Origin of the sequence: Hydrogenophaga sp. NFH-34 (assembly GCF_021401345.1) — a bacterium.
Lineage (GTDB): Bacteria > Pseudomonadota > Gammaproteobacteria > Burkholderiales > Burkholderiaceae_C > Hydrogenophaga > Hydrogenophaga electricum.
Genome location: NZ_JACBGE010000006.1, coordinates 1 through 57,671, shown reverse-complemented (window position 1 = coordinate 57,671; position 57,671 = coordinate 1). Strand labels below are relative to the sequence as shown.

Sequence of the window (57,671 nt, the reverse complement as noted above, 5' to 3'; positions counted from 1 at the left end):
CCCAGGCCGATCTTCTGCCGGTCGAGCACGGCCCGGTACCCGATGATGAAGCCGGCCTCTTCCAGCGCCCGCACCCGCCGCCAGCAGGGCGCAGCCGAAAGCCCGACCCGGTTGGCCAACTCGGCATTGGTCAGCCGCCCGTCGGCCTGCAGTTCGTGAAGGATGGCGAGATCAAATTTGTCGAGGGTGGTCATGGGGCTGGGGCGGGGAGGGAAGGGGGCGTGGGAACGTGCAGGTGGTGCAGGTGGTATGGGTGGCGTGAGGGGGCACGTGGTGCGGGTGAGCATCGTCATTCCCGCGCAGGCGGGAATCCAGTGCCAGCACCCTGGATGCCCGCCTGCGCGGGCATGACGGAAGGGTGTGTCCGGGCATGACGGAAGGGTGTGTCCGGGTGTGACGGAAGGGTGTGTCCGGGTGTGACGGAAGGGTGTGTCCGGGTGTGATGACTCTTCTTGGGCATGGCGGCGATGGGGCATGCGCCCAACGCGGGCATTCCCGTGTGCGGCCGCTCGTCATTCCCGCGCAGGCGGGAATCCAGCCCCAGCACCTGGATGCCCGCCTTCGCGGGCATGACGGAGGGGCGTGTCCAAAGGCATGATGGGCAGGTAAATGCTGGCGGATTCATTGGTGTTTACGCCAATTTTCCCCGCAAACCAGCAATATCCTTTCTTGGATAACCCGAATCCGGGCACGAAAAGCAAACACCTGTCAGCGGGGCGGCCCTACACTGGCTGGCACTTGGGCTGCCTGCCAACGCGGCGGATGGCCTTTTCAGCAGAGCCGCCCACAAGGCGACCTACCCCACGCAGGAGACAACATGAACGCCCCACTGCCCGAGCACGTCCGCAAAGCGCTCGAAACCGTCACGCTGGACGACAAATATTCCCTGGACCACGGCCGCGCGTTCATGAGCGGGGTGCAGGCGCTGGTGAAGCTGCCCATGCTGCAGCGCCAGCGCGACGCCCTGGTCGGCAAGAACACGGCGGGCTTCATCAGCGGTTACCGGGGCTCGCCGCTGGGCGGTTACGACCAGGCGCTGCAGAAGGCCAGCAGCTACCTCAAGGCGCAGAACATCGTGTTCCAGCCGGGGGTCAACGAGGAACTGGCCGCCACCGCGATCTGGGGCACGCAGCAACTGGGGTTTGCGCCCAAGGGCAGCAACAAATTCGACGGCGTGTTCGGCATCTGGTACGGCAAGGGGCCGGGTGTGGACCGCTGTTCCGACGTGTTCAAGCACGCCAACATGGCCGGCACCACGCCCTGGGGCGGGGTGATTGCGGTGGCGGGTGACGACCACGTGGCCAAGAGTTCCACCGCCGCGCACCAGAGCGACCACATCTTCAAGGCCTGCGGCCTGCCGGTGTTCTTTCCGGCCACGGTGCAGGACATTCTGGACCTGGGCATCCATGCGTTTGCCATGAGCCGTTTCAGCGGCGTGTGGACGGGCATGAAGACGATCCAGGAGATCGTGGAGTCCAGCGCCACGGCCGAGATCGACCCGAACCGGGTGCAGATCGTGGTGCCCGAATTCGAGATGCCGCCGGGCGGCCTGCACGTCCGCTGGCCCGACGCCGCGCTGGAACAGGAAGCGCGCTTGTTCGATTACAAGTGGTACGCGGCGCTGGCCTATGTGCGCGCCAACCGGCTGAACCACAACGTGATCGCCGGGCCGCACGACCGGCTGGGCCTGATCGCCAGCGGCAAGGCCTTCAACGACACGCGCCAGGCGCTGATCGACCTGGGCCTGGACGACGCCACCTGCCAGCAACTGGGCATCCGACTGCACAAGGTGAACGTGGTGTGGCCGCTGGAGGCCAGCATCACGCGCGAATTCGCGACCGGGCTGCGCGAAATTTTGGTGGTGGAAGAAAAGCGCCAGGTCATCGAATACCAGCTCAAGGAAGAGCTGTACAACTGGCGGCCCGACGTGCGGCCCAATGTGCTGGGCAAGTTCGACGAGGTCGAGGGCGACTACAGCGGCGGCGAGTGGAGCCGCCCGAACCCGAGCGGACACACGCTGCTGCGCGCCAACGCCGACCTGTCGCCCGCGCTGATTGCGCGCGCCATCGCCCGGCGCCTGAAGAAGCTGGGCATTCCGCAGGACATCGAAGCGCGCATCGACGCGCAACTGGCGATCCTGGACGCGCAGGAACGCTCCACCCAGACGCTGCTGGCCGGCGCGTCGGCCGACGCCAACCGCCAGCCCTGGTTCTGCAGCGGCTGCCCGCACAACACCAGCACCAAGGTGCCCGAAGGCTCGCGCGCCATGGCCGGCATTGGCTGCCATTTCATGAGCATCTGGATGGACCGCGACACCGTCGGCTTCACCCAGATGGGCGGTGAGGGCGTGCCCTGGGCCGGGCAGCAGCCGTTCGTGAACGAGCAGCACATCTTCGCCAACCTGGGCGACGGCACCTACTTCCACAGCGGCATCCTGGCGGTGCGCCAGAGCATCGCGGCCGGGGTGAACATCACCTACAAGATCCTCTACAACGACGCTGTGGCCATGACCGGCGGCCAGCAGGTGGGCGAGCGGCCCGAAGGGCACAGCGTGGTGCAGATCGCGCAGAGCATGCGCGCCGAGGGGGCGGTGAAGATCACCATCGTCACCGACGAGCCCGAGAAGTACGCGGGCGTGACGGGTCTGCCGGCGGGCATCGCCATCCAGCACCGCGACACGCTGGACGCGGTGCAGCGCGAGTTCCGCGAGATCACCGGCACCACGGTCATCATCTACGACCAGACCTGCGCCACCGAAAAGCGCCGCCGCCGCAAGCGCGGCACGATGGCCGAGCCGGACAAGCGCGTGGTCATCAACGAGCTGGTGTGTGAAGGCTGTGGCGACTGCGGTGTGCAGAGCAACTGCCTGAGCGTGGAGCCGCTGGAGACCGAATTCGGCCGCAAGCGCCGCATCAACCAGAGCACCTGCAACAAGGACTTTTCCTGCGTGAAGGGCTTCTGCCCGAGCTTCGTGACCGTGCAGGGCGGGCAACTGCGCAAGAAGGACCCGAAGGGTGCCGGCGCCGAATGGACGGGCGGTGCGCTGCCCGAACCGGCCTTGCCGGCGCTGGGCGCCGACGCCTGGGGCATCGTGGTGGCCGGCGTGGGCGGCACGGGTGTGATCACCATCGGCCAGTTGCTGGGCATGGCCGCGCACATCGAAGGCAAGGGCATCGTCACGCAGGACGCGGCGGGCCTGGCGCAAAAGGGTGGCGCCACCTGGAGCCACGTGCTCATCGGCGCCAGCCAGGACCACATCCGCACCACGCGCGTGGGCGCGGCGTCGGCCGACCTGGTCATCGGCTGCGACCCGATCGTGGCGGCGGGCAAGGAAACCCTGCAGCGCCTGCGCGCCGGCCGCAGCCACGTGGCGCTGAACACCAGCGCCACGCCCACGGCGGCGTTCGTGAAGAACACCGAATGGCAGAACCCGGCGCAGGGTTGTGTGGATTCGCTGGTGCAAGTGCTGGGTGACGAGGCGGTGGGCCGCTTCGACGCCGAGGCCGCCGCCGCGCGCCTGATGGGCGATTCCATCTACACCAACCCCATGATGCTGGGCTACGCCTGGCAGCGCGGCTGGGTGCCGCTGGGGCTGGCCGCGCTGATGCGCGCCATCGAGCTCAACAACGTGCAGGTCGACAAGAACAAGCAGGCTTTCGAATGGGGCCGCCGCGCCGCGCACGATGCCCAGGCCGTGGCCGCGCTGCTGGCGCCGGCGGCCGGGGCGCAGGTGATCCAGTTCAAGAAGCGCGACACGCTGGAAGACCTGGTGGCGCGGCGCGTGGCATTCCTCACCGGCTACCAGAACGCCGCCTACGCCGACACCTACAAGGCGTTTGTCGAACGGGTGCGCCAGGCCGAAAGCCGCCTGGGCAAGACCAGTCTGAGCGAAGCGGTGGCGCGCTACCTGTTCAAGCTCATGGCCTACAAGGACGAGTACGAAGTGGCCCGCCTGCACAGCGACCCGGCGTTCCACGCCCAGATCGCCGCACAGTTCGAGGGCGACTACCGCCTGCAGATGCACCTGGCGCCGCCGCTGTTCGCGAAGAAGAATGCCAAGGGCGAGCTGATCAAACAGACCTACGGCCCCTGGATGCTCAAGGCCATGGGTCTGCTGGCGAAGTTCAAGGGCCTGCGGGGCACCGCGCTGGACCCGTTCGGCCGCACCGACGAGCGCCGCACCGAGCGAGATCTGATCGCGCAATACCGTGCCGACGTGGAGTCGCTGCTGGGCACACTCAACGCCGACAACCACCCGGTAGCGCTGGAAATCGCCAGCCTGCCCGAACAGATCCGCGGCTATGGCCACGTGAAGGAACGCCACCTGGCCGCCGCCATGATCCGCCGCGAGGCACTGCTGGCCCGTTGGGAAGGCCGAGCGGAAGTCAAGCGCGTGCGCGCCGCGTAACGGCGCTGCGTCTGCCCGCGCAGGCGGGTACGTCGCGCCGCACAGCACGCCACATCCGCCGTCATGGCTGCGCAGGCGGGTGCATCGCGCAGATCACGCCTGTGCACCGTCATGCCCGCGCAGGCGGGCATCCAGCGCCTGGGTGGGTCCACGTTCTGGATTCCCGCCTGCGCGGGAATGACGGCCCGGTGGTTCATGCATTTCCAGTGCGCCCTGTCTGTGAAGGTGGACCGAGGTGGCTCGGCCATGCCGTATCGGGCACAGGGCACAGGGCACAGGGCACAGGGCACAGGGCACAGGGTGCAGGGTGCAGGGTGCAGGGTGCAGGGTGCAGGGTGCAGGGTGCAGGGTGCAGGGGCGCGCAGGCAGGTATATCGCGCAGATCAGCACGCCCGTGCCCCGTCATGCCCGCGCAGGCGGGCATCCAGCGGTTCCGGGGCCTGCTCTGGCGGTTGAATAGCCGTCATGCCCGCGCAGGCGGGCATCCAGGGGGCGCTACCCCAGCAGATCAGGCCACAGGTCCCGCCATTCGGGATTGACGGACTCGATCAGCGCGAGCTTCCAGGCCCGGCGCCATTTTTTGAGCTGCTTTTCCCGCGTGATGGCCGCTTCCATGGTGCCGTGCGGTTCGAAATACACCAACTGGTGCACGCCATAACGCTGCGTGAAACCCCCGGTCAGTTCGTGGCGGTGCTGGTGGATGCGTTGGACCAGGCCACTGGTGACGCCAACGTAGAGCGTACCGTTGCGCTGGCTGGCCAGCACATAGACGGCGGGATGCCGTTCGCGCATGGTGAGACTCCCTGACAGTTTTTTCGGATTGTCAGGGGGGCCGCGCTGGATGCCCGCCTGCGGGCGTGACGGATCGGAATCGAAGGACGTATCTGGCATGAGCACTGGATGCCCGCCTGCGCGGGCATGACGGGGGGCAATGGTTGGTGTACGCCTGCCTGCAGGTGCGCCACACCAAGTTTTCCGGCTCGGGCTTCCGCCTGCCCGCGCAGGCGGGCTCCGGCGCCTGTGTGAGCCCATGTTCTGGATTCCCGCTTTCGAGGGAATGACGCCATGGCGCACGATCACGACGAAGGGTGCACGGAAGCAACGCATGCTTGTCAGCCACAGCCACAGCCACAGCCACAGCCACAGCCACAGCCACAGCCACAGCCACAGCCACAGCCACAGCCACAGCCACAGCCACAGCCACAGCCACAGCCACAGCCACAGCCACAGCCACCCGAGCCCGAGCCCGAGCCCGAGCCCGAGCCCGAGCCCGAGCCCGAGCCCGAGCCCGAGCCCGAGCCCGAGTCCCGTCATGCCCGCGCAGGCGGGCATCCAGCGTCGCACGCCCCATTCCCGTCACGCCCTGCCGGCCTTGCTGCGCGCTACCATCCGCCCCTTCAGGAACAGAACGGTGGGCGGGGAACGCATGAAGGTGCTGGTGGTTGGCGGGGCGGGGTACATCGGTTCGCACATGGTGCTGCGTCTGGCGCGCGCCGGGCATGAGGTGGTGGTGTTCGACAACCTTTCCAGCGGCCATGCCGACGCGGTGCTGGCGGGCACGCTGGTGCGGGGCGATCTGGCTGATCGGGCGGCGCTGTCGGCGCTGTTCGCGGCCCACCGGTTCGACGCGGTGCTGCACTTTGCCTCGTCGATCCAGGTGGGCGAGTCGATGCGGCTGCCGGCGCGCTACTACGCCAACAACGTGGGCAACACGGTCAACCTGATCGAGACCATGGTCGAGCACGGGGTGCTGCGCCTGATTTTTTCGTCCACCGCGGCCACCTACGGCGACCCGGTGTACACCCCGATCGACGAGGCGCATCCGCGCCAGCCGGTGAATCCGTACGGCTGGAGCAAGTGGATGGTGGAACAGATCCTGGCCGACTGCGACCGGGCGCACGGGCTGCGGCACGTGGCACTGCGCTATTTCAACGCGGCGGGCGCCCACCCGGAAGGCCTGCTCGGCGAACGGCACGACCCGGAGACGCACCTGATTCCGCTGGTGGTGCAGGTGGCGACGGGTCAGCGGCCAGCCATCGGCGTGTTTGGCACGGATTACGACACGCCCGACGGCACCTGCATCCGCGACTATGTGCACGTGCAAGACCTGGCCGACGCGCACCTGCTGGCGCTGGACCGGCTGGTGGCTGGCGGCGCTTCGGCCGCGTTCAACCTGGGCAATGGCAACGGTTTCTCGATCCGCGAGGTGATCCGCACCGTCGAGCAGGTGACGGGCCGGCCAGTGGCCTGGGAAGACCTGCCCCGGCGGGCGGGCGACCCGCCCGTGCTGGTGGCGGACAGCGGGCGGGCGCGGGCGGAGCTGGGCTGGGCACCGCGCTACCCGGCGTTGCCCGACATCGTGCGCCACGTCTGGCTGTGGGAACAGCGCCGGGCCGGGGCGGCCTGAGCGGGTCGCCGAATACAATGGCCGTTTGGCCGATTTCTGCTTGCGACCGCCTGGAAGGCGCGCCGCTCAGGTCGGCTGTCCGTTCTTTCGATCTACCCGGAGACTTTCGCCGTGTTCATTTCTTCCGCTTACGCCCAGGCCGCCGCCGGTGGCGACACCTCTTCCACGCTGATGAGCCTGCTGCCGCTGGTGCTGATGTTCGTGGTGCTGTATTTCGTGATGATCCGCCCGCAGATGAAGCGCCAGAAGGAACACAAGGCCATGATCGAGGCCCTGGCCAAGGGTGACGAGGTCGTGACGGCCGGCGGTTTCCTGGGCAAGGTGTCCAAGATCGGTGAAATCTACGTCGGTGTGGAACTTGCCGATGGCGTGGAAGTCCAGATGCAGCGCAGTGCCGTGGTGCAGGTGCTGCCCAAGGGCACGGTCAAGTAACAGCGTGCCTGGCGCCGCGGTGCGGCGCTCCCCGCTCTGGCGCGGCTTCGGTGCCGGGCGGGCCGCAAGCCGGGCCCCGGTGCGGCAGATCGGCCGGGTGCCACCAGACCCTGTGGTTTGAGTGATCGAAGTTTCTAGCGTGCCGGAAGGCCTGTCTTTATGAACCGTTATCCGCTGTGGAAGTACGCCATCATCGTGGTGGCGCTGCTGGTCGGCCTCATCTATGCCTTGCCCAACCTGTTCGGCGAATCGCCGGCGGTGCAGGTCTCGTCGGCCCGGGCCACGGTGAAGGTGGACGGCACCACGACGAGCCGGGTGGAGTCGGCGCTGTCGGCCGCGAACATCCAGCCGACGCTGGTGCAGTTCGACGGCAATTCGGTGCGCGTGCGTTTCAACGACACCGACACGCAGATCCGCGCCCGCGACGTGCTGGAGCGCACCTTCAACCCCGATCAGGCTGCCCCGGGTTACGTGGTGGCGCTGAACCTGCTGCCGCGCACGCCGGCCTGGCTGGCCAGCCTGGGCGCTGCCCCGATGTACCTGGGGCTGGATCTGCGTGGTGGTGTGCACTTCATGCTGGAAGTGGACATGCCGGCGGCCCTGCAGCGGCGCCTGGATGTGCTGGCGACCGATCTGCGCACGGCGCTGCGTGAAAAGGGCATCCGCCACAGCGGCATTTCGCGCAACGGCCAGTCGATCGAGGTCCGCGTGGCCGACGACAACATGCGCCTGGCGGTGGAAGACCTGGTGCGCCAGCAACTGACCGATCTGGCGGTGCCGCAAGGCACGCCGGCCAACCCGCAGTCGCTGGTTCTGGCGCTGCGGCCCGAGTCGCTGCGCCAGATTCAGGACCAGGCCCTCAAGCAGAACATCACCACGCTGCACAACCGTATCAACGAACTCGGTGTGGCCGAGCCGGTGATCCAGCAGCAGGGAGCCGACCGCATCGTGGTGCAGTTGCCGGGCGTGCAGGACACGGCCAAGGCCAAGGACATCCTGGGCCGCACCGCCACGCTGGAACTGCGCATGGTGGACGAGAGCACCGACGGGCTGGCCGCCGAGCGCGGCACCGGGCCGGTGCCGTTCGGTTCGGAGCGCTACCTGGAGCGCAGCGGCCGCGCGGTCATCGTCAAGCGCGATGTGCTGCTGACCGGCGAAAACCTGACCGATGCGCAGGCCGGGTTCGACGATTCCCACCAGGCCGCTGTGCACCTGACGCTGGACAGCAAGGGCTCGCGCGTGTTCCGCGACATCACGCGCGAGAACGTGGGCAAGCGCATGGCCATCATCCTGTTCGAGAAAGGGCAGGGCGAGGTGGTCACGGCACCGGTGATTCGCGGCGAGATCGGCGGCGGGCGGGTGCAGATTTCCGGGGCCATGACCACGGCGGAGGCCAACGACACGGCGCTGCTGCTGCGCGCGGGTTCGCTGGCGGCGCCGATGCAGATCATCGAAGAGCGCACCATCGGCCCCAGCCTGGGCCAGGAAAACATCGAACGCGGGTTCAACAGCCTGATCTGGGGCTTTGTCGCGATCGTGGTGTTCATGTGCGCGTACTACGCGCTGTTCGGGGTGTTCTCCAGCCTGGCGCTGGCGTTCAACCTGGTGTTGCTGGTGGCCATTCTGTCGATGCTGCAGGCCACGCTGACGCTGCCCGGCATCGCGGCCATGGCGCTGGCGCTGGGCATGGCCATCGATGCCAACGTGCTGATCAACGAACGTGTGCGCGAGGAGCTGCGCAGGGGTTCGGCACCACAGACGGCGATCAACGCCGGCTACGAGCACGCCTGGGGCACGATTCTGGATTCCAACATCACCTCGCTGATCGCCGGGGTGGCGCTGCTGCTGTTCGGCTCGGGCCCGGTGCGGGGTTTTGCCGTGGTGCACTGCATCGGCATCCTGACCAGCATGTTCTCGGCCGTGGTGTTCTCGCGCGGGCTGGTGAACCTCTGGTACGGCCGCAAGAAGAAGCTCAAGAGCGTGTCGATCGGCACGGTGTGGCGCCCGGGGTCTGAGGGCAATACCGTGGCCAAGGCCGACTGAGCAAGAAGGAACAGGTCATGGAATTCTTCCGTATCCGTCGCGACATTCCGTTCATGCGCCACGCGCTGGTGCTCAATGCGGTGTCGTTCATCACGTTTGCCGCTGCTGTGTTTTTCCTGGTCACGCGGGGGCTGCACCTGTCGGTGGAGTTCACCGGCGGCACCGTCATGGAGGTGGCCTACGAGCAGCCGGCCGATCTGAACGCCGTGCGCAAGGTGGTCGAGGATCTGGGCTACCTGGAAGTGCCGGTGCAGAACTTCGGCAGTTCGCAGGACGTGCTGCTGCGCCTGCCGCCGCAGGCGGGCAAGACCTCGGGCGAGCAGAGTGCGCAGCTGATGACGGCGCTCAAGGCGCAGAACCCGGCGGTGGAGTTGCGCCGCACCGAGTTCGTGGGCCCGCAGGTGGGGCAGGAGCTGGTGCAGAACGGCCTGAAGGCGCTGGGCCTGGTGATTCTGGGGATCATGATTTACCTGGCCATGCGCTTCGAGTGGAAGTACGCGGTGTCGGCCATCATCGCCAACCTGCACGACGTGGTGATCATCCTGGGCTTCTTCGCCTTCTTCCAGTGGGAATTCTCGCTGGCGGTGCTGGCGGCGGTGCTGGCCGTGCTGGGCTATTCGGTCAACGAGTCGGTGGTGATCTTCGACCGGATTCGCGAGGCGTTCCGCCGGCAGCGCAAGATGACGTCGGTGCAGGTGATCGACCATGCCATCACTTCGACCATCAGCCGCACGATCATCACGCACGGCTCGACCCAGATGATGGTGGTGTCGATGCTGTTGTTCGGTGGGCCGACGCTGCACTACTTCGCCATGGCCCTGACCATCGGCATTCTGTTCGGCATCTATTCGTCCGTGTTCGTGGCGGCGGCCATCGCGATGTGGCTGGGTGTCAAGCGCGAAGACCTGGTGAAATCGTCCCGCAAGGAAGGCGATCAGGACGACCCGAACGCGGGCGCGGTGGTGTAACCCGAAACCGCGAAAAACGCGGCGGCTCCCGCGGGCGCGTGGCGTTCGGATGAGTCCTTTCGTGTCATACTGAACGAATTGTGTCTTCGCCCGATCCTCACGTCTCCTCACTCGCGAAGCAGGCGCGGGAACTCTTTGTGGTTCACGTCGGGCGGTGCTTGCCCGACCTGGTCAAAGCCTGTGATGCCCGGCTGTCTTCGCTGATGGAGCAGGTCGGTCCGGCGCGCGAAATGCAGGAGCGCCGCGACGCCTGGATGGACTTCCGCCAGCACCAGACAAGCTGGCTCAACAACGCCCGAAAATCGCTCCAGCGGACCTTGCTGCCGCGCTTCAGCCAGTCCGGCCAGTCGCTCTCGGCGCCGGCCCGGCTGGAACTCGTGGCCGAGGGCGCCATCGACGACCAGATCCTCGCCTCGCGCCTGGCGATGCGGGTGCTGGACCAGTGCTCCACCGAACTGAACGAACTGCGCCTGCGCATCCAGCACCTGGAGCGCCGTCAGGAACTGCCGCGTGGCGATGTGCTGCTGCCCGATGTGACGGCGCGCATTCTGGTGGATCAGTGGCTCAACCTGTCGCTCTCGCGCGAAGGCTGGCAACTCATCCAGGACGCGCTGGCGCCCGAGCTGGCCAAGCACATGCTGGCCGCCTACAAGGCCGCGAACGAATTCCTGGTGGCCAGTGGTGTGATGAAGGAGATCGACCTTCAGGCGCTGGTCAAGCGCGCCCCTGGCAACCGTTCCCCTTTGCCCTCGATGCGGGTGGCCGATGGTGAGCAGGCGGCCGAGGCCGGCGCATCGGGGTCGGCTGGCCGGGGTGGTTCTGCCGGCGGCGGTAGCGGTGGCCAGGGTGCGAGTGGAGCCGGCCGAGGTGCCGGCGAGGGTGGCGGTGGTTCGGGCGGGTCGGAGGCTGGTACGTCCGGCGGCGGGGCCGTATCAGGCCGGAGCGGTGGTGTCTCGAATCGGGATGGCGGAATGAGCAGCCGCCAGGGCATGGCCAGCGGGATTCAGGACGAAACCCGTCTGCTGACGAGCACATCGCCGCTGGCACGGGCGCGCCAGCGTGCCCAGGGTGTGATGGGGCGGCTCAAGCGCCTGCTGGCCGACAAGGTGGGCAGCGATTTCGAAGCAACCCAGATCCTCGAACCGTCGCCGCGCCTGGACAACGCCCTGCGCATGGCGGCGCCGGTGCTGATCGAGCCGGTGGCCACGCCCACGACTTCCGGCCGCGGCATGGCCTATGTGATGGACGCTTCCCACGTCGAGAAGGCCGCGTCCGATCTGCGCCAGCGCACGGCGGAGTTCAAGGAGGCGGCGGCCACGCCGTCGGAGAAAGCCATCATCGAAGTGGTGGCCCTGATGTTCCAGAGCATCCTGGCCGAAGAGCGCATCCCGCCGAGCGTGCGCGTGTGGTTTGCCCGTCTGCAGATCCCGGTGCTGCGCGTGGCGCTGGCCGAGCCGGAGTTTTTCGGGTCGCTGCAGCACCCGGCGCGGCGGCTGATCGACCGCATGGGCTCGTGCGTGATGGGGTTTGAAAGCAGCGTGAATTCGGCCGCGCTGGAGGCGGAGATCAAGCGCGTCGTGCAGGTGATCGAGCAGTACCCCGAGACGGGGCGCCGCGTGTTTCAGCTGGTGCTGGACGAGTTCCAGAAATTCCTGGCCACCCATTTGAGCGAGCAGGGCGCAGCGAGCCGCTTCGTGTCGGTGGCGCAGCAGGTGGAGCAGAAGGAAACGCTCACGGTGCAGTACACGATCGAGCTGCGCAAGCTGCTCAACGACGTGCCCGTGCGCGACGAAATCCGCGATTTCCTGTTCAAGGTGTGGGTCGATGTGCTGGCGGTGGCGAGCGTCAAGTACGGCGTCAAGCACGAGGAAACGGCTGGCCTGCGGCAAGTGGCGACCGACCTGCTGTGGGCCGCCAGTGCCAAGCCCAACCGCAACGACCGGGCGCGCGTGATCCAGCAGTTGCCGGGCCTGCTGCAGCGCCTGCGGCAGGGCATGGGCCTGCTGGGGTTTCCGGCCAGTCTGCAGGATCAGCACATCAAGTCGGTCAGCGACACGCTGGCCGATGCGTTCATGTCGCGTACCGAAGTCATCCCGCAGGAGAGCCTGGACAAGCTGTCGGATCGGCTGGCCCATCTGGAGGACTACCTGCCTGAGAGCGGTGTGGGCGATCTCGATCTCGACAACGACAGCATCGAGATGATCACTGGCGTGGATGCCAGCAACATCGAGGTGATCAGCCAGGGTGGCAGCCAGCCGAACGAGGCGATGCGCGCCTGGGCGGTGGAGCTGCAGATCGGCACCTGGTTCGGGCTGGACCACAACGGCCGGCTCAACAACGTGCAACTGGCCTGGCGCAGTGAGCGTGGTCAGTTGTTCATGTTCGTCTCCGGCACGGGGCGCTGCTTCCTCATCCAGGTCAACCGCGTGGCCGCCTACCTGCAGGCGGGGCTGCTGGTGCCGAGCGAAGAGGAAACGCTCACGGTGCGTGCGACGCGCGACGCGCTGGCCAAGCTGGACGCCAACCCCGAGCGCTTGCTGGCCTGAATCCGCTTGCTGAAGGGCGGCGTCAGGCCGTGCCGAGGCGTTGCAGCAGGCCGCCAGGCAGGCGGGCCACCAAGCCGTCGAGTTCCAGTTCCAGCAAACGGGTTTGCAGGGTGGCGGTGTCCAGGCCGGTGCGTGCCTGCAGCGCATCCAGGCTCACGGGGTCGAAGCCCAGTGCTGCCAGCAACGGGTCGTCTGGCCCTGTCGCGGTGTCGGCGTCCGATGCTGGCGCCAGCGCTGTGGGCGTGGCGATGCGCAGGTCTTCCAGGATGTCCTGCGCGGACTCGACCAGTTTGGCGCCTTGGCGTATCAGTGCGTGACAGCCCCGGGCCTGGGGCGAGTGGATGGAGCCGGGAATGGCGAAAACTTCGCGGCCCTGCTCGGCGGCCATGCGGGCGGTGATGAGCGAGCCGGACTGGAGCGCGGCTTCCACCACCAGCGTGCCTTGCGAAAGCCCGGCGATAAGGCGGTTGCGCAGGGGGAAGTGGGGCGCCAGAGGCGGCGTGCCCAGCGGGTATTCGCTGAGGATGAGGCCCTGTTGGGCGACGATGCGGCGCGCCAGGTCCAGATGGCGTTTGGGGTAGACCCGGTCCAGACCGGTGCCGACCACGGCAATGGTCGGGGCACCGGCATCGAGCGCGCCTTCGTGGGCGGCACCGTCGACACCCAGCGCCAGCCCGGAGACGACACAGACGCCGGCCTCGCCCAGCGCACGGGCGAACTGGCGCGCGTTGTCGGCGCCCTGGGCCGTGGGGTTGCGGCTGCCCACGATGGCGAGCCGCCGGGGATGCTGCATCAGGCTGGCATCGCCCAGTGCATGCAGCAGCACGGGGGGATCGGCGGTTTCGAGCAGGTCGGCCGGATAGGCCGGGTCGCCCAGGGGGATGAGTTGGCGTTGGGGATCGGCGTCCAGCCAGGCCTTGAGCTGTGCGAGGGCATCGGCAAATCCCTCGGGCTCGACGAGCAGGGCTTCAGCCAGGCGCGGGCCGACCACGGCATGCAGCACCGGCCGGGTTTGGGCAAAGATGGTTTCGGGCGGCCCGAGCGCGGCCAACAGCTTGCGGGCGCTGTCGCGGCCGACGCCGGGCGTGAGCAGCAGCCGCAACCAGGCGGCGAGCTCGCCGGTGGGCATGCTCAGGGGTTGGTGAAGCGGTCGCCCACCTTCACGCCGTCGGCGATCTGCAGCACGACGGCGTAGGACACCCGGTCGAAGGTGCGGAACACCATCATCAGGCCGTTGCGCTCGCCCGGCAGGCGCAGCGTCGGGCGGCTGTCGTCGGTGCGGTCGGTGAAGGTGTTGGTGTCGCGCTCCAGCGCGAGCACGGTGCCGGGCTCGACGCCATGCTGGCGGCCGCGGTTGATGGTGACGATCTGGTTCTGGCCGGCAAAACGCACCGCGTTGCCATAGACCGAGACGATCTGGCCCTTGAGTTCGACGGTGGGCGAATGCGGCACGTAGTGCGGGAATTCGCGCGGCGGCTCGGGCAGCAGGCGGTCGCCGACGCGGATCTCTTCCTTGGCGGCGGTGATGTCGATGGTGGCGGGCACCAGCTCGTCGTCGGCCTGCTGGGGGGCGGCAACCGGCTTGTCGGCGACCTGTTCGCGCGCGATGTTGTGCTGGGCGCCGTAGGACGCGGTGTAGACGTCGGGGCCCTTGGGTTTGACGACGGGGGTCGGCTCGACCGGTGCGGGCTGGCGGGATTCCGAGCGCGCCAGGAAGGCCTTGCCGATGTACTGCGCCTCGTAACCGAGGACTTCGCCGGTGCCGGGGTCCTTGAGCGGGGTGGCGTTGCGGTAGACGCGGTAGTGGCGCGGCTTGCCGTCGGCGGTGCTGAGGGCGGTGGCGCTCGGGTCGTCGCCATCACCATACTGGGCGCGGGCGTAGGCGCGGTCGCCCAGGCTGAGCAGGACGCGATTTTCCGGCGTGGCCACGATGCGCGGCGCGCGCGAGAAGGTGGCTTCGTCGACGATGATGGGGTCGGTCAGGAAGGGCTCGACCGCCTGCAGGTTGATGGGCGGAATGGCCGATTCGGACAGGCTTTCGTAGCGGGTGCGCGGCGAAACCTTGACCGTGGTTTCGCCACCGGGGCGCCGCGTGCTGAGCCGGGCGCGACCGTTTTCGGTGATCAGGAACAGCGTTTGCCCGGGGAAGATCAGATGCGGGTTGCGGATGTCATCGAGGTTCATTCCCCAGAGTTCGGGCCAGCGCCACGGGCTCTTGAGGAACACGCCGGAGATGGCCCAGAGCGTGTCGCCGCGCTTGATGGTGTAGCTGTCGGGGGCATTGGGGGCCAGTTCGGACAGCGGCACGCCGGCTTGGGCCACCTGGTTGGCGGTGGCGCGCTGGGCCGGGGTGATGGGGTACTTCTGCGCCCAGGCCATGCCCGTGGACAGCAGGCTCAGCGCGGCGGCGCACGCCAGAGGTTGCAGGGCGGAAGACAGACGTTGGTTCAATGGCATGGATGGCCCCTGGGGCAATTACCTTGTTCCCGGCCCCCCGGCAGGGAGGCGCAGGCCGGATTGGTAACTTTTCTTGACAAAGCTCTTTCAATTTTGCGCCCAAGCCCTTGATTAGGCAACGTCTAAGAAGGAGCCTTGCTGCGCACCCCGGGAAAAGTGGCGAAAATAGCGACAAAGCACCTGCCGACGTCACATTCCGGGCTCTTCTGCACCCGAGGCCGTGCCGCCGCACACCCCCGCCGAAGGGGGCGAATACCGTATGACCGCTCCACCGCTCCTGACCATCCTCCGCTATCCCGACCCGCGCCTGCACACCGTGGCCCAGCCCGTGCAGGCGGTGGACGAACGCATCCGCGCGCTCATCGAGCGCATGCTCGCCACCATGTACGACGCCAACGGCATCGGCCTGGCGGCGACGCAGGTGGACGTGCACGAGCGGCTTGTCGTCATCGACGTGAGCGAAGAGCGCAACCAGCCGCTGGTGCTGATCAACCCGGTGATCGAGTGGGCCAGCCCGGAAACCCGCAAGGGCGAAGAGGGGTGCCTGTCGGTGCCCGGCATCTACGACGGGGTGGAGCGCTCGATCGCGGTGAAGGTGCGCGCGCTCGATGGCGCGGGCCAGAGCCGCGTGATCGAGGCCGAGGGCCTGCTGGCGGTCTGCATCCAGCACGAGATGGACCACCTGATGGGCAAGGTGTTCGTGGAATATCTCTCACCGCTGAAGCAAGGGCGCATCAAGACAAAGATGGTCAAGGCCCAGCGGGAGGCCACCCGCGCATGAACATCCGGCGGTGGCTGCTGGGGCTGGTCGCTTTGAGCCTGCTCGGACTGGCCGGATGTGCCGGCATGCCCGAGCGCCTGGCGCCCGGCACCCCGCGTGCGGACATCGAGCAGCGCCTGGGCCGGCCGACCGCGGAGTACCCGCTGGCCGACGGGCGCCGCCTGCAGTATTCGCGCCAGCCTGGTGGTCAGCAGGTCTACAACCTCGATCTGGATGCCGCCGGCCGGCTGCGCCAGTGGGAACAGGTGATGACGCCCGAATGGCTGGAGCAGCACATCGCGGTGGACCGCTGGCGCCGCGAGGACGTGCTGTTCCACCTGGGCCGCCCGGCGCTGGTCGAGCGGGTGGCGCGCTTTCAGGGCGACGTCTGGACCTACCGCTTCCTGGCGGTGAACCTGCCGCGCCTGGTGCACGTGCACATCGATCCCGACGGCGTGGTGCGGCGCGTGGTGTTTGCCGACGAGCCCATGCCCGACGCATCCCCTGACGCCCCCGGCCGCTCCTGAGCGCGGGTGGCTCTCTTCCGGACCTTCTCCTCATGAAACTGGTTTTTGCGGGCACGCCCGCGTTCGCCCGCGTGGCGCTGGAGCGCCTGGTGGCGGCGGGCTTCGAGGTTCCCCTGGTGCTGACCCAGCCGGACCGGCCCGCCGGCCGGGGCATGAAGCTGCAGGCTTCGCCGGTCAAGCAGTTCGCGCTCGAACAGGGCATGGCGGTGGCGCAGCCGCGCAGCCTGCGGCTGGATGGCAAGTACCCCGAAGACGCGGCCGCCGCGCGCGCCGCGATCGACGCGGCCGGTGCCGAGGCCATGGTCGTCGCCGCCTACGGCCTGATCCTGCCGCAATGGGTGCTGGACGCGCCGCCACGCGGCTGCCTGAACATCCACGCCTCGCTGCTGCCGCGCTGGCGCGGTGCGGCGCCCATCCACCGGGCCATCGAGGCCGGCGACGCCGAAACCGGCGTGACCATCATGCAGATGGACGCCGGGCTGGACACCGGCGACATGCTGCTCATGGAGCGCCTGCCCATCGCCGCCACCGACACCACCGCGCGCCTGCACGACCGGTTGGCCGACCTGGGCGGACGGCTGATCGTCGAAGCGCTGGAACTGGCGGCCTGCGGGGGCTTGCGCGCGGTACCGCAACCCGCCGAAGGCGTGACCTATGCGCACAAGATCGAAAAGGCCGAGGCGGCGCTGGACTGGGCTTTGCCGGCGGCCGTGCTGGCGCGGCGGGTGCGCGCCTTCGACCCGTTTCCGGGCGGGGCCACGGCGCTTGCCGGCGAACCCGTCAAGGTCTGGGCGGCGCACGCCGAAAGCGCGGGCACGGGCGCGGGCCAACTTGGCCAGGTGCTGGCCGCCGACGCCCAAGGGGTGCGGGTGCAGACCGGTGACGGGGTGCTGGTGCTGACCGCGTTGCAGCGCGCTGGCGGCAAGCGCCTGGGTGCGGCCGATTTCCTGCGCGGTTTTGCGCTGGCGCCGGGTCAGGTGCTCGACGCGGCGCCGGCGGCGCCGGCAGGAGCGGCCTGATGTTCTATCTGCCCGAACACCGCAAGCATCCCGAGTTCTGGGAAGGGGTGCGTGACCAGGCCTCGGTGGCCGTGGGCATCTCGGCCTGGGGGCTGATGACGGGCGTGGCCATGGTGCAGTCGGGGCTGTCGGTGGCCGAGGCGCTGCTGATGACCTTCATCGTCTACGCCGGCAGCGCGCAGCTCGCTTCGGTGCCCATGATCGCGGCCGGCGCGCCGCTGTGGGTGATTCTGGCCGCGGCCTTCTGCGTCAACCTGCGCTTCGTGGTGTTTTCCGCCCACCTGCGGCCCTACCTGATGCACCTGCCGCGCTGGCGGCGCCTGGTTTCGGGCTACGTGACGGGCGACCTGAGCTATGTGTTCTTCGCCCGCCGTTATCCCAAGCCCGGCCAGACGCCGCTGGAGGTGGCGCGCCAGCAGGCCTACCTGATGGGCAACTGCGCGATCAATTACCTGTGCTGGATGCTGGCCAGCGTGATCGGCATCTTCCTGGCGCACGCCATTCCGCCGGCCTGGGGTCTGGGGTTCGCCGGCATCCTGGCGCTGCTGGGGGTGCTGTGTTCGCTGGCCAGTTCGCGGCTGCGCATCGTGTCGGCGGGCATCGCCGCCGCGGCCGCCGTCGCGGCCTGGGCCCTGCCGCTCAAGCTCAATATCCTGGTGGCGATCGCCGCAGCGGTGGCGATCTGCCTGGTGCTGGAGAAAACGCCGCTGCGCGGCGCGGGAGACCAGCATGCTTGATGTCGATCCGTGGAACCTGCTGACCTTCGTGCTGCTGGGCGGCGTGACCGTGATCACGCGGGGTTTCTTCTTCCTGTCGAACAAACCCTGGACGCTGCCGCACTGGGCCCAGCGCGGCCTCCAATACGCCCCGATCGCGGCGCTGGCCGCAGTGATCGGTCCTGAGGTGCTGACCACGCACGGTGAACTTTTGCGGACCTGGCAGGACGCGCGGCTGTTCGCCACCGCCGCCGGGGTGGCCTGGTTCTGGTGGCGGCGCAGCGTGCTGGGCACCATCGTCGCCGGCATGGCGGTTTATCTGCCGCTGCACATCGGCCTCGGCTGGTGAGGCGCGCGCCGGGGGCTCAGGCGCAGGCCGGGCTGCTGGCGGGCTGACCGGCGGTCAGCGCCCAGTGGGTGTGCACCAGCCGGGTGGCGCAAGCCACGCCATCGAACACCGGCAGGCCCAGGCGTTCGCTCAGCGCCGGGGCGTAGCCGCACAGCACGGCCCCGGCCAGCACCACGCTGTGGGCGCCCGCAGCGCACAGCGGGCGCACGGCCTCGGTCAGGGTGTCCAGCACCGGGGGCAGCACGGCAGCGGCCGGCGCGCCGAAGGCCTCCGGGGCTTCGGGCGCGGCCACGCCCAGCAGGCGCGGCCCGAAGCCCAGCGCCTGCACGTGGTCCCGGTAGCTGTCGGCCATGGCCGCGCCGAGCGTGAGCAGGGCAAAGCGCGGCCCGCTCAGGCTGGCCATCAGGCAGGCCGCTTCGGTCATGCCCAGCACCGGCCGCGGGGCCAGCGCGGCGCGCGTGGCGGCCAGTCCGCAATCGAGCGAAATGCCGACGATGACCGCATCGTGATCGGCCTGGTGCGCCTGGGCCATGGCCAGCACGCGCGCGCCCGCTGCGGCGAGTTGGTCCGGCGAGCGCACGGCCGCCGGGCCTTCGGTGGCGGTGAGCGCGGTCAGCGTGGTGCCGGCGGGCAGATGGGGCCGGGCCGACAGGGCCAGACGTTCGGTGATGGTGGCCGAGGTGTTGGGGTTGACCAGCAGCAGGCGGCGCCCGGGCGGCGTGTGCGCGGCGGGCGCCATGGGCTCAGTCCCTGAAGACCGCTTCGAGGTCGACCTCGACGGTGTTGTTGTCCAGCGAGAGGCTGTGTTCGATGTGGTCCAGGTGGGCCAGCATCAGCTTTTCGGCGCGCGCCGTGTCGCGCTTGGCGATGGCGTCGACGATCTCGGCGTGCTCGTCGGCCCGGCAACTGGTGGCGGTGGGCGCGTCGTAGAGGAAGATGATCAGGCAGGTCAGCGTCGAGAGCTCGCGCAGGCTGCGCAGCAGGGCCGAGTTGCCGGCGAGTTCGGCCAGCAGCACGTGGAATTCGCCCGACAGGCGGACCACGGCGCGCCGGTCGTCGCGGCGCCGCGCGTCGTGCTCCAGCTCTTCGTGCTGGCGCAGGCGGGCAACCTTGTCGGGCGTGAGCTGGGTCACCAGGCGCTTGAGGATGGCCGGCTCGATCAGGCGCCGGGCCTCGAACACGTCCATGGCCTGCTGCGGTGTGGGCTGGGCCACGAAGGCGCCGCGCTGCGGGTAGAGCTCGACGATCTGCTCGTGCGCCAGCCGGCTCAGCACCTCGCGCACCCGGGCGCGGCTGACGTTGAAGATCTTGGCCAGCCGGTCCTCGCCCAGCTTGGTGCCGGGGTGCAGCCGATGTTCGAGGATGGCGACGTAGATGCGCTCGTAGATCTCGTCGTTGGCGTTTTCCCGGGCCAGGAGACCGGTGGGCGCGGATCGGGCTGGGCGTGGCATGGTCGGAGGAGGCTGGCGGCGCGTCGCACCGGGATGGAGCGGCATTCTATCGACGCGCCCCGGGCAGCAGGCTTCACCAGCCATACAGGCGACCCCAGCCCGTGACCTGGCTGGCCGGCACACCGGCGGCGCGCAGCATGCCCCAGACGGTGGTGCTGACGGTGTCCAGCAGGGTGACGCCGCTGCGCGCTTCGTAGGCCGCAGCCAGGCGCGCGCCGTGCAGGTTGGTGCAGTAGGTGACGGCCGCCTGCGGTGCCGCCTGCGCCACGTCGTCGAGCAGGCTGTCGAGCTGCGACTCGGGCACCAGCGCGAAGTCGTGGTTGACGCAGATGCCGAGGTGGCGTTCGGCCACCACCTCGATCCCGATGGCGGCGTAGTTGGCGACGATGCGCTGCTGCACGTCGGTGGTGTAGGGCGTCACCAGCGCCAGGCGGCGGATGCCCTGCAGCGCCAGCAGTTCGTTGAGCGCGAGCACGGCGGTGGTGGCGACGATGCCGGTGCGCTCGCGGATGCGCTCGGCCAGGCGCAGGTCGCGCTCGAACCCCATCCAGCCGGCGGCCGTGCCGCTCCAGCCGATCACGTCGACCTGGGCGTCGGCCAGCAGATCGGCCGCCGCCAGGATCTTGCTGTCGTCGAACTGCCCCAGGGCCTGTTCGCTGAGCGAAATCTCGGTCACCCGGAAGCGCGAGAAATGGGCGCTGGCGCCGGGCACGGTGGCCACGATGGCGCTGGTCAGCGGCTCCAGCGCGGTGTTGGAAGAGGGGGTGAGCACGCCCAGGCGCACGGATTGGGTCATGGTTTGCTTTCGGTGTCAGACTGTTTGTCGACAGGATAAAAGAATCTTGTCGACATTGTTTGCTTCGGGAAAAGGTTTTGATGGGGCCAGATTTTCGGAGAGTGCACAAGCACAGGCCGTGCCCGGATTCTGGTTGGCACAGTGATTGCATGGCAACAGTCATGACAACAGTTATGCACCATTTTGTAGACAACATGGTCGACAAAATCATCCGGAGCCGCCCATGAATGCCCCGTTGGATCTGGTGGTGCGCCATGCGCACGTGGCCACCGCCAGCGACTGTTTCGACGCCGACATCGGCGTGCACCAGGGGCGCATCGTCCAGATTGGTGCATCGCTGCCGGCCGGGGTGCGCGAGATCGATGCGCGTGGGCGCGTCGTGACGCCGGGCGGGGTCGATGCCCATTGCCACCTGGACCAGCCCATGGAAGCCCCGGTGCGCATGGCCGACGATTTCGACAGCGGCACGCGCTCGGCCGCCTGCGGCGGCACCACCACCGTGATCCCTTTCGCGGCGCAGGCCAAGGGGCAGTCGCTGCGTGCGGCGGTGGCCGACTACCACCGCCGCGCCGAAGGCAAGGCCCATGTGGACTACGCCTTCCACCTGATCGTGAGCGACCCCACGCCCGAGGTGCTGCAGCACGAGCTGCCGCAGCTCATCGCCGAGGGCTACACCTCGTTCAAGGTCTACATGACCTACGACGACCTCAAGCTCGACGACGGCCAGATCCTGGACGTGCTGTCGGTGGCGCGCGATCACGGCGCCCTGGCCATGGTCCACGCCGAAAACGCCGACTGCATCGAATGGCTCACGCGGCGGCTGGAAGCGGCCGGGCGCACCGCACCGCGCTGGCACGCGCACGCGCGGCCCATGCTGGTCGAACGCGAGGCCACGCACCGCGCCATCGCGCTGTCCGAGCTGGTGGACGTGCCCATCCTCATCGTGCACGTGTCGGGCCGGGAAGCGGTGGAGCAGATCCGCTGGGGCCGCGCCCACGGCCTGCCGATCTTTGCCGAGACCTGCCCGCAATACCTGTTCCTGACGGCGGAAGACCTGGGGCTCGACGACAGTTACCAGGGCGCCCGCTGCGTCTGCAGCCCGCCGCCGCGCGACCGCGCCAACCAGGCGGTGATCTGGAACGGCCTGCGCGACGGGTTGTTCACGGTGTTCTCGTCCGACCACGCGCCCTTCAACTATGAAGGCACCGAGGGCAAGCAGCCGGGCGGGCAGGAACAGCCGTTCCGCCACATCCCCAACGGCATCCCCGGGCTGGAGACGCGCATGCCGCTGCTGTACTCCGAAGGGGTGCTCGGCGGGCGCATCACGCTGGAAAAATTTGTCGAGCTGACCGCGACCAATCCGGCCAAGGCCTACGGGCTGCACCCGCGCAAAGGCGCGATCGCCATCGGCGCCGATGCCGACCTGGTGATCTGGGACGAGGGCGAGCGCGTCATCCGCAATGCGGACCTGCACCACGCGGTCGACCACACCCCTTACGAAGGCCACCGTCTGCGCGCCTGGCCGGCCTGCACGCTCAGCCGCGGCGAGGTGGTGTGGGACGGCCAGTTCCACCCCCGCGCCGGCCAGGGGCGCTTTCTGCCCTGCCAGACCCCCACCCTGTGGGCACGCCGCTGACCGGTGGCACCCGACCGGTTTTTCCTTCCACCCCTTCCGTTCCTTTCTGTCCTTCCAGGAGTTTTCCCATGAACCTGACCCGCTCGCTCTCCCGCTGCCTGCTGCCGCTGGCCGCCGCCGCTGCCCTGCTGACCGGCGGTCCTGCCCAGGCGCAGGACCGCATCACCTTCAAGGTGATCGGCCAGCCCGCCGCCACCGGCATGGTGCAGAAGAACAAGGAGAAGCCCTTCTTCGACGAATTCGCCAAGCGCACGGGCCTGCCCATCGACGCGGACTACAAGGCGGTGGACCAGCTCGGGATCAAGGACACCGAACAGCTGCGCGTGATGAAGGCCGGCCTGTTCGACATCGTTTCGCTGCGCGTGTCGCAGAACTCGCGCGACGAGCCCACGCTGCTGGGCCTGGACCTGGTGGGCGCCGCGCCCAACTACGAGACCGCGCGCAAGGTCTATGAGGCCTACTTCGACACGCTGGACCAGCGCCTGCAGAAGCAGTTCCAGGTCAAGCTGCTGGGCGCCTGGCCGTTCGGTCCGCAGATCCTGTTCTGCAAGAAGCCGGTGGCCAAGCTGGCCGACCTCAAGGGCCTGAAGGTGCGCGTGTACGACCAGAATCTGGCCAAGTTCATCGAGACCGTGGGCGGTGTGCCGGTGCCGCTGTCCTTCACCGAAGTGCACCAGTCGCTGTCGCTGGGCGTGGTGGACTGCGCCATCACGGGCCCGAGCTCGGCCAACAGCTCCGGCTGGCCCGAGGTGACCACGCACCAGTACCCCATCGGCTTCCAGATGGCGGTCAACGGCTACGCCATCACGCTCAAGGCCTGGAACCGCCTGAACGCCGACCAGCAGGCCAAGATGCAGGCCGCCTTCAAGACGCTGACCGACGACATCTGGGTCTATTCGGAGCAACTGACCAAGGACGCGATGAACTGCAACGCCGGCAAGGAACCCTGCACCACCGGCAAGAAGTTCAACCTGGTGGACGTGCCGGTGCAGCCCGCCGACCTGACCACGCTGCGTGACGCCGTGGCCACCATCTCCGTGCCCACCTGGGCCGAGATCTGCGACAAGGCCAACCCCGGCTGCTCGGCCGCCTGGAAGGCGACCGTCGGCAAGGTGATCGGCATCAAGTAAGCCCTGCGGTGCGCGCCGGCCCCGTGCCGGCGCGCACCAGGCTTCCACGGAAAGACCCTCATGAAAGACCTCCTCGAACGCTGGCTGGGCACCCTGTTCGGCCTGATATTCGTCGCCCTGTCGCTGGTGGTGGCGCTGGAGACGGCCCTGCGCAAGCTGTTCAACGTCTCGCTGCAAGGCGCCGACGAACTGGGCGGTTACGCCCTGGCCGTCGGGGCCACGCTGGCCTTCAGCCTGGCCCTGCTGGGGCGCAACCACATCCGGGTGGATGTTTTTCATGAGCGCCTGCCGCGGCCGGTGCAGGTGGCACTGAACTGGCTGTCGTCGCTCTCGCTGGCGGGGTTCGCGGCGCTGCTGGCCTACCTGGCCTGGTTCGCGATCCAGGATTCGCGCACCTACCAGAGCGTCGCGCAGACGCCCTGGGCCACGCCCCTGGTCTACCCGCAGACCGCCTGGCTGATCGGGCTGATGCTGTTCGGCGCGCTGGCCGTGGGCGTGGCGCTGGTGGCCACCTGGCAACTGCTGACCGGGCGTACCGAGGCGCTCAACGCGATGCTGCATCCGCGCTCGACACGCGAAGAACTCAAGGAAGAACTGGACGACCTCAAAGAGCGCTCCGGCGCCCAGGCGCCCGCTGCCCCGGGAGGTGCCGCATGAGCCTGCACGACATCGCCATCGGCTTTTTCGCCATGCTGGGCATGATGCTGCTGGGCCTGCCCATCGCCACCTCCATGGCGGTGGTCGGCATCGTCGGCGGCATGGTCGCCTACGGCGTGCCCTTCATCGATTCCATCGCGCCCGTGGTCTGGGGCGTGCACAACGACAACCTGCTGACCTCGATCCCGCTGTTCGTGCTGATGGGCGAGCTGCTGCTGCGCTCGGGCATCGCCGACCGCATGTTCGGCGCGCTGGCGGCCTGGCTCGGCCGGCTGCCGGGCGGGTTGCTGCACACCAACATCGGTTGCAGCGCGCTGTTCGCCGCCACCTCGGGCTCGTCGGTCGCCACGGCCGCCACCGTGGGCACCGTGGCGCTGCCCTCGCTGCACAAGCGCGGCTACCCGATGAGCATGTCGCTGGGCTCCATCGCGGCTGGCGGCACGCTGGGCATCCTGATCCCGCCTTCGGTCAACATGATCGTCTACGGCTCGCTCACCGACACCTCGATCGGCAAGCTGTTCGTGGCCGGCATCGTGCCCGGCCTGCTGCTTTCGGCGGCGTTCATGGGCTACATCCTGGTGCACGCGCTGCTGACCCGCAGCGCCATCCGCGAGGAGAAGGTGCCGCTGCCCGAGCGCCTGCGCCTGCTCAAGGACCTGGTGCCGCCGGGCGTGGTGTTCCTGATCGTCATGGGCAGCCTCTACAGCGGCGTGGCCACCACCACCGAATCGGCCGCGCTGGGCGTGGTGGCGTCGCTGGGGTTTGCCTGGCACAGCCGCAAGCTGAGCTGGGGGCTGCTGCAGAACTGCTTCATCCAGACCGCCAAGACCAGCGGCATGATCCTGCTGATCATCACCGCCGCGTTCATCCTCAATCTGGCGGTGAGCCTGACCGGCGTGGCCGAAACCATGACGCAATGGGTCACCTCCTTCGGCCTCTCGCCCACACAGATGCTGCTGGTGCTGGTGCTGTTCTACCTGCTGCTGGGCATGTTCATGGACGTGCTCTCGATGATGGTGGCCACCATCCCGATCACCTTCCCCATCGTCGTGGCCATGGGCATCGACCCGGTGTGGTTCGGCATCTTCATCGTGCTGATGTGCGAGCTGGGGCTGATCACGCCACCCGTGGGCATGAACCTGTTCGTGGTGCAGGGCATCCGCCCCGACGGCGGCTCCATCCGCGACGCCGTCGTGGGTGCCTTGCCTTACGTGATCATCCTGCTGGGCTTTGCGCTGCTGCTGATGGTCTTCCCGGCCATCGTGACCTGGCTGCCGGGGCAGATGTGAGCGCGCCCGCCGACACACCGCCCCTGTGGCAGTGGCCGGCCACGGCGCTGGCCGCGGCCTACCGCGCCGGGAGCGTCACGCCGTTGGACGCGGTGCGCAGCTGCCTGGCGCGCATCCACGCCGTGAACCCGGCGCTGAACGCGCTGATCGCCCTGCGCGAAGACGGCGTGCTGGCCGATGCCGAGGCCAGCACCGAGCGCTTCCGGGCCGGGGCGCCGCGGTCGCGGCTGGACGGCGTGCCGCTCTCGATCAAGGACAACCTGCTCACCGCCGACCTGCCCACCGTCTGGGGCAGCCCGGGCCTGCACGCCCACCCGCCTGCGCGGCACGACGAGCAGCCTGTGGCCCGCGTGCGCGCGGCCGGCGCGCTCATCGTCGGCAAGACCAATGTGCCGGAGTTCACCCTGGAGGGGTACACCGCCAACCCGGTGTTCGGGGTCACCCGCAACCCCTGGGACCGGGCCCTGACGCCGGGCGGCTCCAGCGGCGGCGCGGTGGCCAGCGTGGCGGCCGGCTGCACGCCGCTGGCGCTGGGCACCGACGGTGGGGGCTCCATCCGCCGCCCGGCCTCGCACGCCGGGCTGGCCGGCTTCAAGCCGTCCATCGGCGCCATCGCCCGCGGCGATGGCCTGCCCATCCTGCTGCTGGACTTCGAGGTCGTCGGCCCGATCGCGCGCCAGGTGGCCGATCTGCGCCTGATGTTCGAGGCGCTGCGCGGCCCCTGGGCCGGTGACCGGGCCTCGCTGGCCTGCCACGCCGCCGCGCAACGGGCGCCAGAGCCCGGGCGGCCGCTGCGCGTGCTGTACGTGCCCACGCTCGGGCAGGCGCCGGTGGACCCGGCCGTCGCCGCCGCCTGCCACGAAGGCGCGCGGCGCCTGGGCGAGCTGGGCCACACGGTGCGCGTCGGCGAGCTGCCGCTGGCCATCGACGCGATGACCCGGCAATGGCCCCTGGTGGGGCAGATCGGCCTGGCCGCCCTGTTCCAGGCGCATCCGGCCTGGGGCGAGCTGGCGTCGCCCCGTTACCGCCAGATGGCCGCCGACGGCCACGCCGTGCCTGCGCACGCGCTGTGGGACCTGCTGGAGACGGTGGCGCAGCTGCGGCGCGACTGCGCCGCGTTCTTCGCCGAGACCGACCTCATCGCCATGCCCAGCGCGGCGGCGCTGCCCTGGCCCGCCGAGCAGGCCTTTCCGCCGGTCATCGACGGCCAGCCGGTGGGCCCGCGCGGGCACGCCGTGTTCACCGGCTGGGTCAACGCGGCCGGCCTGCCCGCCGTGTCGGTGCCCGTGGCGCCTTCGCCCACGAGCCTGCCCATCGGCTTGCAGCTCATCGGGGCCTACGGCGCCGACGACGGCGTGCTGGCCGTGGCCCAGGCGTTTGAAGACCGTTTCCCCTGGGCGCAGCGCCGCCCGCTGCAACCATGAATCCCACCCTTCCTGCCGCCGGGCCCCGGCGCCGTTTTCAACCCCGCCCGGCGCTGCCCGAGGGCTGGCGCTGGCCGCAGGGCCGGGGGCTGGCGTTGTCGTTCGTGCTCAACATCGAAGAGGGCGCCGAATTCGCCCTGGGCGCGGGGGACGAGCGCAATGAAGGCGTGCACGAGGTGGTCAACGAAATCCGCGGCGTGCGCGACCTGTGCATGGAGACGCATTTCGAATACGGCGCCCGCTGCGGCTACGACCGGGTGCTGCAGCGCTTTGCCGAGCGGCACTGGCCGCTGACGCTCAACGTCTGCGGGCGCGCGCTCGAACACACGCCCTGGGTCGCCGTCGATGCGCTCCGGTACGGTCACGAACTGTGCGGCCACGGCTGGCGCTGGGAATCGCCGGCGCACATGGACGAGCCCACCGAGCGCGAGCACCTGGCGCGTACGGTGGCCACGATCGAGCGCTTCTGGGGCCGGCGGCCTGCGGGCTGGCACTGCAAGTCCTCGCCCTCGGTGCGCACGCGGTCGCTGCTGCAGTCGATGGGGTTTCTCTACGACAGCGACGACTACGGGGACGATCTGCCGTACCTGCTGCCGCGCGCGGACGGCACGCCGCACGTGGTGCTGCCCTACGCCTTCGACACCAACGACATGCGCTTCTTCGACCGCGCCAGCTTCGTGCACGGCCGCGATTTCGGCGACTACGTGATCGCCGCCATCGACACCCTGCTGGCCGAAAGCGCGCACGCGCCGCGCATGCTCACGGTGGGCCTGCACACGCGCATCATCGGCCGCCCGGCCCGCATCGGCGGGCTGGACATGGTGCTGGCCCACGTGGCCCGCCATGCTGGCGACATCTGGGTGGCGCGGCGCGAAGACATCGCCCGCCACTGGCTGGCGCACGCGCCCACGCCCGAGTCCGGGGGCGCCTGACCATGCCGAGCGTTGCGCACAGCGCGCCCGTCGACACCGACGACCGCGCCATCGCCGAAGCCCTGATCGCCGTGCGCCGGGGCGCGCCGCGGGCCGACGCCCACCACTTCCAGGTGGCCGACGACGCCCAGGCCTACCGGGTGCAGGCGCGGGTGGCGCAGGCTTTCGGCTGGCCGGTGCCGGCGCGCCACTGGAAGTCGGGCGGCCCCGCGCGCGACGCGCGGCTGACGCACGCGCCGCTGCCGCCCGAAGGCGTGTGGCCGAGCCCCGCCGACGCGCGCCACTGGCCGTTCCACGGGCGCGGCATCGAGGCCGAAATCGCCCTGCGGCTGGGCACCGACGTCGATGCCGCCATGGCCCAGCGGCTCCAGCCCGCGCAGGCGCCGGACCTGCTGGACGCGATGGCGGTGGCGGTCGAGATCGTCGATACGCGCTGGGCGCAGGGCCTGGCCGCGCCGGTCTGGCACAAGCTGGCCGACCTGCAGTCGCACGGCGCGCTGGTGCTCGGCGCCTGGCAGCCGCTGCGGGCGGTGGACTGGGCGCGTCAGCGCGTCGAGGTGCAGATCGGGGACCGGGTGCAGCACTTCACCGGCACCCACTCGCTGGGTGATCCGGCCTGGCTGTTGCCGCAGTGGCTGCGCCATGCCACGCGCGATGGCGCGGTGCTGCCGGCGGGCACGGTGGTCACCACCGGCACCTGGTGCGGCCTGCCGCAGGCGCAGCCCGGTGACGCCGTGCGTGTGGCCTTCGACGGTCTGGGCGAGGTGCGGGTGCGGTTCTAGGCATCGGCTTCAGGGCCTGCCGCTATGGCCGGGCCCACCACCGGCGCAGCCCTTCCCAGAGCAGCAGGCTCAGGGCGGCGCAGAGCACGAAGGTCCACAGCGTGTGGCTGGGGTAGTGCGCACCGCGCAGGGTCTGCACGGCGCCGGTCAGCAGGCCCAGCGCGATCACGGCCACGAACCAGCGGGTGCCGGTGCCACGGGCGCGCTCCGCGCCGGCGGGCGGTCGCCACCAGGGCAGCACCAGGGGCAGGAAGGCAAAAGCGCTGGCCGCGTGGCCGCTGGGAAAGCAGCGGCCGGGTCCGCCATCGCTCAGGCCCCAGCGCCAGTGCGAGAGGTGGGCAGCGGTGCCCCCGAAGACCTGCAGGTCCCAGGGGCAACTGGTGCGGCTGCCGGCCTTGACCAGATTGACCGCGATCAGGCTGGCGAGCACCAGCAGGGGCAGCGCCAGCCGTTCGCGCCGGGGCAGCGCGCCAGGCCGCCGCTGGGGCCACAGAGCCCACAGCCAGAGGCCGGCGTAGGCGATCAGCAGCACCTGGCGCAGGCCGTCGTGCAGCACGGCCGAGAGCCACCAGTCGGCGCGGCCGGCAAAGCCCTGGGGGTCGCCGATGTGCTGCATCACCCACAGATCGCCCGGGCTGGCGTCCCAGGCCAGGCCGGCCAGCACCACCAGCAGCCAGCCCGCCCCCAGGTGGCGCAGAGACAGGGCCGGGGGGGAGGAAGGGATCGGGGCAGGCATGGGGAGGGGACTGTGGCCGGCGTGTCTTAAGTCGGGATTAATCCGCGCGCGCAAAATGCGAAAATTCACGGTTTCCCGGATCGGCATCCGCGTCAGCGCGGGGTCCCGCCAACATGAATCAACCCCCATTCCCCGCGGTCGAACCGCTTCTGGTGTCGGTGCTCATCCCGGCCAAGGACGAGGCCGGCAACATCGGCGCCCTGACCGATGAAATCGCCGACGCGCTGCAGCCGGTCTGCCCCTTCGAAGTGGTGCTGGTCGACGACGGCAGCAGCGACGACACCGGCCAGGTCTTCCTGGCGCGCTGCCAGGCGCGCGGCGTGCCGGCCCAGCTCATCCGCCACCAGCGCAGCTGCGGCCAGAGCACGGCGCTGTGGACCGCGTCGCGCCACGCCCGCGGGCGCTATGTGGTGACCATCGACGGCGACGGCCAGAACGATCCGGCCGACATCCCGGCCCTGGTGCGCCAGGCGCAGGCGCTGGAAGCCGACGGCGCGCATTTCTGCATCGCGGGCTTTCGCCACCGGCGCAAGGACACCGAGTGGAAGAAGCTGCAGTCGAAGATTGCCAACAAGGTGCGCCGGCAGATCCTGGACGACGGCGTGCCCGACACGGGCTGCGGCCTCAAGCTGATTCCGCGCCAGACCTGGCTGCTGCTGCCGTACTTCGACCACATGCACCGCTACATCCCGGCGCTGGTGCGGCGCCTGGGCGGGCGCATCGCGGTGGTGCCGGTCAACCACCGCCACCGCACGGCCGGGGTGTCCAAATACACGGCCTGGAACCGGGTCTGGGTCGGCATCGTCGACATGGTCGGCGTGCGCTGGCTGATCCAGCGCAGCAAGCTGCCGGTGCTGGAACGGGTGGAAAGCACCGCCCCATGAAGTCGGACGCCAAGCTGTTCGTCAAGCCGCTGGTCTTGACGGCGGTGCTGACGCTGGCGTTCGTGGCCCTGCATTTCGGCTGGTGGGGCGAAGTCACCGAAGAAGACCTGCTGCGTGGCCTGTTCCAGCAGCACTGGGGCATTGCCTGGCCGGTGTTCGCGCTGGGCGCCATCGTCTACACCGCCGTGGGCGGGCCGCGCCAGGTGCTCTCGTTCAGTTGCGGCTACCTGCTGGGCGGCTGGTGGGGCGGGCTGCTGGCCACGCTGCTCACCGGCCTGGGCGCGCTGCTGACGATGGCGGTGGTGCGCCATGCCGGCATGGACTGGGTGCGCCAGCGCCACGGGAGCCGCATCGACCTCATCCGCCAGGTGCTGGCGCAGGACACCTGGCTGTGGATCTGTGTCATCCGCCTGATGCCGGTCGGCTCCAACCTGGTGACCAACGTCGCCGCCGCGCTGGCCGGTCTGAGCCCGCGCGCGGTGTTCCTGGGCAGCCTGCCGGGATACCTGCCCCAGTCGCTGCTGTTCGCCTACGCCGGGCGCGGGGTGGCGCTGCAGGACCACTCCAAGCTCTGGATCAGCCTGGCGCTGCTGGTCGGCTCCAGCGTGGTGGCGTGGTATCTCTACCATCACGGTTTCAAACAACGCCTGGCCCGGTTCAAGGGATCGCTGGATGACTGAACAACGTGTGCCCCCGGTCCGCTCCGCCTGGCTGCTCTGGCTGCTGGTGGCCGTGGTGGTGCTGGCCGGCATCGGCCTGCGCGCGCCCTGGCCGGCCGACGAACCGCGTTTCGCGCAGATCGCGCGCGAGATGGTGGAGTCGGGCCAGTGGCTGTTCCCGCTGCGCGGGGGTGAACCTTATCCGGACAAGCCGCCGGTGTTCATCTGGCTGGTGGCGACCTTCTACGCGCTCACCGGCCACCTCAAGATCGCGTTCCTGCTGCCCAGCGCCCTGGCGGCGGCCGGTACGCTGTGGCTGGTGCAGGATATCGGGCGCCGCCTCTGGGGCGGTGAGGTTGGCCGCTGGGCCTTGCTGATCCTGCTGTTCACGCCGCAGTTCCTGCTGCAGGCCAAAACCGCGCAAATCGACGCGCTGGTGTGTTTCTGGATCACGCTGGGCTGCTACGGCCTGCTGCGCCATTTCGTGCTCGGCCCGGCCTGGGGCTGGTACGCCGCAGCCTGGGTGGCGATGGCGCTGGGCATCATGACCAAGGGCGTGGGTTTCCTGCCCTTGCTGATGCTGATTCCGCTGGCCCTGTGGGCCGGCCAGGCGCGGCAGGCCCTGGGCGGGCCGGTGGCCGCTGCCGCCGCTGGCGCGCCCCGGTTCTGGGGCCTGCGGGCCTGGGTCGGGCCGCTGTGCCTGCTGGCCACCCTGGCGCTGTGGCTGGGGCCCATGCTGTGGGCGGTGCAGGCCTCGGGCAGCGCCGAACTGGCGGCCTACCGCGACAACATCCTGCTGCGCCAGACGGCCGGCCGCTACGCCAACCCCTGGGGGCACATCAAGCCCTGGCACTACTTCCTGACGGCCGCGATCCCTGTGGTCTGGCTGCCGCTGGCACTGCTGCTGGTGGCCCAGTGGCGGCGGCTGGTGGCCCTGCTGCGCACCGACGCGCGGGCGCGGACCCTGTTCCTGTGGGTGGTGTTCGTGATCGTCTTCTTCTCGTTCAGCCGCGGCAAGCGCGAGGTCTACATCCTGCCGGCGCTGCCCATGCTGGCGCTGGTGGGCGCGGCCCTGTGGGCGCGCGTGCAGGCCGAAGGCGGCGGCCGCCGCACCGCCTTCGTGCTGCGGCTGACCGCGCTCGCGCTGGGCGCGCTGCTGCTGGGCCTGGGGCTGACGGCGCTCTGGCGCCCCGAGGCCTTCGGTGACCGGGTGGACGACTACGCCGAAGCGCTGGCCGACCTGGCCCTGCCGCTGGTGGTGCTGGGCGCGGCCGTGCTGGGCTCGACGGCGCTGTCGTGGCGCCGGCCGGTCTTCCAGCAGCTCATGCTCGTGAGCCTGCTGTGCTGGCTGTTCGTGGCCCTGTGGGTCTGGCCGGTGATGAACCCGCACCGCACGCCGCGCGCGCTGATGGCCGACCTGGAACAGCGGGTGCCGGCCCGCACCGAGGTCGGGCTGATCGAGTTCAAGGAGCAGTTCCTGCTGTTCTCGCACCGCCCGCTCACGCACTTCAGCTACCTGGCGCCGCTGGCCGAGCAGGAACGCCGGGCCTGGCAATGGATGCGTGAACGGCCCGACCGCGTGATCCTCGCCCCCGACCACCTGGAACTGGCCTGCTTCGATCTGGGCCGCCAGCAGGTGCTGGGCAGTGCGCACCGGCGCGACTGGGTGCTGCTCGGGGCCGATGCCCTGCGCCCCGACTGCGCCGCGCCCGAGACCTGGCACGCCTACACCTGGCGCCCGCGCCGCATGGACATCCTCGAATGATCGAACCCTCTTTGTCGCCCCGCCGGGTGCTGATCACCGGTGCGGCCGGCTTCATCGGTTTCCACCTCACGCGCCACCTGCTGGCCCAGGGCCTGCAGGTGCTCGGCGTGGACAGCCTCAACGCCTACTACGACCCCCAGCTCAAGCAGGCGCGCCTGGCGCAACTGCAGGGCCAGGCCGGTTTCGCCTTCGAACAGCTGGACCTGGCGGACCGCGACGGCGTGGCCGCGCTGTTCGCCCGCGAGCGTTTCGACGCCGTGGTGCACATGGCCGCGCAGGCGGGTGTGCGCTATTCGGTCGAGCACCCCATGGCCTACCTCGACAGCAACCTCGCGGGCACCCTGACGCTGCTCGAAGGCTGCCGCGCGCAGGGCGTGGGGCACCTGGTCTACGCCTCGTCCAGTTCGATCTACGGCGCCGCGCGCGAGATGCCGCTGTCCGAATCGCAGATGACCGACCAGCCGGTGTCGCTCTACGCCGCCACCAAAAAAGCCAACGAACTCATGGTGCACAGCTACGCCCACCTGTACGGCCTGCCGGCCACCGGGTTGCGGCTGTTCACGGTCTACGGCCCCTGGGGCCGGCCCGACATGGCGATCTTCAAGTTCGTGCGGGCCGTGCTGGCGGGCGAGCCGATCCAGATCTACAACCACGGCCAGATGGAGCGCGACTTCACCTACGTGGGCGACGTGGTCGAAGCGGTCTGGCGCGTGCTGCTGCGCCCGCCGGTGCGCGGCGCCGACGGCCAGGCGCCCGCGCGCGTCCTCAACGTGGGCAACAGCCAGCCGGTGCCGCTGCTGCGGTTTGTGGAATGCATCGAGCAGGCCGTGGGCCGGCCGGCGCTGCGCGAGATGCTGCCCATGCAGCCGGGCGACGTGCCGCGCACCTGGGCCGACGTCGGGCCGCTGGTCGCGCTCACCGGGTTCGAGCCGCGCACCGACGTCGCCACGGGCGTTCGGCATTTCGTCGACTGGTATCGGGGTTACTACGGGGTCTGAGCGCTTTCTTAAGTTCGGTTTAAGTAATTTCGTCAGAATCTGGAATCCGGATCAACTGACCGGATAACCCATCCGGAAGAGAGCGCAACATGCGAGCTTTGGTGGTGGAAGACGATGCCGGCATCGCCGGTGGCCTGGCCGATTCCCTGCGGCAAGCGGGTTATGCGGTCGACGTGTGCGGCGGCGCCCAGGCGGCCTGGGCCGCGTTGTGCGTGGAACCGTTCGACGTGCTGGTGCTGGACCTCGGCCTGCCCGACGGCGACGGCCTGGACCTGCTGGCGCGCCTGCGCCGCCACCGCACGCGGGGCGCCGACAGCCTGCCGCGCAACGACCTGCCGGTGCTGATCATGACCGCGCGCGACGGCGTGAGCGACCGCATCAGCGGGCTCGACGGCGGCGCCGACGATTACCTCATCAAGCCCTTCGACACCGACGAGCTGCTGGCGCGCCTGCGGGTCATGCTGCGCCGCGCTGCCGGGCGCAGCAAGCCAGTGATCGAACACGGCGAAATCCTGCTCGATCCCGCCACCCGCACCGTCGAGCGCTCGGGCCAGGTGGTGCCGCTGGGCGGCAAGGAATACGCGCTGCTGCTGACGCTGCTGCAAGCCCGGCCCCAGGTGCTGTCCAAGGCCCGGCTGGAGGCCGCGCTGTACGGCTTCAACGAATCGGTGGAAAGCAACGCCATCGAGGTGCACATCCACCACCTGCGGCGCAAGCTCGGCGAAACGCTGATCCGCACCGTGCGTGGCGTGGGCTACTTCGTGCCGCGCGAAAGCCTTCCCAACCCGCAGCCGGTGGCCGAACCGGCCGCCGAACTGGCCGTGGCCCGCGCGGCATGACCGCAGCGGCGCCAGCGTCCGCCTCTGCCCGGCGCACGCTCTGGCGCCATCTGCTTGCCTGGGCCCTGGGGGCTCTGGCGCTGGTGTGGGGATCGCTGGTGGTGGTGGCCTGGTACACCGGCCACCACGAAGCGCGTGAAATCACCGACGGCCAGCTCATCGCCACCAGCCGCCTGTGGCTGGCCACCGCGCCCGACGACCACCGGCCGCTGAACGCCCCCCTCAACCGCGATGGCTTGAATGCCTATGTGCTGGACATGGCCGTGCTGCAGTGGGAGGGCGACCGCCTGCGCACCGACACGCACGGCCTGGCCGCGCGCCTGCCGGCCGACGCCTTGCGCCCGGGCCTGTCCACCGTGGTGCTGCAGGGCGACGGTGCGCCGCACGAATGGCGCATGTACGTGGCCGAAGACCCGGCCGAATGGCGCCGCGTGGCGGTGCTGCTGGACATGGGGCAGCGCTACGACCTGGCCATGGACATGGCGCAGCACATGGCCCGGCCGGCGCTGCTGATCATGCCGCTGATCGCGGTGGTGCTCTGGTGGGCGATCCGCCGCGGCCTGCGCCCGCTCGACCGGCTCTCGCGCGAGGTGGCCTCGCTCGACACCCTGGCCGGTCAGCGCTTGCAGCCGCACCACCAGTTCCGCGAATTCGCCAGCATCGTGCACGCCATCAACACCCTGGTCGACAACCTGCAGGACCAGGCGCAGCGCGAACGGCAGTTCGCCTCCGACGTAGCGCACGAGTTGCGCACCCCGCTGGCAGCCATGACGCTGCAGGCCAGCGCGGCCCGGGCCGATCCGTCGCCCGAGCGGCTGGACCAGCTCGAACGCGAATCCCTGCGGGCCGGGCGCATCCTGGCGCAACTGCTCGACCTGGCGCGGGCCCAGCGACCCGGCCGCGACGAGGCTTCGGCGCTGACCCAGGTCGCCCTGGGCGACGTGGCGGCCGATCTGGTGGCGGCGCACGCCCCCCTGGCCTACGAACAGGGGCACGAACTCGCGCTCGTGCAGCCGGACGGCGCGGTGCGCGTGCAGGTGCGCCGCCTGCTGCTGGAGCTGGCCCTGCGCAACCTGATCGAAAACGCCATCCGGCACACGCCCGCAGGCACGCAGGTGGTGGTCGAGGTCTGGCAGGACGCCCAGGGCATCGGGGTGGCGGTCAGCGACGACGGCCAGCGCCCGCTCGATCTGGTGGTGCCCGCCGGGGTCGAGCGCCTGCCGCTGGCCCGGCGCGATGCCGACGGCCTGGGCCTGGGCCTGCGGCTGGTGCAGCGCATCGCCGAACAGCTCGGGGCGCAGTTCCGGCGCGACACGCCGCCGGCGCCGATGACCACCCGTTTTGCCCTGGTCTGGCCGGCTGCGGCCACCCCCGAAGACCCTGCATAAGCCCGGATAAGGTGGCCTTAATGTCGGCCGCCTAAGGTGCGCGGGCCAGCGTGTGCTGGCGTCTGTCGCCCCGCACCATGGCTCTGTCGATTTCCCGCTTTTCCGCCGGCTCCGCCGCCGCTCCCGCCCCCGATGCGCGCCCTTCGGGCGTGCTGCGCGGCCGGTTCGACGTGCTGCCCGGTGCCCCGGTGCTGGTGCTGGCCCTGTGGCTCACGCTGACCGGCAACCTGCCCCTGTGGCAGCGCATCGGTTCGCTCGACGGCTCGCTGGCCTTCCGGCTGGGGGGCTCGCTCGGGCTGGGCCTGCTCATCGGCTGCCTGAACCTGGCGCTGCTGGCCTTGCTGGCCTGGCCCCGTGTCTGGCGGCCTGCGGCCACGGTGCTGATCCTGGTGACGGCGCTGGCCGGCCACTTCATGGCCGAATACGGCGTGGTGATCGACACCTCCATGCTGGTCAACGCCCTGCAGACCGACACCCGCGAGGTGCGCGACCTGCTCTCGCTGCGCCTGCTGCTGACCGTGGTGGGCATCGCCGGCCCGGCGCTGTGGTGGGTCTGGCGCCGGCCGCCCACCGGGGCCACCCGCTGGTGGCGGCAGGCCACGCGCAACGCCGGCACGGCCGCCCTGGCTCTGGCCCTGGCGGTGCTGGTGGCGGTGCTCAGCTATTCCTCGCTGGCCTCGCTCATGCGCAACCACAAACCCCTGCGCTACATGGCCAACCCCCTGTCCAGCGTGTACGCGATCGGCCGGCTCGCGCTCGACCAGGCGCCAACCCCGGCGCGCACGCTGACGCCCGTGGGCACCGACGCCCACGTCGTGCTGCCGGCCCAGGCCCACCGCCGGCCCGCCCTGCTGATGCTGGTGGTGGGCGAAACCGCCCGCGCCGAAAACTTCGGCCTCGACGGCTACCCCCGCGACACCACGCCGGCCCTGGCGCGCTGGCAGGCCGCCCAGGCCGGGCAGGGCCAGGGCAGCCTGGTGAACTTTGCCGACGTGCAGTCCTGCGGCACCAACACCCAGGTGTCGGTGCCCTGCCTGTTCTCGCCGCTGTCGCGTGAAGAGGGCGGCAACCAACCGCCCACGCAGGAAAACCTGCTCGATGTGCTGCAGCGCGCCGGGCTGGCCGTGCTCTGGCTCGACAACCAGTCGGGCTGCAAGGGCGTGTGCGACCGCGTGCCCCATGCCAGCACGCGCGAGCTGAACGTGCCGGGCCTGTGCGAGGGCGGCGAGTGCCTGGACGAGGTGATGCTGCAGGACCTGGACGCGCGCATCGCCGCGCTCGACCCGCAGCGGCGCGAAAAGGGCGTGGTGGTGGTGCTGCACCAGATGGGCAGCCACGGCCCGGCCTATTTCAAGCGCGCCCCGGCTGCGGCCAAACGGTTCCTGCCCGAGTGCGAGAGCAACACGCTCAGCGACTGCACGCCCGAGGCGCTGCGCAACACCTACGACAACAGCATCGCCTACACCGACCACGTGCTCGACCTGGGGCTGCAGTGGCTGCAGGCCCAGGCACAGGGCGGCCGCTACGACACCGGGCTGCTGTACGTGTCCGACCACGGCGAATCGCTGGGCGAGAACGGGCTGTACCTGCATGGCCTGCCGTATGCGTTGGCACCTTCGCAGCAGACCCACGTGCCGATGGTGATGTGGCTGTCCGACGCGCTGCAGGCGCGCACTGGCATCGACGGCGCCTGCCTGCGCCGCCAGGCCAGCCTGCCGCTGTCGCACGACAACGTGTTCCATTCCGTGCTCGGCCTGATGCAGGTGCACACGCTGGCCCATCTGCCGGCGCTGGACATCACCGCGCCCTGCGGGCAGGCATCGCCGCTGGCCCGGGAAGACACCCGCGGAGCCGGGCTGGGCTGAGGGCTGCCCGGTGGGGCCGGGCCGGGTTTTTACAATGCGCGGTGGTATTCAGCGCAACAACCCCGGACATCACCATGCAATTCATCCGCTTCTCCGACCTGTGCGCCCAAGGCAAGGCCCAGGGCAAACGCGTCTTCATCCGTGCCGACCTGAACGTGCCGCAGGACGACGCCGGCCACATCACCGAAGACACCCGCATCCGCGCCTCGGTGCCCGCGATCCAGATGGCGCTGGACGCCGGCGCCGCGGTAATGGTCACCAGCCACCTGGGCCGCCCGACCGAAGGGGCGTTCAAACCCGAAGACTCGCTGGCCCCCGTGGCCGCCCGCCTGGGCGAACTGCTGGGCCGCCCGGTGCGCCTGGTGGCCGACTGGGTCGACGGCGGCTTTGACGCTAAGCCCGGTGAAGTCGTGCTGCTGGAAAACTGCCGCCTCAACAAGGGCGAGAAGAAAAACAGCCCCGAACTGGCGGCCAAGCTGGGCAAGCTGTGCGACATCTTCGTGCACGACGCCTTCGGCACCGCCCACCGCGCCGAAGGCACGACCTACGGCATTGCCGAAACCGCGCCCATCGCCTCGGCCGGCCCGCTGCTGGCGGCCGAGATGGATGCGATTGGCAAGGCCCTGGCCAACCCCAAGCGCCCGCTGGTCGCCATCGTCGCTGGCTCCAAGGTCAGCACCAAATTGACCATCCTGCAAAGCCTGGCCAAGAACGTCGACGGCCTGATCGTCGGTGGCGGCATCGCCAACACCTTCATGCTCGCTGCCGGCCTGAAGATCGGCAAGAGCCTGGCCGAACCCGATCTGCTGGGTGAAGCCACGGCCGTGATCGAAGCCATGAAGGCGCGCGGCGCCGAGGTGCCGATCCCCGAAGACGTGGTCTGCGCCAAAGCCTTCGCGGCCGACGCCGAAGCCACGGTGAAGGCCGCTACCGACGTGGCCGACGACGACCTGATCCTGGACATCGGTCCCAAGACCGCGGCCAAGCTGGCCGAGAAGCTCAAGCAGGCCGGCACCATCGTCTGGAACGGCCCGGTGGGCGTGTTCGAGTTCGCGGCCTTCGAGAACGGCACCAAAGTCATCGCGCAGGCGATCGCCGAGTCCAGCGCCTTCAGCATCGCCGGCGGTGGCGACACGCTGGCGGCGATTGCCAAGTACGGCATCGAGAAGGACGTGGGCTACATCTCCACCGGCGGTGGCGCCTTCCTGGAAGTGCTCGAAGGCAAGACGCTGCCGGCGTTCGAGGTGCTGGCGCGGCGGGCGGGATGACAGGCGTCCCCAGGGTGCTGTACGCTTGCTCGTTAGTTTGCAAGTGTGCAGCTGGCCTGGGGAGGCCTTGTGATCCAAAGCAAAAGTCCGAACGAGTACGACTCTTATTGGGGTAAGGCGCGACCTCAAGCGGAAGGTGCTACCTGTCATCTTCTGGTCTTCCATAGCCTGGATGTGGCTGCCGTCGGCCGCGCCTATTTGCGCGCTGCACCCAGTTTTTGCCGCTGGCTGCAATCGCGCATGGGCGGCGCAGATGCTGAGACGGTGCTCAGCTGGGTCTCGTTCTGGATCGTTCTCCACGACCTAGGCAAGTTCTCGATCAGCTTCCAGGGGCAGGTGCCTGAACTGGTGGAGCGACTCCAAGGGGTTCTGCCCTCAACGCTTGGGCTCTCCGACGTTCGCCACGACAGCCTCGGCCTATGGCTGTGGGATACGGTCCTGCAAGCGACGGCGGATCGGGAGGCTTGGTTTGGGAACGATCCGGATGTTGCGTTCGGTATCCAGTCCTGGGTCCGGGCGGTCATGGGCCATCACGGTCAGCCACCTATCGAACAGCCCCGTGCGTTCAATACCCACTTTCGTCCGCAGGATGTGCGTGCCGGTGTGGCATTTGCCGGAGCAGCACGTGAACTGCTGTTGACACCAGAGGCTGCTGCGCTGCCCAGTCGTCTCGGTGCCGATCACTTTGTCGAGGTCAGCCAGGAACTGTCGTGGTGGGTGGCGGGACTCACCGTTCTGTCCGACTGGATCGGCTCGAATGCGGAAACCTTTCTGTATCGGGACTCCGCCGATCTCTCGCTGAGCGAATATTGGAAGTTGGCCAAGGCGCGGGCAGAGGTGGCGGTTCGGCAGTGCGGCGTTTTGCCGGCTATGCGGCCAGCGGAGCATCCCTTTGCGGCGCTGTTTCCTCACATCACCACGCCCTCCCCGTTGCAGGACTGGGCTCAGCGCATTGCGATTCATGACAGCCCTCAGATCCATTTGCTGGAGGACGTTACCGGAGCGGGCAAGACCGAGGCAGCCGTTGCGCTGACACACCGGCTGATGGCTGCGGGCTGCGCAGACGGATTCTTCATCGGCCTGCCCACCATGGCCACGGCCAATGCCATGTATGGGCGCATTGCAGACGTGTACGACCGCTTGTTCGAGCAACCGGTCAGCCTGGCGCTTGCCCACCGCAACAAGCGGATGGTGGAGGAGTTTGCGCAGTCGGTCATTCAGACCGGGACCGATGAGCACGATGCCAAGCAGGGCGACGAGACCGCCACGCGCCGTTGCACACGGTGGCTGGCCGACCACAACAAGCGCGCGCTGCTCGCTCCAGCTGGCGTCGGCACCATCGACCAGGCCTTGCTCGCTGCGCTGCAAAGCAAGCACCAGTCGCTGCGATTGCTTGGGCTGATGCGCAAGGTGCTGGTGGTGGATGAGGTTCACGCTTGCGACGCCTACATGCAGCGCACATTGGAGTTGCTGTTGGAGTTCCACGCCCGGGCCGGTGGCAGTGCCGTTTTGCTGTCGGCCACCCTGACACAGCGCATGAAGAACGCGCTGTTGAAGGCGTTTGCCAAGGGGTGTGGACACACCCGCATTCCCACGATCACATACGACACCTATCCACTGACCACGTCGTGGTCCGCCGAACACCCGGCCCGTGTCGATGAGGTGCCCATCGCCACGCGGCCAGACGTGCAACGAACGGTGCGTGTTCGCTACGCATCGGATCGGACCGAGGTGGTACGTGCCATCCGGACTGCACTGGATGCTGGTCAATGTGTGGCATGGATTCGAAACACCATCGGCGATGCGATGGAGGCCTACGCCGCACTGTCGGCGCACGTCGAACCGGACCGGATCGAGTTGTTCCATGCACGGTTCACGCTGGGGGATCGTTTGGACATCGAAGAGCGGGTACTGACGCACTTCGGGCGCGACAGTGGTTCTTCGCAGCGGGCAGGTCGCCTGTTGATCGCCACCCAGGTGGCCGAACAATCCTTGGACATCGACCTTGACCTGGTGGTGTCCGACCTGGCCCCAGTTGACCGCCTCATCCAGCGCGCCGGCCGCTTGCGCCGCCACGCACGCGATGGGCAGGGGAATCGACTGACCGACCGTTCTGCGATCGATCAACGCGGGGAGCCCTGCATGTGGGTCTTGGGTCCCGTGTGGACCGATTCCCCTGAAGCCTCATGGTTCAAAAAAGCGTTCCCCAGGAGTGCCAACGTCTACCCACATCACGGCCACCTCTGGTTGACCGCCAAGTATTTGCAGCAGGGACAGTTCACGATGCCCGACGATGCGCGCGCCTTGATCGAAGGTGTCTTCGGTGACGACGAATCCGTACCGGCGGGACTTCAGGGCAATGCCAATCAAGCGGAGGGCAAGTCGTATGGCGACGCATCTTTGGCTGACCGCAACAGCGTGAAGCTCAATCGTGGCTATGTGCGCAGTGGCCTGGAATGGGACGAAGACACCGTTGCACCTTCGCGCCTGGGTGAAGACACCGTCGATGTGCTGTTGGGTCGCTGGGAGGGCGATCAACTTCTGCCTTGGCGCCACGACAAACCGGCGCAACACGCTTGGGCTTACAGCACCGTGCGGGTTGCGAAGCGGTTGATGGAATGTGCCGTTCCGCCGACCTCGCCGCAGCGTCAAGCAGTCATCAATTCGCAGTTGGAGATGCTGCCCGGTGGCGGCAAGTGGATCGTCCTGTTGCCGCTGGAATGCGTGGACGGAACATATCAGGCGTCGGGCGTTTCACAAGGCAGAGATGGAGCGGAACGGATCACGCAATGGCAATACAGCCAAGATGCGGGCCTGAAAGCAATTGCAGACAACACCAAGGAGGATCAATGAACCTGCTTCGAGAAGCGTGGATACCTGTTCGCTTTGCCGATGGGCACCGCGAATGGGTTGCGCCAGCCAGTCTGTCAGACCCACGTGTGGTGGCCTTTGACGCCGATCGCGCGGATTTCAACGGAGCCCTGGCGCAATTCGCCATCGGGTTGCTGCAGACCACCTCGCCCGCGAAGAACTCGCTGCAGTGGAAGCGGTTACTGGAAACACCTCCGGACGAAGCGACCTTGCATGCGTGGTTCGAGCAGCACGCTGCGGCGTTCGAGCTGGACTGTGACGGTCCCAGGTTCATGCAGGACTTTGATTTGTGCGCCAGTGACGGTGAGCCCGTGGCCGTCAGTGGTCTCTTGATCGAGTCCCCCGGCGAGAACGCGGTCAAGAACAACAGCGATCACTTCATCAAACGTAATCAAGTCCAGCATCTGTGCCCGCACTGCACCGGATTGGCTTTGTTCACCCTGCAAACGAATGCGCCGGCAGGAGGTGCGGGCCATCGAACAGGGGTGCGCGGCGGTGGCCCGCTCACCACATTGTTGTTAGCCGATTCGGCCAGGGGGAAGGTCGAGTCGCTGTGGCGCACGCTGTGGCTCAATGTCATGGATCAGGGGGCCTTTCTCGCCCTCGGAGGACGGGAAGAGTTGGATGCGCCGCACTTCATGTTCCCCTGGTTGGAGGGCATTGAAAAAGTTCAGAAGGAAGGTGGAGAGACGGCTCCGGTCCAGGTTCATCCGTACCACGTCTTTTGGGCGATGCCCCGTCGCATTCGGCTTGATTTCGATGCGGTGACTGCCGGAGTTTGCGACCTTTGCGGGCGCAAGTCCGAGCGCCGGGTTCAGCAGTACGTCACCCGCAATTACGGGCTCAACTACAAGGGGGCATGGAGGCACCCGCTCAGTCCTTACTACCAGGCCAAGGAGGGTATGTTGCCCATGCACCCTCAGCCTGGGGGATTCGGGTACAGGCATTGGCTTGGGTGGGTGCTTGGCATGACCAACGAAAAACGGCGGGTCGAATCGGCCGCCGTTGTCAGCCACTTCTTCGAATCCAAGGTGGACGCACGTTTGGGCATTCCGCTGCGGGTCTGGGCTTTTGGTTTTGACATGGACAACATGAAGGCCCGCTGCTGGTACGAGTCCACGATGCCGGTGTATGACCTGGGCGCGTGTGATGCGGCCCACCAAGCCGCCGTCCGCGAGGCGGTGACGAACTGGATCAGCGGGGCGGAACTGGCTGCAAGCTACCTGCGCGGGGCGGTCAAGGATGCCTGGTTCAGTCACGATGCCCGTGGCGATTTCAGTCACGTGGATGCCTCGTTCTGGTCCCGCACCGAACGCGACTTCTATCTCTTGTTGAAGGAACTGATTGCCGCCGCGCGCTGCAACGAGCCATCGCCGACCGTAGCGCTTTCGGTACGCTGGCTGAGCTTGCTTCAGAAGCGCGTCCAGGCCTTGTTCGAGACCGAGTGGGTGGGCACCGGCATGATCGAACGACAGAACCCGGCCCGTATTGCCAAGGCGCATGAACAACTGCGCAAGAGCTTGTTTGGCCCGAAGTTGCGCGCTGCGTTGGCTCTGCCGGTTGAGGCCAAGCCCCCCACGGCGGCCGTCAAGAAGGGAGAGCGGAAAACCGATCAAGGCAGTGCAACTAACGCCCCTCAATAACTTCAGGAGAGGACTTATGCCAACTTCATCACCCCCGCACTACAAACTTCAACCCGCCGTAATGGGCGAGTTTCTGTCGTGGTGGAACGTGCTTCACGCCGAGACAGCGCCAGGCCCGGTGCGCGCGGATCGTGCCGCGCTGCGGCGGGCCGATTCCATCGGCGCGGTGACGTGTCTGCCGGCGTATCAGCGGGTCTTTCGCCGTCTGGCCGCCAAGCACGATGGCACGTCTTGGACCCACCGCGAACAGGACCGCATCGCTGCATTGATCGGGCTGGCGGCGCACCTGTACGAACGAGACGACACGTCTCTTCCCCAGGCCATGAGCCGACGTGCCGACGGAGCCGACAGCAACCCCGTCAGCGACCTACGGTTCGCCAGGCTGCTCGACTCCCCCGATCTGGATGCGCTGTTCGTTGGACTGCGCCGCGTGATGCCCTTGATTGAGCACCGGGCTGATCCCGCCCAGATGGCCAACGACCTGTTCGGCTGGGGCGATCAGGTCAAGAAGCGCTGGGCCTACGCCTATCGGTGGCCTGACAAGGCCGGTTCCTGAGGGCTCTTTTCCCTTCCTGATCAACTTCAACACACATTCCACACAGAGAGGTTTCCCATGTCCCGCTTCATCCAACTGCATGTCCTGACCAGCTACCCGCCGTCTAACCTGAACCGCGATGACACCGGTCGACCGAAGACCGCCCTGGTCGGTGATGCCAACCGACTGCGCGTGTCCTCGCAGAGCCTCAAGCGAGCCTGGCGTACTTCAGAGACGTTCGAATCTGCAATGGCGGGACACATCGGAAAGCGCACCAAGCAGATTGGCATCAAGCGTGTGTTCGAACCTCTCGTCGCAGGCGGTATTGCGGAAAAGCAGGCGCGGGAATGGGCCAAAGAAATTGCCAAGCAATTCGGCAAGCTCAAGTCGGAAAAAAAGACCGAGAACAATGAAGATCTTGAAATCGAACAACTGGCGCACTTCAGCCCAGAGGAATTGGCCGCCATTGATGCCTTGGTGGTCCAACTGATCGAGCGCAAGGACAAGCCCAAGGAAGACGAGCTGAAACTGCTTGTCCATCCGCGACAGGCGGTGGACATTGCGATGTTCGGTCGCATGCTGGCCGACTCGCCGACCCACAACGTGGAGGCCGCCGTGCAGGTGGCGCACGCCATCACGGTACATCGTGCTGCAGTGGAAGACGACTATTTCAGCGCCGTGGATGACTTGAACAGCCGGGACGTCACCGGCGCGGGTCACATCGGTGAGCGCGGCTACGGGGCCGGTCTGTTTTATCTCTACATTGCCATCGACCGCGAGTTGCTGAAGAAGAACCTCGGTGACGACGAAGCTCTTACGGCACGTGCTCTGGCGGCGTTGGTAGCGGCCGTTACCAAGGTGGCACCCACCGGCATGCAGAACAGCTTCGCGTCTCGTGCCTATGCCGGCTTTGTGCTGGCGGAAAAGGGCAACCAACAGCCGCGCTCTCTGGCCCAGGCGTTCCTGAAGCCAGTCAAGCCGCATGGAGAAGAGAGCTTGTTCGACAAGGCCGTGAGCGCCCTGGAGACCCGTTGCAAGAATTTCGATGCGGTGTATGGAGCCTGTGCCGATGACCGCCGAACCGTCAACGTGGAGAAGCCCGAAGGCTCCATCGCCGATCTGATTGCCTTTGTGGCGGAGTGACGACCATGGAGCATCTTGTCTTTCAATTGCAGGCGCCGCTCTCGTCGTGGGGAGAGCCGGCCGTAGGCGAGTTTCGGGGGACGGGGGAGATGCCGACACAGTCGGCGGTGATCGGGCTGCTGGGCGCGGCACTGGGACTGGACCGCTTTGACGAGGCTGCTCACGCTGCGCTGCGCGATGGCTACGGGATCGCTGTGGCGTTGTTGTCCTCGGGTAGCCTGCTGCGGGACTATCACACCGCGCAGGTTCCTCCCCATGCCAAGCTCAAGGGGCGGCCCCACGCCACCCGCCGACATGAGTTGTCGGTGCCCAAGGACGATCTGGGAACGATCTTGTCCACACGCGACTACCGCCAGAACGCGGCCAGTTTGGTGGCGCTGCAGCCCCGATCAGGTGTGACGGCTCCGCATGAGTTGGGCGCCCTGGCCGAAGCTCTGCGTTTGCCGAAGTTCACGCTTTACCTCGGTCGAAAGTCCTGCGCGCCGGCGGCCCCTTTGTGGCCCCAGGTGATCGAGGCCGAATCGGCATGGGCCGCGTTTCAGCAATACACCGACCGTTTTGAGGGGGCGCGGGAGAAAGCCGCGACGGAGATGGGCAAGGTACCGCCGTTAGAGCCTTTGTCGCGTATTGGAAAGATCGCCTTTGACGACCACGTGATCGCGGGTTTGGCCAGTGATCTCACGGTGCGTCGCAAGGATCGCTTGATTCGCCGCCAAGGCTGGCAGTTCGGAGATCGCATCGAGCACATCGCGTTGATCCCGGACACCTTGGCCGTGACACCCGCAAAGGACTGACCATGCATTTCAGTCTCATCACACCGGTCGCCGGCCAGGAACGGGAAGCCAACCATGAGCGCCTGGACGGACCTTACGCGGACCATCAATGGCTGTGGCGCTGGTTTCCTGAGGATGCAAGTGCGCAGCGTGATTTTCTCTTCCGCCGTCACGAATCCGGCGCGGGTGTTCGCTACTACCTGCTGTCGGCACGCCCCCCGGCTGCACGATTGGGGGCTTGGCAGGCGCAGTCGCGCCCGTATGCGCCCCAGTTGACCGCTGGTGATCGGTTGACCTTTGAATTGCGTGCGAACCCGACGGTCCGCCATGGTCACGACGGTAAGTCCAAGCGGCACGACGTCGTCATGAATGCCAAGCGAACCTTGTTGGCCGAACGTGGTCTGGCCCGTTGGGGGGATTGGGCGGACGCAGAGAAACCCGCACTTCAGCAACTTGTGCGCGAGGCCTGCTCGAAGTGGCTGGTCGATAAGGGCTCTAGGTTGGGGTTCGACGTGGATATGCCATCGTTGATGGTGGAGGGCTACGATCAGCATCTGCAGCAGAGAGAACGCAACCTGCGTTTCACCACGGTGGATCTTTCCGGGCAATTGACGGTGAATGATCCCCTTGCGTTCGAGATGGCCGCGCTACGCGGGATCGGCAGCGCCAAGGCGTTTGGTTGCGGTCTGCTGCTTATCCGAAGGGCGGAATAGCGCGTGGCCCAGCTACTTCCACCCCTCAAACCCATCCCGATCAAGGAGCGGGTGTCTGTCATCTTCATCGAGCGTGGCGAAATCGATGTGCTCGATGGGGCCTTTGTGGTTGTGGACGTGACTGGGGTGCGCACGCACATACCGGTGGGTGGGGTGGCTTGCGTCATGCTGGAGCCGGGCACCCGGGTATCGCATCGGGCCGCAGCGCTGGCTGCGCGTGTGGGCACCTTGCTGGTGTGGGTTGGCGAGGCTGGTGTGCGCTTGTACTCGTCCGGCCAGCCGGGTGGTGCGCGTGCTGATCGCTTGTTGTATCAGGCGCGTCTTGCCCTGGATGAATCGCTCCGGCTGAAGGTCGTGCGCAAGATGTATGCGGTGCGGTTTGGCGAGGAGCCGCCGGCCCGCCGTAGCGTGGAGCAACTGCGAGGCATCGAGGGGGCACGGGTACGCCGCACTTACCAGTTGTTGGCGCAGCAATATGGCGTCAAATGGAGCGGCCGCGACTACGACGCGGAGGACTGGGACTCGGCCGATCTGCCCAACCGGTGTCTGTCGGCGGCCACTGCGTGTTTGTACGGCGTGACTGAAGCAGCCGTATTGGCCGCAGGGTATGCACCTGCTGTGGGCTTCATTCACACGGGCAAACCGTTGTCCTTCGTGTACGACATGGCGGACATCTACAAGTTTGAGACGGTGGTGCCCATCGCTTTCAAGGTCGCTGCGAGCAACCCGGCCGGCAACCCGGAGCGAGCGGTTCGGCTGGGGTGCCGCGACATCTTCCGGCAGACCAAGCTGTTGGACCGGATCATTCCCGACATTGAAGACATCCTGGGGGCCGGGGAGGTTCCGCGCCCCGAAGCGCCAGCCGATGCGGTCGGCCCCGCGCTGCCCAACCCGGAGAGCCTGGGCGATGCTGGTCATCGTTCTTGAGAACGCGCCGCCTCGTCTGCGCGGACGGCTGGCGGTGTGGCTGTTGGAGGTCCGTGCCGGGGTGTATGTGGGTACCTATTCCAAGCGCGTCCGGGAGCACATCTGGGCGCAGGTGGAGGCAGGCATTGAAGAAGGCAACGCCGTGATGGTGTGGCGCAGCAATGCCGAGGCGGGGTACGAGTTCAAGACGCTCGGTGCCAATCGGCGGATGCCAGCAGATTTTGATGGCGTGCAACTCGTGCGTTTTTTCCCGGATGTCTCGCAATAACCCGCCACCGGTTCAGCGGAATCTTTCGGTGGATTTCTATCTCATGAAATTCTCCTTTGAATTCAACAAGATAGGATTGGTGTGTTCCCCACGTGCGTGGGGATGAACCGATATTGTCGCCGCAGTCGCGAGTGCGAAGATCGTGTTCCCCACGTGCGTGGGGATGAACCGTCAGAGGTTGGAGACGGCCTCAAGCTGGCAAGGTGTTCCCCACGTGCGTGGGGATGAACCGCCCGCCAGCTGGTCCACCGCCGGCCCGCGAGAGTGTTCCCCACGTGCGTGGGGATGAACCGGCTGCCGTGCCCATCTTGCTGTTCTTGACGTAGTGTTCCCCACGTGCGTGGGGATGAACCGCTGTGGAGTTCCTTGAAACCCACAGGCACGCTGTGTTCCCCACGTGCGTGGGGATGAACCGCGACAGCCAATGACGGACGAGCAGCGCCGCCAGTGTTCCCCACGTGCGTGGGGATGAACCGCCGCCCTGCGCGCTCAGGGCCTGGGGCACGCCGTGTTCCCCACGTGCGTGGGGATGAACCGCCGGCGGACTCGTGCCCGATCTGGCTGAGGAAGTGTTCCCCACGTGCGTGGGGATGAACCGTCGTCCAGCACACCAGTCGATATCTCTTTCGGGTGTTCCCCACGTGCGTGGGGATGAACCGCCCTCGGGCCGGACTTCAGCGTGTGCCCAGAAGTGTTCCCCACGTGCGTGGGGATGAACCGGGCCACCAGCTATTCGGCTGGCAGTCCCAAAAGTGTTCCCCACGTGCGTGGGGATGAACCGTTGCAGCCCAGCAGCCGGAAGGCCAGGTCCTTGTGTTCCCCACGTGCGTGGGGATGAACCGGGGGAAACTGCCACTACCGGAGCGTCAACGGGGTGTTCCCCACGTGCGTGGGGATGAACCGTCGTCATCCCAGCCGGCGTCCAGCGCCAGCCGGTGTTCCCCACGTGCGTGGGGATGAACCGCCCTCTGGCGCGTTCGTGATGTGGGTCTTGGAGTGTTCCCCACGTGCGTGGGGATGAACCGTAGATGGTGCCCTTTCGGGCGATGCGGCCGATGTGTTCCCCACGTGCGTGGGGATGAACCGCAGGGTGAGGCACACATGGTCACTGCTGAACAGTGTTCCCCACGTGCGTGGGGATGAACCGGCTGGCAGGCTGTAATAACCCCGCGCTGCTGTGTGTTCCCCACGTGCGTGGGGATGAACCGCATGTGCCGTCTGGATAGCCGTGCGTCGTGTCGTGTTCCCCACGTGCGTGGGGATGAACCACCTGGCTGGCAGCCGCGGCCGGCGTGTGGCGGTGTTCCCCACGTGCGTGGGGATGAACCGGCCCTGGCCTGGTGCCTGCTCGCGGTGGGCTCGTGTTCCCCACGTGCGTGGGGATGAACCGACGCACCGCAACCCGCTGCAGCCGCCCATGCAGTGTTCCCCACGTGCGTGGGGATGAACCGAGCAGCAGCGAGACGCTGAAGCGGGAATGGTCGTGTTCCCCACGTGCGTGGGGATGAACCGCGGCCGAAACAGATCTGGCTGACCTGCAGCGGGTGTTCCCCACGTGCGTGGGGATGAACCGGACGGCGCTTGCCAACCTCCGCCCCAGTGTCGGTGTTCCCCACGTGCGTGGGGATGAACCGACCCATGCGCTCGATGCGAGCCCGAGCCCATGGTGTTCCCCACGTGCGTGGGGATGAACCGCCGCGCAGGCGCTGTATGCCGACCCCGCCATGGTGTTCCCCACGTGCGTGGGGATGAACCGCCCAGGGCGGGCGATCAGCGGGGCGGCTGCACGTGTTCCCCACGTGCGTGGGGATGAACCGTGCGCGGCCATGTCGCCATTGGGCGCAACGGTGTGTTCCCCACGTGCGTGGGGATGAACCGTAACGACGCGGTCTAGAGCTGCAACAGGTGCAGTGTTCCCCACGTGCGTGGGGATGAACCGCGGCAGGCACACAGCCATTGTGTAAGCCCGGTGTGTTCCCCACGTGCGTGGGGATGAACCGTACCCAGAGCTATCGGAGCTGTCCGGCGTTGAGTGTTCCCCACGTGCGTGGGGATGAACCGTTACACGGTTACGCGCGCGCGTAACCACGGAAGTGTTCCCCACGTGCGTGGGGATGAACCGGCCGATCCCACGCTGTTCCAGACGGTGGGCTTGTGTTCCCCACGTGCGTGGGGATGAACCGTCCACACGCGTGACCACTGCGCCGGTCCAGAAGTGTTCCCCACGTGCGTGGGGATGAACCGAAATCCTGGCCGGCAAGGAAATGGAGCTGGTAGTGTTCCCCACGTGCGTGGGGATGAACCGACTGGATCAGGAGCGAGCGCCAGAAAGCGCGGGTGTTCCCCACGTGCGTGGGGATGAACCGTCGTGCTCGATGTCCGTCCCGTGCAAGCGCAGGTGTTCCCCACGTGCGTGGGGATGAACCGGTGCCCGACTACGTGGCCGCGCTTGAGACCCAGTGTTCCCCACGTGCGTGGGGATGAACCGCTGCAGGATCTCTTCGCCCTGCAGCTTGCCCTGTGTTCCCCACGTGCGTGGGGATGAACCGCTTTCGCCGTCTTCGAAGCCGCGCATGAGGGCGTGTTCCCCACGTGCGTGGGGATGAACCGACCGGCGCCACCCTGGGCGCGGCCACGGTGCTGTGTTCCCCACGTGCGTGGGGATGAACCGGGCCATGTGTGGGCGCCGGCCTCGTGCTCCGAGTGTTCCCCACGTGCGTGGGGATGAACCGGGCAGAGCCTTGACACCCGCGCCGAAGATGCCGTGTTCCCCACGTGCGTGGGGATGAACCGTCGGGCGCCATTGGTTTGTATCTGGCCACAATGTGTTCCCCACGTGCGTGGGGATGAACCGCACTGTTCGTAGAACGAACGCACTTCGGTGGCTGTGTTCCCCACGTGCGTGGGGATGAACCGAGATCTGGCTGATGGCCGAATAGATCTCGCGCGTGTTCCCCACGTGCGTGGGGATGAACCGGAGCATCCATGTCTGGCACCACGCAGGGCGGTGTGTTCCCCACGTGCGTGGGGATGAACCGCGGCGCCGGCAGGACGATGGCCGCTTGCACGAGTATTCCCCACGTGCGTGGGGATGAACCGGCCATGGGAATCTTGCAGCCGGTCCTTTTGCGGTGTTCCCCACGTGCGTGGGGATGAACCGGCCGGTACCGGGGTGGGCGTGACGGTGCTCATGTGTTCCCCACGTGCGTGGGGATGAACCGGAAGGCACCTTCCGCGCCACCTTCGCTCTGCAGTGTTCCCCACGTGCGTGGGGATGAACCGACCCTCAACCCGAGGATGCTGAGACTGATACCGTGTTCCCCACGTGCGTGGGGATGAACCGACGGCACGGGCAAGCTCGGCGGCGCGGACAGCGTGTTCCCCACGTGCGTGGGGATGAACCGGACCCGACTTGTCCCACGCCTGCCGGTCAGTCGTGTTCCCCACGTGCGTGGGGATGAACCGGCGGCGGTGTGCCGCCTGGTCACCCACGGCCAGTGTTCCCCACGTGCGTGGGGATGAACCGCAGGACGACATGACAGCGCTGGGCGGAGGCACGGTGTTCCCCACGTGCGTGGGGATGAACCGTCGGCGCTGGATCTGGAGCGCTCCGAGATCTCGTGTTCCCCACGTGCGTGGGGATGAACCGTGGGCCGGTGACAGCGTGGAGCTGATCGAAGAGTGTTCCCCACGTGCGTGGGGATGAACCGGAAACCGGCGAGGGTCTGAGCGTCACGCCGGTGTGTTCCCCACGTGCGTTGGGATGAACCGGCTTCGACCTTGCGGTTGTTGCGCGTGACGATGTGTTCCCCACGTGCGTGGGGATGAACCGCCATCGCGCAGAAATTGAACGCGCCAGACTGGGTGTTCCCCACGTGCGTGGGGATGAACCGTGCCTATTCCGCAGATCTGCATGATGCTCGGCGTGTTCCCCACGTGCGTGGGGATGAACCGGGTTCGGTGAGTGCGGCCGCGATGGCGCTGGCGTGTTCCCCACGTGCGTGGGGATGAACCGCTGCGGGAGCTGGACCAGACGATCGAGGCCATGTGTTCCCCACGTGCGTGGGGATGAACCGGCGCGGCTGCAGCTCAATCTGGCCGAGAAGCTGTGTTCCCCACGTGCGTGGGGATGAACCGTAGTCCCGCGCACTCAGCCAGGCCGCCCAACTGTGTTCCCCACGTGCGTGGGGATGAACCGGCATGGTCCTGCGATCTGCTTCCTGCTGAGGAGTGTTCCCCACGTGCGTGGGGATGAACCGCCCATGCCCATCAACCCATTCGGAGACGGCACGTGTTCCCCACGTGCGTGGGGATGAACCGAGTGCGCACACATCCAGTTGAGCGCTGAGGGCGTGTTCCCCACGTGCGTGGGGATGAACCGCGTTCTATCGAGCGTGCATTGGGGGCCGCATGGTGTTCCCCACGTGCGTGGGGATGAACCGCAGATCGATGCGGTGTTGGGTCATCTGCAGATGTGTTCCCCACGTGCGTGGGGATGAACCGGCCTTCTGGCTTGACCTATCAACGGTGGCCATGTGTTCCCCACGTGCGTGGGGATGAACCGCGCGTGGCCATTGCCGCCGTGCCCAGTGCGGAGTGTTCCCCACGTGCGTGGGGATGAACCGCCTCTTTTCCTCAAGTTCCGCTTCGGACATGGGTGTTCCCCACGTGCGTGGGGATGAACCGGCCGACGGAAAGCCACGCGAGGGCAACAACAAGTGTTCCCCACGTGCGTGGGGATGAACCGTGTTTGAGCACGAGCCAGGAGACGCCAGCTACGTGTTCCCCACGTGCGTGGGGATGAACCGGTAGCCCGGCACCATCAACCTTTATGACGGGAGTGTTCCCCACGTGCGTGGGGATGAATCGCAAAGCTACCGGAAATGCCGACAACTCAGGGGCTGTTCCTCACATGTGCGGGGATGAGCACATATTTCTATGGCTTGGGGAATCGGGTTTCGTGCGTGAGATAAAACGGAAGGGACTCCCATGAGCAGATGGATTACCGTGTCCTCATCTTTGGTGTGGACCTGAGTGAGTTGTGATTGCGTTTCTTGTGGGGCTTCAGGATCCCTTGGCCTTCTGCAGCAGCTGGCGCGCTTCGTCGCGGCGGCCCTTGTCGGCCAGGGGGCGGCCCGGGCGGTCGGGTGCCTGCAGGGCTTTTTCGAGGTAGGGAACGGCGTCGGCGGACTTGCCGGTTTCCACCAGGAATTCGCCGTAGAAGTAATTGGCGTCGATGCCCTGGGGGTTCACGGCCAGGGCCTTTTGCAGCAGGTCGCGCGCCTTGTCCTTGTCGCCGAAGCCGATCGGCCAGCCGGGCACCTTGTAGTACAGCACGCCCAGGCTGTTGTAGGCCGAGCCGTCGAGCGTTTTGGGGTCGATCTGGATCGCCTGTTCGTACAGGGTCTTGGCCTGCTTGACCAGGGGCAGCGCGCCCAGGCCGCCCTTTTCGCCGGCCAGGGAGCTGAGGATGATGCCTTCCCACACCAGGGGTTCGGCGCGGCCGGCGTGTTCCTGGCTCAGGGCGTGCGCGCGCTGGGCCAGCGCGTCGAAGCGTTTTTCGCGTTCGGCCGCCGGGGCCTGGTAGCGCGTGGTTTCCCAGCCGCGCTGCAATTCCTGCACGGCTTCGTCGACGCTGGCGGCGTGACCCAGCAGGGGCGCGGCCGCGCCCAGGGCGAGCAGGGCGCCGAGCAGTTGCCGGCGGGCGGTGAAACGGGACGGGGAGCGGGTGTCGGTGACCATGAAGAACTCCGGAAAGACAGAACAGGCGGATGGGGCGGAATCAGCGCAGCAGCGGGGGCGGCGCCGTGGGGGCGGAGGGCGATGGCGGCAGGCTTTCGCGGTGGCGGCGGAAGCTGCCGTCGAGCCATTCGGGGGCCAGGCCATTCAGGCGCGCCGCGAACTTTTCCGGGAAACCCAGGAAACGCTCGCCCTCGGGGTGACGGATCAGCGCCAGCAGGGCGTCGGCCACGGCAGTCGGTGGGTCCTGGGCCGTGCCGGTGGCGCGGTTGTAGGCCTGCACCTGCGGGTCGTTGAAGCCGGTGTCGGTGCTGCGCGGCCCGAGGTACTGCACCTGCACGGTGCTGTCCTGCAGTTCGCGTCGCAGGGCCTGGGCGAACCCGCGCAGCCCGAACTTGCCGGCGCTGTAGACGCTGAAGCCGGGCAGGCCGATGGCGCCGAGGGCCGAGCCGATGAAGATGAGCTGGGCGTCGGTCAACTGCTGCAGGTGGGGCAGCAGCGCGCGGGTCAGCCGCATGGGGGCGAGCAGGTTGGTCTGCAGCACCGCTTCGAGCGTGTCGTCGCTCAGCTGTTCCAGCCGGCCGAAGGCGGGCAGGCCGGCGTTGTGGATGACCACGTTGCAGCGCAGCCGCGTGGCCTCGCTGGCCAGGGCCCGGGTGTCCTGGGCGTGGCCCAGGTCGGCGGCCGTCCAGCGGATGCGGGTGGCGTCGAAGCCTTCGGCGACCAGCCGCCGCGACAGGGCGTCGAGCCGTTCGTGCGAGCGGCCGCTGAGCAGCACGGCGGCCCCCGCGCGCAGCAGGGCGCGCGCGCTGGCCTGGCCGATGCCACCGGTGGCGCCGGTGAGCAGCACGCGGGCGTGGGCGGGGTTCATGCGGGTTGGGCCTCGGTGGTGGCGGCCTGCGCCGCCGGCAGCGGCAGGCTGCGGAACACGTCGGCATACAGGCGGTAGAAGGCGCTGGCGGCGTGCACGATGTCGGCCTGGTCCTGCGGGTCTTCGATGCGGTCCATCAGCAGTTCGAAGTGCGCGGTGTGTTCCTGGTCGAGCGTGCCGTGCGAGCGCAGGTAGCTGAAGGCCGTGTCGGGCAGGTTCAGCCCGCTCTGGATCTGGTCGGCGGCCATCAGGGCGAGGGCCACGCTGGTGCCTTCGAGCACGTGGACCATGCCAAAGAAGCCCAGCGGGTTGCGCCGCGCGATGGTGTCGTAGGCATAGGCCACCATGACTTCGGTGGCGTGCCCGGGCGGGCCCTGGCGCACGGCTTCGGCGTCGCCGCCGCAGGCGCGGATGTCGTTGAGGATCCACTCGTCGTGGCCGCGCTCCTCTTCCACGTATTCGTCCATGGCGTCGTTCAGCCAGGCGTGGTGCGGGGGCAGCGCGGCCTTGCAGGCCTGCAGCAGCGGCACCGTGTGACACACGTGGTGGAAGGCCTGGGTGAGGAAGGCCAGGTAGGCCGGGGCCGAGACGCGGCCTTGCAGGGCGCCCTGGATGATGGGCACCGACAGCAGTTCGCCGCGGGCGGCCTGGGTCTGCTGGACAAGCTGGTCGTAGAAAGACATGGAAGGACTCCTTCAGGGTCAGGACGGGAAGGCCGGCGCGGTCTCGTCGTAGAGCGCGGCGGCGTGCAAGGTTTCGATGGCCTGGCGCTGCGGCCGGCCGTTGGCGGTGGCCAGGCCGGCTTCGGGCGTGAAGTCGGCGCGGGCCCGCACCCAGTGGCCGATGCGCGCGTAGTCGGGCAATGCGCGGTTGGCCTCGGCCACGGCGGCCTGCAACTGGGCGTCGCTGGCGTCGGGCCGCAGCGGCCAGAGCACCGCCGACAGGTGCGGGCGGGCTTCGCCGAACACCACGGCCTGCGCGATGGCCGGCTGGCCGCGCAGCGTGGTCTCGACCCATTCGGGCGAGACGTTGCGGCCAAAGGCGGTGATAAGCACGTGGCGCAGGCGGCCGCGCACATGCAGGAAGCCGTCTTCGTCGAGGTGGCCGACGTCGCCCGTGGGCCACCAGACGGGGGCGGGTGCGTTGTCGCCGAGGTAGCCCAGCATCAGGCTGCCCGCCACATGGATCTGGCCCCGGTCGTCCACGTGCACGCGGGCGTGCGGCAGGGGCCGGCCGGCGCTGCCGGCGCGGTCGGCGCCGGGAAGGTTGAGGGTCTGCACCGAACTGCCTTCAGACAGGCCATACCCTTCGTGGGCCGGAATGCCCACCTGGCGTGCCGCCAGCAGCAGGGTTTCGCCCACGGCGGCGCCCCCCACGGCGACCAGGCGCAGCGAGGCCGGGGCACGCTGGCCGGTGGCGGCCAGCCAGCCGGCCCAGGCGCGCAGCATCTGCGGCAGCAGGATCAGGCTGTGGGGCCGGGTCTGCATGACCGCGGCATGGAAGGTGGCCGGGTCGAAGCGGGACGAGCCTTCCAGCCCGAGCCGGGCCAGCGGCAGCACCACACATTCGGCGCCGGCGGCCAGCGGCGCCAGCAGGCCGGCCACGTTCTCCAGCAGCACCGGCAGCGGCAGGGCGCACAGGTGGCGGCGGATGTCCAGCGGCGCGAGCGCCTGCACCAGGCCTTGCGCCACCTGGTCGAGCCCGGCGGCGCCCAGGCACACGCCCTTGGGGGTGCCGGTGGTGCCCGAGGTGAAGGTGATCTTCTGCGTGCCGGCCGGCAGCGGCACCGGCCGCGCCGCCAGCGTGTGCAGCGCCAGCGCCGTGCCGGCCAGTGTGAGTGGCTGCGGCGTGCCGCTCAGGCCCGGCAGGGCCAGCCCGGCGGCGGTGATCAGCGTGTCGGCGCCGCTGGCCTGCAGGACGTGGGCGATCTGGGGCGCGGTGAAAAAGCCCGGGATCGGCAGGTGCACGAGCCCGGCCTCGGCGAGCGCCAGATCGAGCACGGCCCAGGCGGCCGAGTTGTCGAGCAGGGTCGCCACGACGCGCCGGGGCGCGGCGCCGAGGGTCTCGGCGGTCTGCTGCACCAGTTGGTCCAGCGCGGGGCGGGTCAGGGCCAGATCGTCCTGGCGCAGCAGGACGTCGCCCATCGGGGGCGTGGGGATCGGAGGGGTCATGGCAGGGAAGGGGTGATGGGGGGTGTGCTGCGCTGGCGGATCAGCCGCAACGCGGCCTGCAACCGGCCCGCGAGCACCACCGGGTGGTGGTCGTAATAGCTGCCCCAGGCCTGGGCCTGCGGGCCCAGGGCGAGCGGGTGGGCATGGCCCAGGGCCAGCGGGGTAACGCCGAGCCGCACGAAAAGCTGGCGCAGTTCCTGGGTCAGCGTGCTGGTGACCCATTCGACCGGCTGCGTCGCCAGGTGCTGGCCCAGCAGCAGGATCAGGCGGCGGCCTTCGCCCGCGCGTTCGGCGGCCAGTTGGCCCACTTCCACGATGCCTTGGCGGGACACGGCCTCGCCGGCCTGCTGGGCGAGCAGCTGTTCGATCGGGGCGTCGAGGTAGTGTTCGAGGAACAGCGGCCCCTGGCTGGCCGGGCGGTAGCCGGCGGCGGCCACGATGCGGCCGCTGTCGCGCTCGCGCAGGCTCACCAGTTGCGGGGCGAACTGCTGGACGCGGGCGCCGAAGCGGCGCGCAAAGACGCGGGCAATGAAAGCCTGCACGGCATCCCGGTCCGGGTCGTTGGCGTCATGGACGTGCCAGACCGTGCCGCCGGCGAGGGGCGGTCCGTGATCGGGCGGGGTCGAAGGCATGGGAAGGGGCAGCAAGGCAAACACTCCTGAAGGCGGTCGCGCCAGCGGTGCGATCCGAACGTGTTTGCATGGTGGCCAGGGCCGATTAAGGCTTGCTTAGCGGCGGCCGCGTCCGACGGACGGTCGGTGTCCGCGGCTTGTATCTTCATATCTGACTGGCGCGGTAGAGTGTGGCCGCCGTTGAGGCGGCCAGACCGGCCCGTGCAGTTTGGTAGCGGCTGGGGTGATCGAGCCCGTGACTGAGTACAGAACGC

The 57,671-nt window shown here is 68.2% G+C and carries 47 protein-coding genes and 1 CRISPR repeat array (1 of these 48 running past the window's edge); of the genes, 34 read left to right on the top strand and 13 right to left on the bottom strand.

The features are described from left to right. Nucleotides 1-194 carry the beginning of an Lrp/AsnC family transcriptional regulator gene (locus L0977_RS07180; RefSeq protein ID WP_234264175.1) on the bottom strand. The gene continues 295 nt to the left of window position 1, outside the view, so the window shows 194 of its 489 coding nt (coding positions 1-194); its start codon is at nt 192-194; the stop codon falls past the left edge of the window. Between the two features lie 623 nt (nt 195-817). Here L0977_RS07180 and L0977_RS07175 point away from each other — a divergent pair. After that, nucleotides 818-4,408, top strand: a complete 3,591-nt coding sequence (locus L0977_RS07175) for an indolepyruvate ferredoxin oxidoreductase family protein (RefSeq protein WP_234264174.1) — start codon at nt 818-820, stop codon at nt 4,406-4,408. A 495-nt stretch (nt 4,409-4,903) separates the two neighbouring features. Here the strand turns inward: L0977_RS07175 and L0977_RS25550 are convergent, their stop codons facing one another. Then, nucleotides 4,904-5,752: a GIY-YIG nuclease family protein gene (locus tag L0977_RS25550; protein WP_234264173.1), complete on the bottom strand. Its 849-nt coding sequence runs from the start codon at nt 5,750-5,752 to the stop codon at nt 4,904-4,906. Between the two features lie 82 nt (nt 5,753-5,834). Between L0977_RS25550 and galE the strand changes: the two genes are divergently transcribed. The 5 genes from galE to L0977_RS07145 all read left to right on the top strand — a co-directional run bounded on the left by galE (nt 5,835) and on the right by L0977_RS07145 (nt 12,804). After that, a complete protein-coding gene (gene galE, locus L0977_RS07165) occupies nt 5,835-6,815 on the top strand; it encodes a UDP-glucose 4-epimerase GalE (RefSeq protein ID WP_234264316.1) in 981 nt (326 codons plus the stop codon). A 111-nt stretch (nt 6,816-6,926) separates the two neighbouring features. Beyond that, nucleotides 6,927-7,247: a preprotein translocase subunit YajC gene (gene yajC, locus L0977_RS07160; RefSeq protein ID WP_234264172.1), complete on the top strand. Its 321-nt coding sequence runs from the start codon at nt 6,927-6,929 to the stop codon at nt 7,245-7,247. A 159-nt stretch (nt 7,248-7,406) separates the two neighbouring features. Beyond that, nucleotides 7,407-9,290 carry a protein translocase subunit SecD gene (secD, locus tag L0977_RS07155; RefSeq protein WP_234264171.1) on the top strand — a complete coding sequence of 628 codons (1,884 nt, stop codon included), beginning with the start codon at nt 7,407-7,409 and terminating at the stop codon, nt 9,288-9,290. 17 nt (nt 9,291-9,307) lie between these two features. After that, nucleotides 9,308-10,258 carry a protein translocase subunit SecF gene (gene secF / locus L0977_RS07150; RefSeq protein WP_234264170.1) on the top strand — a complete coding sequence of 317 codons (951 nt, stop codon included), beginning with the start codon at nt 9,308-9,310 and terminating at the stop codon, nt 10,256-10,258. 80 nt (nt 10,259-10,338) lie between these two features. Then, nucleotides 10,339-12,804, top strand: coding sequence for a DUF1631 family protein (locus tag L0977_RS07145; protein WP_234264169.1), 2,466 nt, complete (start codon nt 10,339-10,341; stop codon nt 12,802-12,804). 22 nt (nt 12,805-12,826) lie between these two features. Here L0977_RS07145 and dprA read toward each other — a convergent pair whose 3' ends face one another. After that, the gene (gene dprA / locus L0977_RS07140) at nt 12,827-13,933 is read right to left on the bottom strand and encodes a DNA-processing protein DprA (protein ID WP_234264168.1); all 1,107 of its coding nucleotides are present in this window, start codon (nt 13,931-13,933) and stop codon (nt 12,827-12,829) included. A 2-nt stretch (nt 13,934-13,935) separates the two neighbouring features. Next, a complete protein-coding gene (locus L0977_RS07135) occupies nt 13,936-15,261 on the bottom strand; it encodes a LysM peptidoglycan-binding domain-containing protein (RefSeq protein ID WP_234264167.1) in 1,326 nt (441 codons plus the stop codon). A 259-nt stretch (nt 15,262-15,520) separates the two neighbouring features. On the opposite strand from L0977_RS07135, the gene def reads away from it, so the two are divergent. The 5 genes from def to L0977_RS07110 are packed head-to-tail and all read left to right on the top strand — an operon-like array spanning nt 15,521 to nt 18,632. Next, complete coding sequence (def, locus tag L0977_RS07130) at nt 15,521-16,042, top strand: peptide deformylase (protein ID WP_234264166.1); 522 nt, start codon at nt 15,521-15,523, stop codon at nt 16,040-16,042. Beyond that, nucleotides 16,039-16,548, top strand: coding sequence for a hypothetical protein (locus tag L0977_RS07125; protein ID WP_234264165.1), 510 nt, complete (start codon nt 16,039-16,041; stop codon nt 16,546-16,548). Before def ends, L0977_RS07125 begins: the two co-directional genes overlap by 4 nt. A gap of 32 nt (nt 16,549-16,580) precedes the next feature. Next, nucleotides 16,581-17,567, top strand: coding sequence for a methionyl-tRNA formyltransferase (gene fmt, locus L0977_RS07120; protein WP_234264164.1), 987 nt, complete (start codon nt 16,581-16,583; stop codon nt 17,565-17,567). Further along, nucleotides 17,567-18,304: an AzlC family ABC transporter permease gene (locus L0977_RS07115; RefSeq protein ID WP_234264163.1), complete on the top strand. Its 738-nt coding sequence runs from the start codon at nt 17,567-17,569 to the stop codon at nt 18,302-18,304. The genes fmt and L0977_RS07115 overlap by 1 nt, the downstream gene beginning before the upstream one ends. Next, nucleotides 18,297-18,632, top strand: coding sequence for an AzlD domain-containing protein (locus L0977_RS07110; protein WP_234264162.1), 336 nt, complete (start codon nt 18,297-18,299; stop codon nt 18,630-18,632). Before L0977_RS07115 ends, L0977_RS07110 begins: the two co-directional genes overlap by 8 nt. 16 nt (nt 18,633-18,648) lie before the next feature. On the opposite strand, the gene L0977_RS07105 is transcribed toward L0977_RS07110, so the two are convergent. The 3 genes from L0977_RS07105 to L0977_RS07095 form a co-directional block, all read right to left on the bottom strand. Next, nucleotides 18,649-19,371, bottom strand: coding sequence for an aspartate/glutamate racemase family protein (locus L0977_RS07105; RefSeq protein WP_234264161.1), 723 nt, complete (start codon nt 19,369-19,371; stop codon nt 18,649-18,651). Between the two features lie 4 nt (nt 19,372-19,375). After that, the gene (locus L0977_RS07100; RefSeq protein ID WP_234264160.1) at nt 19,376-20,083 is read right to left on the bottom strand and encodes a GntR family transcriptional regulator; all 708 of its coding nucleotides are present in this window, start codon (nt 20,081-20,083) and stop codon (nt 19,376-19,378) included. A 73-nt stretch (nt 20,084-20,156) separates the two neighbouring features. Continuing rightward, a complete protein-coding gene (locus L0977_RS07095; RefSeq protein WP_234264159.1) occupies nt 20,157-20,879 on the bottom strand; it encodes a maleate cis-trans isomerase family protein in 723 nt (240 codons plus the stop codon). A gap of 223 nt (nt 20,880-21,102) precedes the next feature. Here L0977_RS07095 and hydA point away from each other — a divergent pair, with 223 nt between their 5' ends. The 7 genes from hydA (at nt 21,103) to L0977_RS07060 (ending at nt 28,729) form a co-directional block, all read left to right on the top strand. After that, nucleotides 21,103-22,515: a dihydropyrimidinase gene (hydA, locus tag L0977_RS07090; RefSeq protein ID WP_234264158.1), complete on the top strand. Its 1,413-nt coding sequence runs from the start codon at nt 21,103-21,105 to the stop codon at nt 22,513-22,515. A 68-nt stretch (nt 22,516-22,583) separates the two neighbouring features. Then, nucleotides 22,584-23,645: a TRAP transporter substrate-binding protein gene (locus tag L0977_RS07085; protein ID WP_234264157.1), complete on the top strand. Its 1,062-nt coding sequence runs from the start codon at nt 22,584-22,586 to the stop codon at nt 23,643-23,645. 60 nt (nt 23,646-23,705) lie between these two features. Continuing rightward, nucleotides 23,706-24,302, top strand: a complete 597-nt coding sequence (locus L0977_RS07080) for a TRAP transporter small permease subunit (protein ID WP_234264156.1) — start codon at nt 23,706-23,708, stop codon at nt 24,300-24,302. Beyond that, on the top strand, nt 24,299-25,591 hold the full coding sequence (locus L0977_RS07075; protein ID WP_234264155.1) for a TRAP transporter large permease: 1,293 nt from the start codon (nt 24,299-24,301) through the stop codon (nt 25,589-25,591). The genes L0977_RS07080 and L0977_RS07075 overlap by 4 nt, the downstream gene beginning before the upstream one ends. After that, nucleotides 25,588-27,015 (top strand): amidase, encoded by a 1,428-nt coding sequence (locus L0977_RS07070; RefSeq protein WP_234264154.1) that lies wholly within the window; start codon nt 25,588-25,590, stop codon nt 27,013-27,015. Before L0977_RS07075 ends, L0977_RS07070 begins: the two co-directional genes overlap by 4 nt. Then, entirely contained in the window at nt 27,012-27,947 is a 936-nt protein-coding gene (locus L0977_RS07065) for a polysaccharide deacetylase family protein (protein ID WP_234264153.1), read from the top strand. Before L0977_RS07070 ends, L0977_RS07065 begins: the two co-directional genes overlap by 4 nt. A 2-nt stretch (nt 27,948-27,949) precedes the next feature. Beyond that, complete coding sequence (locus L0977_RS07060) at nt 27,950-28,729, top strand: fumarylacetoacetate hydrolase family protein (protein WP_234264152.1); 780 nt, start codon at nt 27,950-27,952, stop codon at nt 28,727-28,729. Between the two features lie 22 nt (nt 28,730-28,751). On the opposite strand, the gene L0977_RS07055 is transcribed toward L0977_RS07060, so the two are convergent. Next, nucleotides 28,752-29,465, bottom strand: coding sequence for a phosphatase PAP2 family protein (locus tag L0977_RS07055; RefSeq protein WP_234264151.1), 714 nt, complete (start codon nt 29,463-29,465; stop codon nt 28,752-28,754). Nucleotides 29,466-29,578: 113 nt separating this feature from the next. On the opposite strand from L0977_RS07055, the gene L0977_RS07050 reads away from it, so the two are divergent. From L0977_RS07050 to cas2e, 16 genes are all read left to right on the top strand, one after another. Continuing rightward, complete coding sequence (locus tag L0977_RS07050) at nt 29,579-30,349, top strand: glycosyltransferase family 2 protein (protein ID WP_234264150.1); 771 nt, start codon at nt 29,579-29,581, stop codon at nt 30,347-30,349. Further along, nucleotides 30,346-31,029: a TVP38/TMEM64 family protein gene (locus L0977_RS07045; protein ID WP_234264149.1), complete on the top strand. Its 684-nt coding sequence runs from the start codon at nt 30,346-30,348 to the stop codon at nt 31,027-31,029. Before L0977_RS07050 ends, L0977_RS07045 begins: the two co-directional genes overlap by 4 nt. Further along, on the top strand, nt 31,022-32,773 hold the full coding sequence (locus tag L0977_RS07040; protein ID WP_234264148.1) for an ArnT family glycosyltransferase: 1,752 nt from the start codon (nt 31,022-31,024) through the stop codon (nt 32,771-32,773). The genes L0977_RS07045 and L0977_RS07040 overlap by 8 nt, the downstream gene beginning before the upstream one ends. Further along, the gene (locus L0977_RS07035) at nt 32,770-33,771 is read left to right on the top strand and encodes an SDR family NAD(P)-dependent oxidoreductase (RefSeq protein ID WP_234264147.1); all 1,002 of its coding nucleotides are present in this window, start codon (nt 32,770-32,772) and stop codon (nt 33,769-33,771) included. The genes L0977_RS07040 and L0977_RS07035 overlap by 4 nt, the downstream gene beginning before the upstream one ends. An 89-nt stretch (nt 33,772-33,860) precedes the next feature. Beyond that, nucleotides 33,861-34,610: a response regulator gene (locus L0977_RS07030; protein WP_234264146.1), complete on the top strand. Its 750-nt coding sequence runs from the start codon at nt 33,861-33,863 to the stop codon at nt 34,608-34,610. Continuing rightward, complete coding sequence (locus L0977_RS07025; RefSeq protein WP_234264145.1) at nt 34,607-35,998, top strand: sensor histidine kinase; 1,392 nt, start codon at nt 34,607-34,609, stop codon at nt 35,996-35,998. Before L0977_RS07030 ends, L0977_RS07025 begins: the two co-directional genes overlap by 4 nt. Before the next feature lie 77 nt (nt 35,999-36,075). Next, nucleotides 36,076-37,863, top strand: a complete 1,788-nt coding sequence (locus tag L0977_RS07020; RefSeq protein WP_234264144.1) for a phosphoethanolamine transferase — start codon at nt 36,076-36,078, stop codon at nt 37,861-37,863. A 74-nt stretch (nt 37,864-37,937) separates the two neighbouring features. Then, nucleotides 37,938-39,131, top strand: coding sequence for a phosphoglycerate kinase (locus L0977_RS07015; RefSeq protein WP_234264143.1), 1,194 nt, complete (start codon nt 37,938-37,940; stop codon nt 39,129-39,131). A gap of 69 nt (nt 39,132-39,200) precedes the next feature. Beyond that, nucleotides 39,201-41,984, top strand: a complete 2,784-nt coding sequence (gene cas3 / locus L0977_RS07010) for a CRISPR-associated helicase Cas3' (protein ID WP_234264142.1) — start codon at nt 39,201-39,203, stop codon at nt 41,982-41,984. Continuing rightward, nucleotides 41,981-43,645, top strand: coding sequence for a type I-E CRISPR-associated protein Cse1/CasA (gene casA / locus L0977_RS07005; protein WP_234264141.1), 1,665 nt, complete (start codon nt 41,981-41,983; stop codon nt 43,643-43,645). The genes cas3 and casA overlap by 4 nt, the downstream gene beginning before the upstream one ends. A 61-nt stretch (nt 43,646-43,706) precedes the next feature. Continuing rightward, nucleotides 43,707-44,201: a type I-E CRISPR-associated protein Cse2/CasB gene (casB, locus tag L0977_RS07000; RefSeq protein WP_234264140.1), complete on the top strand. Its 495-nt coding sequence runs from the start codon at nt 43,707-43,709 to the stop codon at nt 44,199-44,201. 57 nt (nt 44,202-44,258) lie between these two features. Continuing rightward, complete coding sequence (cas7e, locus tag L0977_RS06995; RefSeq protein WP_234264139.1) at nt 44,259-45,323, top strand: type I-E CRISPR-associated protein Cas7/Cse4/CasC; 1,065 nt, start codon at nt 44,259-44,261, stop codon at nt 45,321-45,323. Nucleotides 45,324-45,328: 5 nt separating this feature from the next. Next, the gene (gene cas5e, locus L0977_RS06990; protein ID WP_234264138.1) at nt 45,329-46,117 is read left to right on the top strand and encodes a type I-E CRISPR-associated protein Cas5/CasD; all 789 of its coding nucleotides are present in this window, start codon (nt 45,329-45,331) and stop codon (nt 46,115-46,117) included. Between the two features lie 2 nt (nt 46,118-46,119). Further along, nucleotides 46,120-46,809 (top strand): type I-E CRISPR-associated protein Cas6/Cse3/CasE, encoded by a 690-nt coding sequence (gene cas6e, locus L0977_RS06985; RefSeq protein WP_234264137.1) that lies wholly within the window; start codon nt 46,120-46,122, stop codon nt 46,807-46,809. A 39-nt stretch (nt 46,810-46,848) separates the two neighbouring features. After that, entirely contained in the window at nt 46,849-47,736 is an 888-nt protein-coding gene (gene cas1e / locus L0977_RS06980) for a type I-E CRISPR-associated endonuclease Cas1e (RefSeq protein WP_234264315.1), read from the top strand. Then, nucleotides 47,717-48,004, top strand: a complete 288-nt coding sequence (gene cas2e / locus L0977_RS06975; protein ID WP_234264136.1) for a type I-E CRISPR-associated endoribonuclease Cas2e — start codon at nt 47,717-47,719, stop codon at nt 48,002-48,004. Before cas1e ends, cas2e begins: the two co-directional genes overlap by 20 nt. An 81-nt stretch (nt 48,005-48,085) precedes the next feature. Beyond that, nucleotides 48,086-52,873: a CRISPR direct-repeat array (repeat unit 29 nt; unit sequence GTGTTCCCCACGTGCGTGGGGATGAACCG). 195 nt (nt 52,874-53,068) lie between these two features. Here cas2e and L0977_RS06970 read toward each other — a convergent pair. Genes L0977_RS06970 through L0977_RS06950 form a run of 5 tightly spaced genes read right to left on the bottom strand, consistent with a single transcriptional unit; the run spans nt 53,069 to nt 57,432 of the window. Further along, nucleotides 53,069-53,746, bottom strand: coding sequence for a tetratricopeptide repeat protein (locus tag L0977_RS06970; protein ID WP_234264135.1), 678 nt, complete (start codon nt 53,744-53,746; stop codon nt 53,069-53,071). Between the two features lie 40 nt (nt 53,747-53,786). Then, entirely contained in the window at nt 53,787-54,614 is an 828-nt protein-coding gene (locus tag L0977_RS06965) for an SDR family oxidoreductase (protein WP_234264134.1), read from the bottom strand. Next, nucleotides 54,611-55,297: a TenA family transcriptional regulator gene (locus L0977_RS06960; RefSeq protein ID WP_234264133.1), complete on the bottom strand. Its 687-nt coding sequence runs from the start codon at nt 55,295-55,297 to the stop codon at nt 54,611-54,613. The genes L0977_RS06965 and L0977_RS06960 overlap by 4 nt, the downstream gene beginning before the upstream one ends. Before the next feature lie 18 nt (nt 55,298-55,315). Continuing rightward, nucleotides 55,316-56,785 carry an AMP-binding protein gene (locus L0977_RS06955; RefSeq protein WP_234264132.1) on the bottom strand — a complete coding sequence of 490 codons (1,470 nt, stop codon included), beginning with the start codon at nt 56,783-56,785 and terminating at the stop codon, nt 55,316-55,318. Next, nucleotides 56,782-57,432, bottom strand: a complete 651-nt coding sequence (locus L0977_RS06950; protein WP_234264131.1) for a thermostable hemolysin — start codon at nt 57,430-57,432, stop codon at nt 56,782-56,784. The genes L0977_RS06955 and L0977_RS06950 overlap by 4 nt, the downstream gene beginning before the upstream one ends. Nucleotides 57,433-57,671 lie beyond the last annotated feature (239 nt).

Coding starts and splice junctions, on each gene's coding strand:
- L0977_RS07175 (WP_234264174.1), top strand. CDS start 818: ATGAACGCCCCACTGCCCGAGCACGTCCGCAAAGCGCTCGAAACCGTC.
- galE (WP_234264316.1), top strand. CDS start 5,835: ATGAAGGTGCTGGTGGTTGGCGGGGCGGGGTACATCGGTTCGCACATG.
- secD (WP_234264171.1), top strand. CDS start 7,407: ATGAACCGTTATCCGCTGTGGAAGTACGCCATCATCGTGGTGGCGCTG.
- secF (WP_234264170.1), top strand. CDS start 9,308: ATGGAATTCTTCCGTATCCGTCGCGACATTCCGTTCATGCGCCACGCG.
- dprA (WP_234264168.1), bottom strand. CDS start 13,933: ATGCCCACCGGCGAGCTCGCCGCCTGGTTGCGGCTGCTGCTCACGCCC.
- L0977_RS07135 (WP_234264167.1), bottom strand. CDS start 15,261: ATGCCATTGAACCAACGTCTGTCTTCCGCCCTGCAACCTCTGGCGTGC.
- def (WP_234264166.1), top strand. CDS start 15,521: ATGACCGCTCCACCGCTCCTGACCATCCTCCGCTATCCCGACCCGCGC.
- L0977_RS07125 (WP_234264165.1), top strand. CDS start 16,039: ATGAACATCCGGCGGTGGCTGCTGGGGCTGGTCGCTTTGAGCCTGCTC.
- fmt (WP_234264164.1), top strand. CDS start 16,581: ATGAAACTGGTTTTTGCGGGCACGCCCGCGTTCGCCCGCGTGGCGCTG.
- L0977_RS07115 (WP_234264163.1), top strand. CDS start 17,567: ATGTTCTATCTGCCCGAACACCGCAAGCATCCCGAGTTCTGGGAAGGG.
- L0977_RS07110 (WP_234264162.1), top strand. CDS start 18,297: ATGCTTGATGTCGATCCGTGGAACCTGCTGACCTTCGTGCTGCTGGGC.
- L0977_RS07105 (WP_234264161.1), bottom strand. CDS start 19,371: ATGGCGCCCGCCGCGCACACGCCGCCCGGGCGCCGCCTGCTGCTGGTC.
- L0977_RS07100 (WP_234264160.1), bottom strand. CDS start 20,083: ATGCCACGCCCAGCCCGATCCGCGCCCACCGGTCTCCTGGCCCGGGAA.
- L0977_RS07095 (WP_234264159.1), bottom strand. CDS start 20,879: ATGACCCAATCCGTGCGCCTGGGCGTGCTCACCCCCTCTTCCAACACC.
- hydA (WP_234264158.1), top strand. CDS start 21,103: ATGAATGCCCCGTTGGATCTGGTGGTGCGCCATGCGCACGTGGCCACC.
- L0977_RS07085 (WP_234264157.1), top strand. CDS start 22,584: ATGAACCTGACCCGCTCGCTCTCCCGCTGCCTGCTGCCGCTGGCCGCC.
- L0977_RS07080 (WP_234264156.1), top strand. CDS start 23,706: ATGAAAGACCTCCTCGAACGCTGGCTGGGCACCCTGTTCGGCCTGATA.
- L0977_RS07075 (WP_234264155.1), top strand. CDS start 24,299: ATGAGCCTGCACGACATCGCCATCGGCTTTTTCGCCATGCTGGGCATG.
- L0977_RS07065 (WP_234264153.1), top strand. CDS start 27,012: ATGAATCCCACCCTTCCTGCCGCCGGGCCCCGGCGCCGTTTTCAACCC.
- L0977_RS07060 (WP_234264152.1), top strand. CDS start 27,950: ATGCCGAGCGTTGCGCACAGCGCGCCCGTCGACACCGACGACCGCGCC.
- L0977_RS07055 (WP_234264151.1), bottom strand. CDS start 29,465: ATGCCTGCCCCGATCCCTTCCTCCCCCCCGGCCCTGTCTCTGCGCCAC.
- L0977_RS07050 (WP_234264150.1), top strand. CDS start 29,579: ATGAATCAACCCCCATTCCCCGCGGTCGAACCGCTTCTGGTGTCGGTG.
- L0977_RS07045 (WP_234264149.1), top strand. CDS start 30,346: ATGAAGTCGGACGCCAAGCTGTTCGTCAAGCCGCTGGTCTTGACGGCG.
- L0977_RS07040 (WP_234264148.1), top strand. CDS start 31,022: ATGACTGAACAACGTGTGCCCCCGGTCCGCTCCGCCTGGCTGCTCTGG.
- L0977_RS07035 (WP_234264147.1), top strand. CDS start 32,770: ATGATCGAACCCTCTTTGTCGCCCCGCCGGGTGCTGATCACCGGTGCG.
- L0977_RS07030 (WP_234264146.1), top strand. CDS start 33,861: ATGCGAGCTTTGGTGGTGGAAGACGATGCCGGCATCGCCGGTGGCCTG.
- L0977_RS07025 (WP_234264145.1), top strand. CDS start 34,607: ATGACCGCAGCGGCGCCAGCGTCCGCCTCTGCCCGGCGCACGCTCTGG.
- L0977_RS07020 (WP_234264144.1), top strand. CDS start 36,076: ATGGCTCTGTCGATTTCCCGCTTTTCCGCCGGCTCCGCCGCCGCTCCC.
- L0977_RS07015 (WP_234264143.1), top strand. CDS start 37,938: ATGCAATTCATCCGCTTCTCCGACCTGTGCGCCCAAGGCAAGGCCCAG.
- casA (WP_234264141.1), top strand. CDS start 41,981: ATGAACCTGCTTCGAGAAGCGTGGATACCTGTTCGCTTTGCCGATGGG.
- casB (WP_234264140.1), top strand. CDS start 43,707: ATGGGCGAGTTTCTGTCGTGGTGGAACGTGCTTCACGCCGAGACAGCG.
- cas7e (WP_234264139.1), top strand. CDS start 44,259: ATGTCCCGCTTCATCCAACTGCATGTCCTGACCAGCTACCCGCCGTCT.
- cas5e (WP_234264138.1), top strand. CDS start 45,329: ATGGAGCATCTTGTCTTTCAATTGCAGGCGCCGCTCTCGTCGTGGGGA.
- cas6e (WP_234264137.1), top strand. CDS start 46,120: ATGCATTTCAGTCTCATCACACCGGTCGCCGGCCAGGAACGGGAAGCC.
- cas2e (WP_234264136.1), top strand. CDS start 47,717: ATGCTGGTCATCGTTCTTGAGAACGCGCCGCCTCGTCTGCGCGGACGG.
- L0977_RS06970 (WP_234264135.1), bottom strand. CDS start 53,746: ATGGTCACCGACACCCGCTCCCCGTCCCGTTTCACCGCCCGCCGGCAA.
- L0977_RS06965 (WP_234264134.1), bottom strand. CDS start 54,614: ATGAACCCCGCCCACGCCCGCGTGCTGCTCACCGGCGCCACCGGTGGC.
- L0977_RS06960 (WP_234264133.1), bottom strand. CDS start 55,297: ATGTCTTTCTACGACCAGCTTGTCCAGCAGACCCAGGCCGCCCGCGGC.
- L0977_RS06955 (WP_234264132.1), bottom strand. CDS start 56,785: ATGACCCCTCCGATCCCCACGCCCCCGATGGGCGACGTCCTGCTGCGC.